Origin of the sequence: Actinoplanes sp. NPDC026619, from assembly GCF_040638295.1 — a bacterium.
Classification (GTDB): domain Bacteria; phylum Actinomycetota; class Actinomycetes; order Mycobacteriales; family Micromonosporaceae; genus Actinoplanes.
Genome location: NZ_JBEZYA010000044.1, coordinates 1 through 55,419 on the forward strand (window position 1 = coordinate 1; position 55,419 = coordinate 55,419).

Consider the following 55,419-nt stretch of genomic DNA (forward strand, 5'->3'; position numbering starts at 1 on the left):
CGTTACGAAGCAACGGTAACCATCGCCTCAATCATGATCTGGCTACGCGCGAAACCCGACCGGAGCCGACCATGATCCGTCAGATGCGCTCTAGGCCAAAACCGGCGTACGGCTATCCCCTAACCCTCCGGCGCATCACTACCAGGGCGAGTGCTCCCACGCCCGCGGCGACCAGCAGGCCGCCCAGGGCGAGGTAAGGCCACGAGCTGCTGCTGTCGTCGCTGACGGCCCTGAGGGTGGGTGGCGCCGCCTCGGGGGTGCCGTCCGCGGCGAGAGGGCTCGCCACCGCGGCGGGCGACGTCGGTGCCGTGGTCGGCGCGGCCACCGCGGACAGGGTCAGCCGCACGGACGCGGCGTCACCGGCGATGCCGCGTACAGTCGCGCGCGCGGTGCGGTAGCCGTCCACGGTCGCGTCGACCGTGATGGAGCCGGCGGCGATCGGCTTGCCGGCGCTCGACGTGATCGAGAACTGGCCGCTGCGGTCGCTGGTCGCCCGGTACTGGTGCCCGGCGCTGTCCCGGATGGTCAGGCGCACGCCGCCGATCGCCTTGCCGCCGGTGTCGCGGACCCGGCCGGAAACCCGGCTCACCCCGGCCGCCGGCTCGTCCTCGCCCGACGACGTGCCCGCGCCGTGGACGTAGACCATCTGGTAAGCGAAGGTGTTCTGCCCGCCGAGCCGTACGCCGACCGAGATGTTGAGGCCGATGGTCTCACCCGGGCTCGCCGCGGGGGCGACGACCGTAGCTTCGAGGGTCTGGCTCCGGCCGGCCCCGAGGTTCGGTTCCGCCCGGCATCCGGTGGTGCACCGCAGGCCGCCGCCGACCACCACGACGGCCGTCTCGGACCCGCTCCCGGTGTTCGTGACGCTGAACCGCACGCGCACCGTCTCGCCGGGCTTCACGTTCTCCGCCGAGACGCTCAGGATGCGCACGGTCTGCGGGGCGGCCGTCGCGGGTGCCGCCGACACCGCGATCGTGCCTCCGGTCAGCGCGATCAATACGGCGACCCGGGTCCACCGGCCACGTAGGCGCATTGTCATTTTCCACCACACAGCGGCCCACTATGCACTGTCCTGGTCCACTTGCGGGGCAACGGAAATGACACGATCCGATACCGAAGTCCGGAACCCATAGTCGAATGTGGATAGTGTCGCGCTTGCGGTTTGTCCGTACCCAAAAGACGGAGTGAACACGATGCGTGCACCAGAAATGCAGGCAATCAGGCGCCGGGCGGTCATCGCCGCCGGTGTCATCGCAGCGCTGTCGATCGGCATGGCCGGCTGCGCCAAGAGCGACCGCGACAGCGGCACCGACGACAAGTCCACCGGCGGCACCTTCATCTTCGCGGGCGCCGGCGACCCGAAGAACTTCGATCCGATCTTCAACGACGACGGCGAGTCGTTCCGGCCGATCCGGCAGCTGTACGACACTCTCGTCACCCACAAGCCGGGCACCGCCGAGCTGACCGGCGGCCTGGCCGAGAGCTGGTCGAACGACCCGACCGGCAAGGTCTGGACGTTCAAGCTGCGCCAGGGCGTCAAGTTCCATGACGGCACCGCGCTGGACGCCGCGGCGGTCTGCGCGAACTTCGACCGCTGGTTCAACATGAAGGGCGAGGCCGCCCAATCCCAGATGATCTACTACACCGACATCTTCGGTGGGTTCGCCGGCAGCCCGGACGCCCTCTATGACAACTGCACGGCCTCGGACGCCGCGACCGCGGTCCTGACGCTGAAGAAATACAAGGGCGCCTTCCCGGGCGCGTTCGCGCTCACCGCGTTCTCCATCGCCGGCCCGGCCGCGATGAAGCAGTTCGCCGCCGACACGGTGACGCAGAACGGCGACTCGTTCTCCTACAGCGCGTTCGCGAACGAGCACCCGACCGGCACCGGCGCGTTCACCTTCGGTGGCTGGAACAAGGCCACCGGCGAGATCACCCTGAACCGGAACCCCGACTACTGGGGCGACAAGGCCAAGGTCGACAAGATGATCATCAAGGTCATCAAGGATGAGAACACCCGGAAGCAGGAGCTGCGCGCCGGCACGGTGCAGGCGATCGACTTCCCGGCGCCGGCCGACCGCAAGGCGCTGGCCGCCGAGGGCTACCAGGTGCTCGACCGGCCCGCCTTCAACATCCTTTACCTGGGCATCAACCAGAAGAACAACCCCAAGCTCAAAGACCTGAGGGTCCGACAGGCGATTGCGTACGCGCTCAACCGCGCCCAGCTCGTGCAGACCAAGGGCCCGGGTGGATCCGCGGTGGCCGACGAGTTCCTGCCGAACACCGTGCTCGGCTACGCCACCGACGTGCAGAAATACGCGTACGACGTGGCCAAGGCCAAGCAGCTGCTGGCCGACGCCGGCGCGACCGGTCTGACGCTCAACTTCTACTACCCGACCGAGGTGTCCCGGCCGTACATGCCGAACCCGCAGGAGATCTTCACGGTGCTGGCGAACGACCTGCAGGCGGCCGGCATCAAGGTCAACGGCGTCCCGCGGCCGTGGAACGGCGGCTTCAAGGACGACGTGCAGCAATTCGGCAAGCAGGACCTGCACATTCTCGGCTGGACCGGCGATTACAACGACCCGGGCAACTTCGTCGGCACGTTCTTCGGCCGGGGCAAGGTCGAGTTCGGCGACCAGGCGATGACCGAGATGTTCGACGCCATCGGCAAGGCCGACGCGACCGTCGACCAGGGCGCCAAGAAGGCCGCGTTCGAGCAGGTCAACCGTGACCTGGCCAGCAAGTGGCTGCCGGCCGTGCCGATCTGGCACGCCCCGCCGGCCGTGGTCACCACGAAGAACGTCGCCGGCCTGGTGCCGAGCCCGTTGACGGCCGAGCAGTTCAACACGGTCTCGCTCACCAAATAGGTCCGAAGACGGCCCGGACCGAGAGGTCCGGGCCGTCCGGCTGAACGAAGGACCGCCAAATGGTGCGAGTGATCTTGCGGCGGCTGATCCAGCTGGCCGCCACCGTGATCGCCCTGATGACCCTGGTCTTCTTCTGGTTGCGCAGCCTGCCCGGCGGACCGGTCGATGCCCTGCTGGGCGAACGCGCCACCCCGCAGACCCGCGAGTTGCTGACCCGGGCCCTCGGCTACGACCAGCCGATCTGGGTGCAGTACGGCCGCTTCCTCAAGAACGTGGTGACCGGCAACTTCGGCAACTCCATCCGCACCGGCGAACCGGTGACGGCGGTGATCGGCCGCGCCTTCCCGGCCACCGCCGAGCTCGCCGTCGCGGCGATCATCATTGCGATCGGGCTGGGCATCCCGCTGGGCTACCTCGCGGCCCGGCACCGCGGGCGGCTGCTCGACAACGCGACCATCATCGTGACCCTGGTCGGCATCTCGATCCCGATCTTCTTCCTGGGCTACCTCCTGAAAGACTGGCTGACCCAGGGCATTCACGTGTTCCCGCCGTCCGGCCGGATCAGCACCGGCCTGGGCAACACCGACGTGACCGGCTTCTTCGTGCTCGACGGGCTGCTGACCCGGGAGTTCGACGCCTCCGCCGACGCGCTCTGGCACCTGGTCCTGCCCGCGTTCACCCTGGCGACGATCCCCCTGGCCATCATCATCCGGATCACCCGGGCGAGCGTGCTGGACGTCCTGGACGAGGACTACGTCCGCACCGCCGACGCCAAGGGCCTGCGCGACGCCACCATCCGCAAGCGGCACGTGTTACGCAATGCCCTGCTCCCGGTCGTCACCACCATCGGCCTGCAGACCGGCGCGCTGCTGGCCGGCGCGGTGCTGACCGAGAAGGTCTACAACTGGGGCGGCCTGGGCACGCTGATCACCGACTCGATCAGCGGCGGCCGCGACTACCCGGTCCTGCAGGCGCTGATCCTGCTCGCCGCCGTCGTCTTCATCGTGGTCAACCTGGTGGTCGACCTGTCGTACGCGATCATCGACCCGAGGGTGCGTGTGCAGTGAGCGGAATTGAGGCGCTCGCCGACCACAAACGCCGGCGGATCGAGGAGCTGATCGCTCGCACGTCCGACACGGGCGGGGTCAGCCTCCTGCGCGACGCCGGGCGCCGGTTGCTGCGCAACCCCACGGCAATCGTCGGCGCCATCATCATCGTGCTGTTCCTCATCATCGCGATCTTCGCGCCGCTGGTGGCGCCGCACGACCCGGTGCAGCGATTTCCCGAGCTGATCAAGGATCTGACCGTCGACACCATCCCGGGCGCCACCGCCGGGCATCCCCTGGGCAGTGACCCACTGGGCCGTGACTTCGCCTCCCGGATGATCTTCGGCGCCCGGCAGACGCTGTTCGTCGGCGTTCTCGCCACCCTCATCGGGCTGCTGCTGGGAGTCCTGCTCGGGGCGGTCGCCGGCGCCATCGGCGGCTGGGTCGACGTGCTGATCATGCGGTTCACCGACGTCATGCTGGCGCTGCCCAGCCTGTTGCTGGCCATCACCCTGGTGGCGCTGGCCAGCCGGTCGACCCAATGGACGGTGATCATCGCGGTCGCGGTGGTGAACGTGCCGATCTTCGCGCGGTTGCTGCGCGGGTCGATGCTGGCGCAACGCGGAAGTGATCATGTGCTGGCTGCCCGCGCGCTGGGCGTCAAACAGCGCAACATCGTGCTGCGGCACATGCTGCCGAACTCGCTCACCGCGGTCATCGTGCAGGCCACGCTCACCTTCGCGGTGGCGATCCTGGACGCGGCCGCGCTGTCGTTCCTGGGCCTCGGCGACCCCGACATCAACCGGGCCGAGTGGGGCCTGATGCTGGGCGTGGACGGCGTGCGGTACTTCGAGGTCCGCCCGGAGCTGGCCTACTTCCCGGCACTGGCGATCATCCTCGTCGCCCTCGGCTTCACCCTGCTGGGCGAAAGCATCCGCGAAGCACTCGACCCGAAGAACCGGCGGTGAAAGTCATGCCTCTGCTCGACGTACGTGATCTGTCGGTCGTGTTCCAGCGCAAGGGCGCCGAGCCGGTCCGCGCGGTGGACGGTGTCAGCTTCACGGTGGAACCCGGCCAGACGGTGGGCCTGGTCGGCGAATCCGGCTGCGGCAAGTCGGTGACCAGCCTGGCGATCATGGGTCTGCTCCCCCGCCGCGGCAATCGCGTCACCGGGGAGGTCCGTTTCGAGGACACCGATCTGCTGACGCTGCGCCCGTCGGATCTGCGGGACCGCCGCGGCCGCGACATCGGCATGATCTTCCAGGATCCGCTGTCGTCGCTGAACCCGGTGATCCCGCTCGGTGTCCAGGTCGCCGAGGTGCTCGAGCGGCACCGGGGCCGCAGCCGGCAGGCGGCGCTGCGCGAGGCTCGCGGGCTGCTCGACGCGGTCGGCATCCCGGATCCGGCGCGGCGGCTCAAGGAGTTCCCGCACCAGCTCTCCGGCGGCATGCGGCAGCGGGCGCTGATCGCGATCGCCCTGGCCTGCAAGCCGCGGCTGCTGATCGCCGACGAGCCGACGACGGCGCTGGACGTGACCATCCAGGCGCAGATTCTCACGCTGCTCAAGGAGCTGGTCGACGATTCCGGCACGGCGCTGGTGATGATCACCCACGACCTGGGGGTGGTGGCCGGGCTCTGCGACACGGTCAACGTGTTGTACGCCGGCAAGGTGGTCGAGCGGGCCGGGCGCCACCACCTGTTCGGCGAGCCGCGGCACCCGTACACCGAAGGTCTCTTGCAGTCCGTTCCTCGCCTTGATGTTGATCGTGGCGGGCGCCTGCATCAGATCCGGGGTTCGGTCTCCGACAACATCCCCTGGTCGGCGGGCTGCGCCTTCGCGCCGCGCTGCGACCGGGTGATCGACGACTGCATCGGCGACACGGTGCCTCTCGAGCCGGATTCGCGCGGTGGCGCGCTGCGGTGCACGAACCCCGTCCCCCAGGAGGTGCCGGCGTGAGCGAGACGCTCGTCAGGATCGACGACCTCCAGGTCCATTTCCCGATCAAGAGCGGACTTCTTTTCGACCGTACGATCGGCTACGTCTACGCCGTCGACGGTGTCTCGCTGGAGATTCGCCGGGGCGAGACCTACGGCCTGGTCGGCGAGTCCGGCTGCGGCAAGTCGACGCTGGGCCGTGGCCTGTTGCGCCTGGTCGAGCCGACCAGCGGCGAGATCACGTTCGACGGCGTGGACGTCCGGTCGCTCAAGGGCGAACAGTTGCGGCTGCTGCGCCGCCGGATGCAGATGGTGTTCCAGGACCCGATGTCCAGCCTGGACCCGCGACAATCGGTGGAGTCCCTGCTGGTCGAGGGCCTGAAGGCACACGGCCTGCACCGCGACAGGGCCGGCGTGCGGGCGCGGCTGAGGTCGACCCTGGACTCGGTGGGGCTGCCCACGTCAGCACTGAGCAAATACCCGCACGAGTTCTCCGGTGGTCAGCGGCAGCGCATCGGCATCGCCCGCGCCCTAGTGCTCGGTCCCGAACTGATCGTGGCCGACGAACCGGTGTCGGCCCTGGACGTGTCCATCCAGGCGCAGGTGATCAATCTGCTCGGTGACCTCCAGGAGTCGCTGGGCCTGACCTACCTGGTCATCGCGCACGACCTCGCCGTGGTCCGGCACATCTCCGACACCATCGGGGTGATGTACCTCGGTTCGCTGGTCGAGGAGGCACCGGGCGATCGGTTGTACCGGCGGCCCCTGCACCCGTACACCCGGGCTCTGCTCTCCGCCGTGCCCATCCCCGACCCGCGGGTGGAGGACCGCCGCGAGCGAATCCTGCTGGCCGGCGACCTGCCGTCCCCGGCGAACCCGCCCAGCGGCTGCCGTTTCCGCACCCGCTGCCCGTGGTCGCAGCCCCGCTGCACGGCCGAGCGGCCGGAGCTGCGGGTCTTCGACGACTCCGGCCAGCGGGTGGCCTGCCACTTCACCGCCGAGATCCTGACCGGAGAATTGACGGCCCACGAGGTCCGAGCCGAACTCGTCCACCCGGACGCCGGCAAACCGCCCGAGGTGGGCACCGAGCTGATCGTGACCCGAACGGACCTGCCCACCCCTTGAGCGGTGGTGGAGCGGCGGTTTTCCGCCGCTCCACAACTGTCAACCGATCTTGAGCACCTGGGTGCCGCCGGCGAACCTGTCGAAGAGGTGCTGACGCTGCGGGTCGCTGTTGATGTTGACGGCGATCATGATCACCGACACCAGCGTGGCCAGCCCACCGATCAGGGTCCCGAAGATCGGAATGACACCGGCGATGCTGAACCCCATGTAGATGTTCCGGCGGACGGCCTGCTCCAGCGTCGGGTTGCTGACGTGGTCGGGGCCGACCGTCTTGAGCTTCATCACCTGCTTGCCGATCGTCTGGCCACGGGTGGACTCGAAGTAGGCGAAGTAGCCGAGGTACAGCGCCGCGGTCAGCACCGCGGAGAAGAACCCGGTGAGGATCCAGGAGTTCGAGATGGCCCCGAGCACGAAGTTGATGATCACGCCCACGACGCCGACGATGACGCCGTCGATCAACCGCGCCACGAACCGGTCCAGCAGTTCGCCGGGCCGGACCACCGGCGGGGGTCCATAGGATCCCGGGGGCGGAGCACCGTAGGGAGACGAATCGTCGCCGGGCGGCCCCGGGAAGGGTCCAGGGTTGCTCATATTGCTTCCTATTTCAATAGATGAGGAATGGTTTGCGTACGCAGCCCAGATGGGGTGAGCACACCTTGTCAGAAGCGGAGGTAGTTAGGAACTCCCTTAGGCAGCCCCATTTACATGACGCCGGGCCCCTGATAGCCGGAGGTCGGTAAGGTGTTCGCGCTGAACCCCGGCCACCGGCCCGGCGGCGCGGTCCCGGATGACACCGGCGGCGATGGCTGCGGCAGGGCAGCGAGCTCGTCCAGGCGGCCCTGCTCGGCCAACAGCCGCCGGAGCTCGGTCAGCGCCTCCTGGACCCGAAGCTCGTCCCACACCCGCCGCGCCTCATCCTCCAGCTGCCTGTCCAGCTCGCGCTCGCGCAAGAACTCGGCGACCTCACCGAAGCTCGGGCGGCTGCCGTCCGGGCCCACCCGCATCAGCTCGACCGCCTCGTCGAGCCGGCCGCCGGCGGCCAGATGCCGGGCCAGGGGCAGATGGAACCTGGCCACCTGAGCATCGACCAGCCGACGCCAAACCTGCGGGTCGGGCGTCCCGGCCGCGTCCAGCAGAAGAGCCAGGCTGCGAAGGACCCACGGGTCACCGGTCCGCCGAGCGTCCTCGGCGTGGGCGAGCAGACCGGGACCGTCCACGCCCGGCCACGGCATGAACAGCGGACTGTCCTCGTTCAGACCCCGAAGATTCTTGGTGCGCAGATCCGCCACGTCGGCCGGCGTCCCGCGCTCTGCCAGAACCGTGAGCAGCAGCTGATACGCCTCCGGATCGGCCTTCTCGGCGAACGCCCGCAACAGTGAGATCTGCTCCGCGTGCTCGCCGGCCGCCCCACATTTGGCCGCCAGCTCCAGGTATTCATCCCTACCGGCAGCCGGATCGGTGGCTATCAGAACTCGCAGACCCATCCGCGACCACGGCAGCGGCACCAGCATCGACGGGAACAGGCAGACCACAGTGATCAGCAGAGCGGCCAGGAAAGCCCACGAGATCCGTTCGTGCAGCAGCACCCAGGCGGCGACGAAGATCGCACCCAGCAGCGCCAGCCGCATCGTCCACGCGCGCCGCACCGCTTGCTTCATCCGTTGCCGATAGAGCGGCGTCATCGTCCCAGTGTGACGTGGCCTGTCACCTCCCACCTTCGAGGTAGGGAAGACCCCACCTCGGCGTGGGGGGTTGTCCACCCGGCCTTAGGGGGTTTGCTCTGTCGTTGGCGTAGGCGACCAACCGGCAACATCGTCCCAGTCAGTACGAACCCCGATATAAAGGACAGTGACAAGACCATGTGGCACAGCACCCATCAGGGCGGCAACGATTGTTCCGACCCCGGCCGCGAGCGCTTCGTCGGCTGGGGACGCGGCCACGAGCAGCACCACGGTGGCGGCGGCTGGGGCAATCACGGTTGCAACGACGGCGACCCCCGCGGCGGCTGGGATGAAGGCGGTCCCTGGGGCGGCCTCCAGGACTGCCACGACGGGCCCCGCTGGAGCGGAATCCAGGACTGCCACGACGGCCCCCGCTGGGGTGGCATCCAGGACTGCCACGACGGCGGTCGCAGTTTGATCAGTTTTGACCACAACTCGTTCCTGGCCTGCCACTGACGACGGACTCGGGTAGCCGCCGGCTTCGGCCGGCGGCTACCCATCCGCCGACCGGTACCCGATGGAGGTCACGATGACCACGACGAAGGACCTGGTTGTCCGGGACGACCTGGGGGAAATTGTCGATCTGGTGCTGCGGGGAGCCGAGGCCAACGCCCGGCACGATCTCGTACGCCGGATGCGCGTGGCCGCCGACGACGTGGCTGCCGCCCGCCCGGCCGGGCCGATCGCCCAAGCGGTGGTCGGCGCCCTGCAGTCGTTGGAGGTCGATCTTCGTTCCCGCCGGGCCGCCCTGGTCGAACCCGGCCGTGGGGCCCGGCTCGCCGCCGAGGCAGGGCACGCCGAGGTCCGCCTGCGCCAGTTTCAGGAGCGCACCGTCAGGTGGCCCCGAGTGCTCGGCGATGCCTTGGCGGCGACCGATTCGGACATCGATTTCGCCGTTAACAACTGGTTGCGCGCCCTGCTCGACGAGGGCACCGTAGCGATCGAAGAGAAAGGGCTGACGGGCGACGATCTCGATCGTTGGCTGCGAAAACGCCTGGTGGCCGAGACCGAGGCGGTGCATCGGGCGTTGCACCTGGCGGCGTACGAGATCGGCGAGCAGGTCGCCTCCTCGATCGGGCTGAGCGAGCCGGTGCCACCGGTTTGCCTTGACCTCGAGCCGCCGGCCGAGCTGGTGGCCTACATCCACCGCGGTCCGCGGGCCCTGTCCGAACGCCAGGCCCTGGCCACGCGGCTGGTCGGTGTTGTCATGCCGACCTACAGCGGCGTCATGGTCGCCCTTTTCGTCCCCCGGATTCTCGGGATCGGGATGTCGCTGTGGCCGACCGTGCTCGGGGCCGCGGCCGGCGCGGTCGGCCTGGGCGGGGCCGCCGTGGCCGGGGAGCGGCAGCGGCAACGCAGCCGGCGCAACGCGGAGAGCGCCAGTGAGCTGCGATCGCTGGTCGACGCATTCCGGATGGCCGTCAGCAAGCGGGTTCGCGACGGGGTTCGCGCCGTCGAGCAGCAAATGCATGCCGGCCTCAACGAGGCGGTGACGGCCGAGTCCCGCCGTCTGTCCGCGACGGCCGAGGCGGCACGGCGCGCGTCCGGGGAGACCGAGCGGTTGCAAGAGGCCTTGGCCGACATCGAGTTGGACCTCGCCTCCGTCCGTGAGCTGCGGCATCGTGCTCAGCGGCTCAGTTGGACCGGCTGAGCCGCCGCAACGGCACCCAGCCGTCGACTCGGGTGCCGGCGGCTGGTTGCGAACGCACCACGACCATGCCGCCCAGCGCCGTGACCCGAGCCGTCACGTTCCGCAGACCGCGGCCCAGGCCGTCGGTGTTCGCGTCCATGTCCCAGCCGGGGCCGTCGTCGTGCACACCGAACTCCAAGCGATCCTCGCCGCAGTCGAGGACGAGCCGGATCGGCGCGCCGGGTGCGTGCCTGCGGGCGTTGTTCACCGCTTCGAGGCAGCAGAACCAGACTGCCGTCTCGATCGCGGCCGGGAAACGCCGGCCGGCCGGCATACCGGTTGTCGTGACGCTCAGGCCCAGTTCGGCCTCCAGCGCCGCGACCAGCCCGAGCCGTACCAGCCGCGGTGAGCTCACGCCCAACGCCGTACGCACCAGGATGGTCTCCGCCTCGTCGAGGTGGGCGGCGAGCCGGTCGAGGTGAACCTCGGCCGCCTCGGTGTCGGTTTTGACCCGGTGCTCGGCCAGGCCGATTGCCAGCCGCAGCGAGACCAGGTGGTGCTGGGCGCCGTCGTGCAGGTCCCGTTCGATGCGGCGCCGTTCGGCGTCCATCTCGGCCACCAGCCGCTGGCGCGAGCGGGCGATGTCCGCCGTGTGCGCCCGGACGGCCCGCATCTGGCGTTCCAGCTCGACCCGGAGACGGTACGCCTCGAGCACCATGCTGAGGCTGTCGGCGACGTCGGCCACCAGCCGCGAATGGTAGGCATCCGGCCCCATCGTGGCCGAGCGGTCCACCGTGATCGAGCCGAGCCGCTCACCGCCGCGAGTGATGGGCAGGGTGACCAGGTCTTCGTCCTCGCTCGCACCGGGGCGCGTCCAGGCGTACGTCCGCTCGGGCAGCCCGGGTCGCACCACACTCAGCCGGCACACGTGCGCTCCCAGGTCGCGCCCGACCGCCTCAGCCACCCGAGCCAGATCGGTGGCGTCCAGGGGGCTCGTCCGCGTCATCGCGCCGATGCACGCCAGCACGTTGTAGGGAGTCGGCCGGCGCCCGTAGAGCAGGCGGTTCAGATGACGCTCGACGCGGACATGGACGGGACGCAGGAGCACGGCCACCGGCACCGCCGCGACCGGAGCGGACACGACGGTGTGCAGGACCACGAACAGGCCGCCGATCAGAGCGGTGACCAGGGCAATGACCAGTACGGCGCCGATCCGGCGCTGGACCGCCTGCAGTGACGCACGCCGGCTCGCGGCGATCGCGACCGTGACCGGGACGAGATGGCTGAACCAGACCAGTGGCACCGGGTTCCGCACGGCCGGGAAGGGAACGAAGACCAGCAGCAGCACCGCCATGATCACGGCCGCACTGACCAGGACTCCGAACAGCAGGCGGATCCGCGCACGCTCGATCGCCGTCAGGTCGTCCCGCCCCCGGTGCCGCAGGAACACGAAGGCGAGTGCCGGCAACACGGCGCCGAAGAGGGCGACCTGGCTCAGCGTCGGCGGGAAAGCCGCTGCGGTGACCGCACCGACCGCGGCGATGGCCCCCACCGTCACCACGATCTCGTCGCGGCCGGGGCTGTCGGTTCCACCGGTCGGCGGGTAGGACACCAGCGCGAAGGCGAAGGCGCCCAGGGAAACCGCCGGGAGCACGAAGTCACCGGTGATCACCGGGCCGAGGTCTGATCCGGCGCCGGCCAGCAGGGCGAGGGCGAACAGCCGCATCGAGCGATCTCGGTGCCCGGAGATCAGGATCGCGGCGCCGAGGCCGAGCGTGAGCAGCCCGCAGCCGAGCTTCGTCACGATCCCGGCGCCGGGATGGTCGTGACCCGAGGCGAGCAGGAAAATCTCGATCAGGAGCCGGCCGAACGCCAGCAACCCACAGATCAAGCCCATGCTTTTGTACGCGACACGAAGAACACGCGAAGTCACGTCAGCGACTCCCGCGTCGTGTCCGGCCGGTCGGGCAGCCAGGCGAACAGGCGCAGCTCGCCCCCGTTCCCGTCGGCACACTCGACGGCGCCGCCCAACGCCACCAGCCTTTCGACGTCGTCGACCAGGGCGGCACGCAGCTGTTCCGCGGTCACGGGTGGCGACGGGTCCTCGATCAGGATCCGCACCCGGGCGTCACCGTGGGCTACCCGCACCCGGATCTCCGCGGCGGCCGGCTGTGTGGCGAGCACCTCGAGGGCGGCCGCGGTCACCTGGTACGCGGCCGACTCGACCGCCCACCCCGCCCGCACGTGGAGATCGCCGGTGAGCCGGACCGGCCGGTCCAGGTCGGCCACCAATTCCTCCAGTGCCGCGGCCGGTCCCTGACCGCGCAGCACAGTGGGATAGACGCCGCGGGCGATGACCCGGAATCGATCGATCAACTCGTCCAGCTCCGCGCGGGCCAGCCTCAGCGCGGCCCCGGCGCCGTGACCGCCGAGGGTGGACCGTGCCGCGGTCAGGTGCGTACGCAGGGCATCCAGGCGTCCGGAGGTGGCGCGGGACAGTTGGGTCAGCAGCCGGCGCCGCTCCACCTCGCGCGCCCGGGCGAGCCGGCGCCGGAAGTCGTGCAACTCCCGCACCAACCGGTCGGCCCGGCGTACGCGTTCGGTCAGTTCGGTGTTGAGGTTGGCTCTCCGCAGCAGCAGCGCGGTTCCGTGCGCGAGGTCGTTCAGCAGTATTCGATCTTGCGCGGTGACCGGCGACTCGGGCTTTTCGATCGCCAGCACAGCCCGCAGCTCGCCCGCGTCCAGCAGCGGCACGGCGTGCGTGATCCCCGGGCGGGACAGCAGCGCCGGCAGACTCGCCGCGCTTTCCGGCTCGACGGAGAGGCCCTCGGGGTACGAAGCGATGACGGCCAGCCGGCCGCCGACGGCCAGCCAGATGGTCGACCGCTGGGCCCCGGTGCCGTCGGCCAGGGATCGCGCCAACCCGGGCAGGGCCTCGAGCAGCGACGGCGAGCGCAGATGACGAGCCGCCTCCGCCAACGCCGAGTAGGGGGTGACCTCGCGGCGCCGGGTGATCCGCTCCGCAATCGTGACGACGGCTCCACGCAGCCGGGTAAGCAGGACGGTCGCGCCGGCGATCACCGCGAACGGCAACGCCAGGGCGACCGGACGGCTCGCCCCGGCCCAGCCGGTCACCGCGGTGACGGCCACCAGCAGAAGAAACGTCACGCCGGCCGGCAGAATCGTCCGCACCAGCCTGGTGGCCGGGTCAGCCACTGTCCTGAACTGACCTCAGAAAAGTCAATACGGCCAGCACACGCCGGTGTTGCTCGGCGGCGTCCGACGGCAGCCCGAGTTTCATGAAGATGCTGGAGATGTGTTTCTCGATGCTCTTGGCCGCCACGAACAGCAGACTGGCGATGCCCGCGTTGGAGCGGCCCTCGGACATCAGCCGCAGCACGTCCATCTCGCGGTCCGACAGGGTGGCCAGCAGGTCGCGCCGGCTGCTGCTCGGCCGATCGACCAGCCGCTGAGCCAGCACCGGCTCGATGACGATCTCGCCGTCGCGGATGCGGGTGAGGGTGTCGCTGAGGACTTCGACGCTGCCCACCTTCTCCTTCAAGCGGTACCCGATCGCCGCGGTGCCGATGTGCAGCACGCGCGTCAGGTAGTGCGCTTCGGCATAGTGCGACAGAAACAGCAGGCCCATTTCCGGGTGATCGGCCCGCAGCCGCTCGGCTGTGGACAAGCCACCGTCGGGCTCGGGCGGCATCCGGATGTCGAGGACAGCCACGTCGGCGGGCTCGGTGGCCAGCAGCTCGACCAGGGTGTCTCCGTCGGCGGCGCAGCCGACGACCTCGTGCCCGGCCGCCTCGAGCAGCATCACCAAGCCGTCGCGGAACAACGCCCCGTCGTCCGCCAGTGCTACTCGCACGGAATCCTCACTGTGATTGTTCCGATCAGACCACCGCCTGTCTCGGCCACCCCGCCCACCCACTGGACGCGGTCGCGGACGGAGCCGATCTGGCCAGTATCGACATTGCCGAGGACCAGCGCCAACCCGTCCGGGTCCCGTCGGATGACGACGTCCACCGTTCGAGTGGCGGGCGGCGGCGCGGCGAGAACCCCGAGGATGGCGAAATAGGCCACCCCCTCCACCGCCGGGTCGAAGCGCCCGCCGCCGGCGTCGACCCGTAGCGACGCGCTGCTCGCCAGCTCGCACAGGGCCGGCCCGAGACCGGCTTCATGCAGCAGCGGCGGATAGATCCGATCGGCGACCGCGCGCAGTTCCTGCTGGATGAGGTGCAGTTGGTTCTGCAGTTCCTCGATGTCGTGAGGCAGACCGCCGATGTCATGACGCGCTTTCTGGGCGAGCAGACCGAGGCGCAGGGCCAGCGCGGCGATGCGCAGGGCGGGCCCGTCGTGCAACTGACGCTCAAGATCACGGCGCCGGCTCCAGTGCTCGTCCGCCCGGCGCCGGGCCGAGCCGGTGGAGTTGTACGTGTCGAGCGTCATGACGTCATTCTCCGGTGGCAGGCCGTTGTCGTCAGTGGGGCCAGCCCTACTAGTGGGAGGATGCTGGCCCCGTTCTTTGGGGAGGAGTGCGGTGGGTTACGACCTCGGCGTCGATCTGGGTACCACTTTCGTGGCTGCCGCGATCGCGCGCGACGGCCGGGTGGAGATGTGCACTCTGGGTAACCAGGCGACGGTCGCTCCAGCGGTCGCGTACTTGAGCCGCGACTCGACGCTGATCTTCGGCGAGGCGGCTGAGCGGCACCTGTTGAGCGACCCCGGCCGGGTCGAGCGCTCGTTCAAACGGCGACTGGGTGATCCGACCCCGGTGCTCCTCGGCGGGGTGCCTCATCAGGTGACCGAACTGATGGCCGAGCAGCTGCGCGACGTGCTGGACACCGTCACCAGAGTGGAGGGCGAGCCACCTGACCGCGTCGCGCTGACCCACCCGGCCAACTGGGGGCCGTACCGGCGGGAGCTCTTCGAGGAGATCCCCCGGCTCGCCGGACTCCGCAACTATGTGGTCCTGACCGAACCGGAGGCGGCCGCCACCTACTACGGTGCGAACCGCACCCTCCGGGACGGCGACACCGTCGCGGTGTACGACCTGGGCGGCGGCACCTTCGACGCCACCGTTCTGCACAAGCGCAACGGCGTCGTCGAGGTGGTGGGCGAGCCGGAGGGGATCGAACGGCTCGGCGGGACCGACTTCGACGAGGCGATCCTCCAGTGGATCAACCACCAGCACGGCGGCGCGCTGGCCGAACTCGACCTGTCCGCGCCCGAGTCGGTAGCGACCATGGCCAGGTTGCGGCAGGAGTGCGTCCGGGCCAAGGAAGCGCTGTCGATCGATACCGAGACCAGCATTCCCATCCTGCTGTTCAACCGGCAGTTCTTCGCCCAGCTCTCCCGCCACCACCTCGAGTCCATGATCCGTGCGCCGATCGAGTCGACGATCGGCGTTCTGGTCCGGGCGGTGCACGCGGCTCAGGTCGAGGTGGACGAGCTCTCCGCTGTTCTGCTGGTCGGTGGGTCGTCCCGCATCCCGCTGATCAGACGGATGATCACCGAGGAGCTGGGGCGCCCCATCCTGACCAACGCCCACCCGAAATACGCGGTGGCACTCGGCGCGGCAGCGGTAGCCGGCGATCGTGTCCTGGTCGCGAGCGGTAGCTCGGGAAATGCCGCGGCCTTGCCGACCCGACAATTGCCGTCCCCCCGAGGCGTCTCCCGCCCGGCGCCGCCCGGTTCGGTCCCCGGCCACGCCCCACCGCCGCGCCGCGGCCGCCGGTGGAAGTTGGCGGCGGCGATCCTGGCCGCCCTCGTCCTGGCCGGCGTCCTGGTCCTCGTGCTGACCGAGCAAGCCACCCGGCAGGCGCGCCAGATCAGGGAGACGGCACCGACTCCCTCGGTCGCCCGCTCTCACCCTGGTCGCTCAGCCACCCCTGCTTCGCCGCCAGCACGGCGATCTGGAAGCGGGTCCGGGCACCGAGCAACGAGCCCGCATCGCTGATGTGCTGCTGAAGGGTGCGGCGGCTGACGTTGAGGATTCGGGCGATCGTCTCGTCCTTCATGCCGACCGCCATCATCCGCAGAATTTCCCGTGTCCGCAGGTCCCGTCCACTCGTTTCGGTGTGGTCCGCGCCCGATAGATCGTGCCGCCTCGTCAGCGACACCGGCTCGGCGCGGTCCCACACGCTCTCGAACAGTGCGACTAGCGCCATCACCAGTGCCGGCGAGTGCACCACCAGGGAACCTGACGACGGGCGGTCTCCCCAGATCGGCAACAGGGCAGCCGCTCGGTCGAAAATCACCAGCTTCACCGGGATCTGCGAGGTCAGCCGCAGTTTGCCGCCCTGGCCGGTCCCGCGCAGAGCCGTCTTGAGGGACACCGCGTCGGTGAAGCCGTCCGTCTCGTACACCGATCGCATCTGCACGCCGGGCGTCACTCCCACCGTCCCGGTGGACGCCGACGCATCCGTCACGTACGGCGGCTTCGCCAGATGCAGCACTTCGGAGGAACTTCCCATCAGCAACTGACGGTAGCGGGCCGGCACCTCGTCCTCGCTCTTCAACACCTCCACCACGTCCGTGGCGGGCGGCCCGGACACCGCCTCGTGTACTTCGGAGAGCCGCTCCACCAGATCCTCGACACGGGCCAGCTCGGCCCGCCGCCGGGCCAGCAGGGCGCCGAGCGACGGTCGCGGCGGCGCGGCCGTCCATCGCGGTGCCGCACCGCCGATCTGCGACGCCAGTGCCGAGTCCGCGAGGTGCCGCAGCGCCCGCTCCGCCTCGGAAGGTGACACCCCGACCGCGGACGCCACCTCGTCGCGGTCCGCCGACCGCACCGCCACCAGGTACTCCAACACGCGGCCGGCCAGCGGATCAAGACCCGTTGCCGACCACGGTGTATCCGTCTCGTCCATTCGTTTCCAGGCCCCTCCGACCGATCATGCTCGGGCCGGCTCTCGCTCCGATGAATCGGGGATTACGAATGTGTAAGTCCGTCCGACGTGGACGAGTGGCGCACCTGCTCATGTGCGCAAATGCGCAAGGTCGTCCTTGTGGCGGAACCCGGCACCGGGGTGAGGTGGGCGAACCGGCTTCACAACCCTGCAGGAGCAACAATTGCGTAGAGCCAAGGCACTACCCACGCTCGCCGTGCTGGCGACGGCTGCCATCCTGGGAACCACCGCCCATGCCGCGAACGCGGCGCCCCCGGTCACTGCGGCGCCCGCCACAGACACCCCTGCGCTCGTGGACGATGTGGCCGACCCGGTCGACGCCACGGTCGCACCGGACCAGGCCGCCAAAGCTCACCTCGCGAGTCATAAGGACCGCTACAAGATCGGCGATCCGTCCGGCACGCTCACCACCGCGAGCATCGAGACGGAAGGCGCACGGGAGACGGTCCGGCTGGACCAGAAGTACAAGGGCCTGCCGGTGTTCGGCGCCCAATACGTGGTGCGTACCGAGAAGGCAGCCGGCAAGCGCACGGTGACCGGCACGTCGGGCAGCTACTTCACCAACCTGGACGTCGACACGACCGTCACCCCGATCCCCGCGGCGGTCGCGCTGTCCCGGGCGGTCGAGGAAGTGCGCAAGAGCCTGCACCCCGGCGCGGCGGTCGTGGCCCCGGCCCCGCGTCCCGGTGGGGCGGCCGCCACCGACCTCGCCGGCACCGACCAGGGGCTCCTGGTCATGCCGACCGGCACCGGCATGCTCGCGCGGCGCGTGCTCGTCCAGGGCAAGGACGTCGTCACGGGTCAGCCCGTGCTCCGCGACGTGTACGTGGGCGCGACGAACGGGGTGCCGCTTCTCAGCGTCAGCCGGATCAAGTCCTTCGCCACCGGCCAGCAGGCCGCCGCCCTCGCCGCTGACGGCATCGCCGCCACGCCGCAAGCCGGCACCGAGTCGAGTTCCGCGGGCAGCGGGACGGCGCCGGTCCTCGGCCAGGGCACCACCCTGCACGGCGCCACCGTGTCGCTCCCGCTCGTCCGGTCCGACGCCGGCTCCTACCTCCTGCAGGACCAGACCCACAAGCACCCCAGCGGCCGTACGGTGCCGATCACCACCTGGGATGCCCGGGGCCGCGACTACTACGACCTGATGGGCGGCGCGTGGCCGGAGGGTCTGGCGCCCTTCGCCTCCGAGTCGACCGAGCTCGGCGCCGACCTGACCGACGCCGGCGCGGTGGACGCCGCCTGGGACGCCACCAAGGTGTTCGAGTGGTACCAGGCCCAACTCGGGCGCAACAGCCTGGACGACGACGGCATGCCGATCGACTCGATCGTAGGGATCACCTACGGCGGCTACCCGTGGGTGAACGCGTACTGGGACGGCACCCGCATGGTGTACGGCAGCGGTGACGACGAGTATCTGCCGCTGTCGGCGGACCCCGACGTCGTCGGCCACGAGATGACGCACGGCGTCGTGGAGCACACCGCCAACCTCGTCTACGCCGGACAGTCGGGCGCGCTCAACGAGGCGATCGCCGACTACTTCGGCAACGCCATCGACGTCGACGCGTCGGGCACGCCGATGTCCGACCCGCAGGCGAGCCTGCTCGGCGGCGACCTCTGCCGCACGCTGGCTCCCGCGCAGTGCGCCCTGCGCGACCTCGACGACGGCGCCACCACCGCGGACTTCCAGCACCTCATCGACACTCCGTCGATGGACGACGGCGGCGTGCACCTCAACTCGACGATCGTGTCCGGTGCGCTCTGGGACCTGCGTCAGAAGCTCGGCAAGGCGGTCGCCGACAAGATCGTCTACCGAGCGCTCACCGATTACCTGACGCCCATGTCCGACTTCGTCGATGCGCGCGAGGCGGTGCTCGCCGCCGCCAAGTCGTTCCGCCTGAGCAAGAACGACCTCAAGGTGGTGCGGACGGCGTTCGACTCGCGCGGGATCACCGCGCAGTGGAAGGCGAACCTGTACGGCAAGGGCACCCAGGGTTTGATCGACCGGCTCAACACCGGCATGTACGCCGACATGAAGGCAAGCACGGCGGGCGGCTGGTTCGCCGTGCCGCGATCGGACGCGAACCACACCGAGCCGACGTCGATCTGGGTGGGCCGCACCAGCGGCAAGGGCACGCCGTACCGGATCTCCCCGGACGACGGGAGCGTCAACAGCTTCCCGCACACCGACGGCAAGCGGGTGGTGTGGTTGTCGATCGCGACGAACCCCGACTCGCCGACGTGGGAGACCAACCGAATCCTGTCGGCGCCGATCGGCGGCGGCCCCGTCAAGGAGCTCTACAGCTCCCCGGACCGCATCGACGGCCTCGGCTTCGACGGCGACCTGGTCGCATGGAGCCAGTACGACGCGACCCAGGGATACCTCGACGTCGTGCGCTACCTGCGAGGCAGTTCGCCGACCGTGCACACCCTCGCCCACCCGGACTGGTTCGGCCCCGCGACGGCGCCGAGTGTCAAGGGCGGGAAGATCTCCTACGTCCGGTACGAGATCTTCCAGCAGCCCGACAGCAACGGCATCTACTGGTCGCTGGGCGTCGAGGTCCATGACGTCGCCACCGGCCGGACGACCTACGCCGGTGGCGATTTCGGCGCCGAGCGGATGAGCTACCCCGACCTGTCCCACACCGCGGTCGCCTGGATGACCGACCGCGACTACGGCACGATCGTCGACGGCGAGTGGAGCCAGGGGGCGTACAACGACTCCGTGCGGCTCTTCGACTTCGCCACGAGCACCAGCCACCTGCTGTTCGAGGAGAACTCGCCACAGGCGATCCGCGCCGACACCGTCGCGTTGTCCGACACGACCCTCACCGTCACCGAGGAAGCGCCGGTAGCGGCCTGGATCGAGACCGGTGGCTACCCGGACAACTCACTCAACCCGAAACTCAAGCAGTACACGTTCCAGGGCAAGTACATCGGCCCGGCCTCGTGCAGCCCGGGCGCACAGATGTTCGCGACAGCAGGGGCAGGACGCGAGGTGGTCTTCATGGACTCGTCGGCGTCCGGCTTCGGCCTGGCGTACGCAACGGGTGCCAAGTCCTGCAAGTGAGATCCGGTTGGAAGACCCGATAAGCAGCGCGCTGGGATCCCGCACACAACGGTCCCAGCGCGCTGCCTAGTCCGCTGAGGGTCTGCACCTGCGGCTCCTGGGCCCGCTCCCCCGCCGCACCGGCACCGTCCACCAGTGTCGCCGGGTTGAAGTCGCCGGCCCGTCGGTCACATTTTGCCGCGGCGGCTGCGCGCCGGGTTTGCGCCGGCATCGTGTCGGGCAGCTACAGACCGTCCTTCCCCTCGGATGCTTTGGAGGCATCATGACCGTCGCCGGCATCATCTCCGCGATCGTCGTTGGCTTGATCATCGGCGCCCTCGGGCGCCTGGTCGTGCCCGGCAAGCAGAACATCCCCATCTGGCTGACCATCATCATCGGCATCGTCGCCGCCTTGATCGGTACCGCCATCGCCCGCGGAGCCGGCTGGGCCGACACCGACGGCGTCGACTGGATCGAAATCCTCATCCAGGTCGTTCTCGCCGCGATCGGCGTCTACGCCGTCGCCGGGCTCTGGGGCCGCCGCCGCGTCTCCTGACACCACCATCGACAGCACGGCACAGCGGTGCGGCCCACACGGGCCGCACCGCTGTTGCATGTCACACCACGCCCCAGAGGGAGGGTCGGGGGTAGCTCTCCCACCAGCCGGATTCGTATCCGCCGCCTTTGCCGCCGGCCGCGGGCCGCGGGCGCTTGCTCGCGTGCCGTCAGTCCTGCCCGGCGCTCTCGCGGCGGCGCGATGTGTCGCCTGGCCGGCGCAGATGGTTTTGCCGGATCTGGTCGGTGTGGGCGGTGACGGTGTCGATCTGGTCGGTCAGGCCGGGGTGCTGGTCCAGGTGCGGCTGGGTCGCGGCGAGCAGGGCGGGTAACGCGGACGCGTCCGGGTTGCCGAGGGCGTCGTGCAGCCGGGCGATCGGCTCGGTGGCATCGTCGCCGAGGTCGGTGAGCGCGGTGATCTGCCCGGCCAGCTGGCGCAGGTCGGCGGTGTTGTCGTTGGCCCACCGGGTGACGGCCCGGTTTTCGGCGCGGCGGTCGCGTTCGGCTTGCACGCGGTCGTCGCGGGTCGCGTCCGGCCGCCCGGTGGGGGCGGCGGCGCTGCGCAGGTAACGGCGTTCGGCGGCTTGCCGGCTGGAGACGCCCAACGCGGGCGCGCGTGTCGGTGTCTCGGTCATCGTCGTCCACTCCACCTGTCATCTTTTCGTTGACGAACCACTTGTCATCGTTCCGATGACGGGTTAGAAAAGCGGTATCGCGCATTGACCGCCAAGTCGAGACAACAGGAGGTGGGATCATGTTGATGCGCAGCGAACCCTTCACCGAGGTCAACCGGCTCGCCCAGCAACTGTTCGGGGCCACGAGCAGCGGGACCTGGTCACGGCCGACGGGAATGCCCGTCGACGCGATCCGTAACGGCGACGAGTTCGTGATCGCGTTGGATCTGCCCGGGGTGGACGCCGACGCGATCGACATCGACGTAGAACGCAACGTGCTCACCGTGCGAGCCGAACGCCGCCCGATCGACCTGGGCGAGCACGCCACCGTGCAGTTGACCGAACGCCCGCTCGGGGTGTTCTCCCGGCAACTGTTCCTCGGCGACGCCCTGGACACCGAGCACATCGACGCCGCGTACGAAAACGGTGTCCTGGTCCTGCGGATCCCGATCGCCGAGAAGGCCAAGCCCCGCAAGATCAACGTGGCCGCCCGTCAGCAGGGCGAGCAGAAGGTGATCTCGGCCTGACTTGACGACTCGTCAGCTCACGTTTCTCGCAAGGACTCGGATGTGGCGGGTGGTGACCGGCATGACCAACACGTTCGCGGTGCACGCCAGGACCGCGCTGTCCCCGGAATGGGACCACGGGTTCGACGAGGCGTTCACCGACCTCGTCACCAGCGACCCCGACTGGGTTCGCGACGAGTTCGACGCGCTCGTCGGCGCGAATTTCGACGAGCCGCCACCACCCGCCCCGCCCGCCGGCCGGCCAGAAACCCCACAACCCCCACCCGCCGACCGGCAGGCCGCGCCGAAAGCAACTCCTGAACAGATCACCGCCCACCCGAACGCCGTCCAGCGCTCACCGCCCTGACATCGCGTCGCCAAGGAGTCCGTCACCCGGTTCGGGTGGCGGACTTCGCACTCCCCGGCCCAACGTGCGAACGGGGACGGTGTCGATCGTCCTTGCCGGGAAGCGTCCCGGCAGTCGGCGGCGGCATTAATCCGTATCGGGCGACGATGCAGGCGCGCAATGAATGATTTGCCTTTAAAACATAGGCGACAACGGGCTCCGGCAAATATTGATTTGCTGGTCATCGACAGTCGGGTATCGGCCTAGTTCAACATCCATTCCGCACGACAAATTGAAGAATGATGTGACCGCCGCCAAAGCCGCCCGTCTCCGCACCTCATACCGGCCGGTTATGTGAAAATAGTTTATTGCCATCCGGCAAGGGTAGAGGGCGAATGTCCAGCTTCACCCGTTCGAAGGGAAGTTCCGCAGCATGGCGAAGAAGCCTGCAAGGAAGATCAAAGACACCGTCGAGGCTGCGGCGGCGAAAGTAAGCGCTGCCCTGACTCCCGATGTCCCTGGTTCCCCCGGCAGCGGCACCCCGGCCGTTGAGGAACCGGCCACGCCGCACGACCCGTTACCGCCCAAGCCCGAGCAGGGCGCGCCGGAGTCCCGCACTCCCACCGGTGCGGCGACCGACGTGCCGCCGACCGACAACAGTCAGCAGGGCGAATACCTCACCAGCGCGCACGGTCTGCGGCTACGCGACACCGACCACTCACTCAAGGCCGGCCCGCGAGGCCCGGTGCTCCTGCAGGATCAACACTTCCGCGAAAAGATCAGCCACTTCGACCACGAACGCATCCCCGAGCGGGTCGTGCACGCCCGCGGCACCGGCGCGCACGGCGTCTTCACCGGCTACGGCACCGGAGAGGCGGTCTCGCGGGCCGGTTTCCTGGCCAAAGGCAAGGAAACCGCGGTCTTCGTACGCTTCTCCACCGTCCTGGGCTCCCGCGGGTCGGCCGACACCGTCCGCGACACCCGCGGCTTCGCGACGAAGTTCTACACCGACGAGGGCGTTTTCGACCTGGTCGGCAACAACATTCCGGTGTTCTTCATCCAGGACGCGATCAAGTTCCCGGACATCATCCACGCGGGCAAGCCCCACCCCGACCGTGAGATCCCGCAGGCACAAAGCGCCCACGACTCCTTCTGGGACTTCGTCTCCCTGCATACCGAGGCGCAGCACCACACCATGTGGAACATGTCCGACCGGGGCATCCCCCGTTCGTACCGCACCATGGAAGGTTTCGGCGTGCACACCTTCCGGCTCAGCAACGCAGCCGGCGAGACGGTGCTGGCCAAGTTCCACTGGAAGCCCAAGCTCGGTGTGCACTCGCTGACCTGGGAAGAAGCTCAGCTGCTCAGCGGCGTCGACCCCGACTTCCACCGCCGCGACCTGTACGACGCGATCGAGGCCGGCGCCTTCCCCGAGTACGAGCTGGGCCTGCAGATCTTCCCGGACAACCCCGAGGAGACCTTCGCCGGCATCGACCTGCTCGACCCCACGAAGATCGTCCCCGAGGAACTGGCCCCGGTGCAGCCGGTCGGCAAGCTGATCCTCAACCGGACGCCGACCAACTTCTTCGCCGAGACCGAACAGGCCGCCTTCATCCTCGGCAACTTCGTGCCCGGCATCGACGCCACCAACGACCCGCTGCTGCAGGGCCGGCTCTTCTCCTACCTCGACACCCAGCTGACCCGGCTGGCCGGCCCCAACTTCCCGCAGATCCCGATCAACCGCCCGCACGCCCCGGTCAACGACATGCTGCGCGACGGCTACCACCAGAACGCCGTACACGGCGGGGTGGCGCCCTACCGGCCGAACTCCCTCGACGGCGGCAACCCGTTCCCGGCCGGCGACGCCGAGAACGCCTTCCTCGACGTGCCGGTGACCGTGACCGAGGCACCGAAGATCCGGCAGAACCCGGCCTCGTTCGACGACCACTACAGCCAGGTACGCCTGTTCTGGCTGAGCATGACCCCGGTCGAGCAGCAGCACATCATCAGCGCCTACACGTTCGAGCTCAACAAGTGCTACGAGCAGGCCATCAAGGAACGGCAGTTGCAGAGCCTCGCCAACATCGACCCCGTGCTCTGCCAGCAGGTCGCAACCGGCCTGGGACTGCCCGCACCCGAGCCGACTGCGCCCCCGGCCGACGTCGAGCCGAGCCCGGCCCTGTCCCAGCTCGGCCACACCTGGCCGGCCGACGGCCGCACGATCGGCATCGTCGTCGACCCCGACGGCGACACCGGCGACCTCGGCGCGATCCGCCAGGCCATCTTCGACGCCGGCATGGTCCCGCTGCTGATCGCCCCTCACGGCGGAATGGTCGGCGGACTGCCGGTCCAGCGAACCTTCGCCACCGCCCGGTCGGTCGAATTCGACGCCATCCTCCTCGCCGGGGCGCCTGTCCCGGCCCCGGACGCTCTGCCCGGACGCGACGCCAAAGCCGGTGCCGCCACCACGACGGTGGTGGACCCGCGGGTGCTGCTGCTGGTCGACGAATCCTGGCGGCACGCCAAGGCGATCGGCGCGTGGGGCGCCGGCGCCACCGTCCTGGAAGCGTCCGGTATTACCGGAACGCCGGGTGTGGTCTCGAAAAAGACCGCCGCGGCCACCCTCACCGCGCTGCAGAAATTCCTCGGCGCCCACCGCGTCTGGGAGCGATTCCCAGCCGTGATCGCCTGATCCATCGAACTGCGCGGCCTGCCCGGTCACTTGGACGGGGCAGGCCACGCGGTCGGTGAAAAATGCCGGCCGGTGGTCGCGCCGACATCGGATTGAACCACCTCCGGCACGGGTAGCCTGCCTGCGTGACCGAGCTGGATGACGAGACGATCGCCTTCGCGCATCGCATGTTCGACCTGGCGCGCACCGGCGGTACCGAGGAACTGCTCGGCAACGTCACGGCGGGCCTGCCGGCCAACCTCACCAACGACAAAGGCGACACGCTGCTGATCCTCGCGGCGTACCACGACAACGTCGACACGGTAACCGGCCTGCTGGGCAACGGCGCCGACCCCAACCGGATCAACGACCGGGGTCAGACAGCGCTCTCCGCCGCCGTCTTCCGGCAGAATGCCGAAACGGTGAAGGCGCTGCTCGCCGCCGGCGCCGACCCCGACGGCGGCACCCCCTCCGCGGTGGCAACGGCGGAATTCTTCGAGCTCCCCGCGATGGCCGCACTGCTACGACGGTGACGGATCGGCACGCGGCCATCGGCGAGCTGCCGCACGGCCGCGGAGTGCTGGGCCTGCTGATCACTGACCCGAGCGCGGTCCGGATGCCGGACATCACCCAACACCCGCGATCGTTCGGTTTCCCGCCGAACCACCCGCCGATGCACAGTTTCCTCGGCGGCCCCGATCCATGTCGCGCCGTGGGCGTGCGCCACCCGCTCGACGGCGCCCCGGTCGGCTCGTGCCACCGCGATGCTCCGAACTGATCCGATCGGCTGGTTCAGCGAGGACCGCGGTGCCGTGGTCATGCCATCCGTGGTGAGTTCGGCGAGTGCGGCACGAAGTTGCCGGCATCCGGCCGGCAGGCGCGCCAGAGCACGGAACCGGGCGGCCGACGCGTCGAGGAAGAGAGCGCGGGATGTGGGCGCCCGGCGTGGGAAGCAGGTATCCGGGACGGTGACCGGGCCGTCGACGAGACGGGCGAGGACGGCGAGGCCTCCGATGCCGTCGGCGAGGACGTGGTGGAGCATCACGACCAGAGCGGCTCGGTCGTCCGGCAGGGAGGTGACCAGCGTTGCCGACCACAGGGGGCGGTTTCTGGGGAGTCTGCGGGCCATCGTTTCGGCGACGACGTCGAGCAACGCGGCCTCGTCACCCGGCGCTGGGCACCGGACGGCGCCGACATGATCTCGGATGTCGAAGTCCGGGTCATCGATCCAGACCGGTCGCCCGCCCGCGAACGGAGTCCGGACCAGGCGCTGCCGGAGCCGCGGCACCGCCTGGATGCGTTGCCCGATCGCGTGGCGTACGGCGGCGAGGTCCGATGCCGAGGCGGCGCCCAGGACCAGGACGGCCGCGACCTGCATCGGCGAGCCGGGAAGGTCGGTGGCGAGTTGCATCAGGTCGGTCGGACTCGTCCGCTCGATCACCGCGCGTGGTTGCTCCGCGATCCCGCCCCGGGCCAAGCCCCGCCCTGCAGGACCAGCGTGCGGGGTGGTTTGACGACCGCCACGGTCAACGCGAGCTCGGGTGCGAGCCGGACCGGATCACCGACGTCGAGACGCTGCCAGTCAGGGTTGATCTGCAGCGCGCTGTGAATGTCGCAGCCGACGAGGTTCTCCAGGCTGTCGTAGCTGTAGAAGCCGCCTCGCCCCTGGCCGAGTTGGACGATCCAGGGCCACACGTCGTCGACACCGGCGTGGATCGTGATTCCGGCCGACAATCAGTGTCCGGTATGACGATCACCGGGCACCGCGCGTGCTGAGCGACCTTGATACGGGATAGCGATTCATAACATCTCCGAATCTGTTACCCCGAGTAGGCACCGCACTGCCGGACACCGCCAGCGCCGAACGGCCCCTCTCGCGCCGTAATGCACGGCCGACCGCCGCCTTGGTGGTTTTGTAGTCCTTGTCGGCTCGGTGAGCAGTATTTCACCGATCGCGGCCCGCCAGCCGAGCGAGTACCCGAGCGCTCGTCGAACAACGCCCGCGACGTGGCAGGTTCCGTCCACGGGCGCTTGTGGCCAGCCTTCTTCCCTTCTCACCCCCTCGCCGGCCTGCGAATGATGAGTGCGCACGGACGGCGCCCACGTCGTCGTCCTAGTCAGGAGGGAGATGGTCATGCGGGTCCGGACATCGGGAGTGGCGGCCACACGGGCCGGCCGCGGGTGCCCCACCACCCGGGCCGCCGGCGACTGACGTCCACGTGCAACTGGCGATGGCGAGGATCACCTCCGACGTCGAGGTCGCGTCCGTCGACGTGGTGACCCGCGCTCTCGCGATGTCGCCCCGGTTGCGGCGATGGCGGTCGGCGGCGACCGGACGCCACTGTTCTGGGCGCACGGCATCAGCGGGAGCCCACGACTGTTCCGGCCGCACGCGCGCTTCCTGGCGTCGCGCCGGGACGTCTACGGAATGCCAACGAATGGGTTCACGCCGCCGTCGACGCGTGGTTGACCACATGGCACCCACGCCTCACCACCTGCCAAGGAGTTTCTGATGTCGCACTGGATCGAGACCTTGTTCACCGGGCTGTTGCCGGAGCCGGCGATCGCCGAGTTCGTCCGCGGCTACGACGACGCCCTGGAGGTGCTGCTGTGACGGCCGAAACCGCGCACCCCCGCAGCTTCGCCGCGCTCGTGGGCGGTGGATTCGTCTCCGCGCTCGGCACGGTGGTGTTCGACCTCGTCCTCGCGTGGTGGGTGGTCTCCGAGACGGGCTCCACGGTGCTGACCGGCTACCTCCTGGCCGCCGCACTGGCGCCGATCGCCTTCATCGGCCCGCTCGGCGGGGTGATGTCGGACCGGTGGAGCAAGAAGGCCATCCTCGTCGTCACGGACCTGGTCAGCGGCGCCGTCGCGTTCGGCGTCGGCGTCCTGGCCTACCGGGACGTCCTCAACATTCCCCTGCTCGGGCTGGCCTGTTTCGCCCTGGGCACCTGCGCCGCGCTGCACCGGCCGGCGGCCCGGTCGATAGTCCCGCTGCTCGTGCGCGAGCGGCAGCTCGTCCGGGCGAACTCGGTGACGAACAACCTCACCGAGACCACCAAGGCCGTCGGCCCCCTCGTGGGCGCGGCACTCGTGGCGCTGCCCGCCGTCGGTGTCGGTGGTGCCATGGTCCTCAACGGGATGTCGTTCTGGCTGTCGGCCCTCGCGGCGGCCGTGATCCGGTACCGGCACGTCACGACCGGCCGCGACGTGTCGGGGTTGCTGGCGGACCTGCGCGCGGGATTCCGTTACATCGGCGGCCAGACCTTGATCCGCAACATGGTGATGCTGTGCGCCGCGGTCAACTTCTTCCTGATCGCTTTCAACATCCTGCTGCCGCTGTACGTGACCAAGGTGCTGCACGGGTCGAGCGGCACGTACGGGCAGGTGCTCACCGCCGAGGCGGTCGGCGGGATCGCGGTGACCCTGGTGTTGCTGGCCCCGAGGGACATCGTCCCGACGAACCGGCTGCTCGCGGTGCTGATCGCCGCGGGCGGCGCGGCCCTGGCGTTCATGCCGGCCGTGCCGGGCTTCGCGGCCCTGCTGTTCCTCTCCGCCGCGCAGGGCTTTTTCATCGGCGGCTTCAACACGCTGTTCTTCGCCTACATCCAGCGGGAGGTGCGACAGGAGTTTCTCGGCCGGGTGTTCTCCGTGGTCTACATGGCCGCCATCGGGGTGATGCCCTTCGCGTACATCATCTGGGGTTACATCGGCGACCAGGCCGTCCGATGGGGATTCCTGTACGCCGGCATGGGCACGGTGGCGTGCAGCATTCCCCTGCTTCTGCTGCACCAGCGTCTCGCCCAGCGGGTGCCGGGTCCGGCCGCCGCCTCGTGACAGGGCGTACCTGTTCGGTCGCGCTGGTGTCGGCCGTGCGAAAGAAGGCGGTGCCCGGCCCGCGGCGTGGCGCCGAGACGCCACGCCGCGGAGTGCCTCAGTTCTCCGACGCCATGCTGCGCATGCTCCACATCAGCGTGCGCATCGTCGGCGGCTGGCACAGGACGTACGCGATCGCCTCGGCTACGTCCTCCGCCCGCATCATGGTCGCCAGCTTCGGCATGCCCGGCTCCCGGCCGTGGCCGAACGCGAACTCCGTGTCCGTGGCACCGGGGCACAGCGCGCTGACCCGGATCCCGCGGGGCCGCAGCTCGCGGTCGAGCGAACCGGCCATGCCGACCACTGCGTGCTTGGTGGCCGCGTAGACCGCCTCGTCGGGCCGCCCGCGCAGGCCGGCTACGGAGCTGACCAGCACCAGGTCACCACCGTGGCGCAGATGCGGGACGGCGGCGCGCACGGACCACACCGTGCCGGTGACGTTCGTGTCGATCAGCCGGCGGACGTCGTCGTCGCTGAGGTCGAGGATGCCGCCGTACGCGCCGGCGCCCGCGTTCGCCACGACCGCGTCCAGGCGGCCGAACTCCGTGGCGGCCGCGCCGAAGAACTCCTGCATGCCCTCCGCGTCCCGGACGTCGGTCTCGCGCCAGAGCACCCGCTCGTGACCCAGTTCCTCCGCGAGATCCTTCAGCCGGTCACCGCGACGGGCGGACACCGCGACCAGCGCGCCCTGGGCGTGCAGGCAGCGGGCCACCGCCTCGCCGATGCCGGAACTGGCGCCGGTGACGGCGACGACCCGGCCCTCCAGCGCGCTCAGCACGACACCCGCCACAGCTCGGAGCCGGAGAGGCCGGCGAGGGCCTCGGCGAGACGCAGATCCGCGTCCACCGTGATCTTGATGTTGCGGCTGTCGCCCGGCACGGCGAGCGTGAGACCGCCGTACGCCCACACCGTGCCGATGTCGTCCGTGGCGGACCGGCCGTCGGCCTCCGCAGCCTCGTACGCCGCCGCCAGGCAGTCCCGCCGGAACAGTTGCGGCGTCTGCGCGGCCCGCATCGTGCCACGGTCCACGGGTGCGCCGAGCGTGGACCGCGGTCCCGCCAGGTGCATGCTGTCGTGCAGCGGGAGCACGTGCGCGGCACCGCACGGCTGGGGTGCGCCGTCGTCCGCGCGGGCCGCCGCCAGGTGGTCGAGGAGTTCGTCGACGGCGCCGCCGGGCGTGAACGGGCGGGCCACGTCCGTCACGGCCACCCAGCGCAGGCCGGGTGAGAGCGCCGCGAGCCCGGCACCTGCGCTGTGCTGCCGAGTGCCGCCACCCGGCACGACACGGACGTCGTCGTCGCCGATCAGGGCGCGGTAGACACCGGTCATGTCCGCCGGCGCCGTGACCACGACCTCGGCCACGTGCACGTTGGCGCGGACCGCGGCGAGCACATGCCGCAGCATCGGCTCGCCCGCCACCGGGACCAGACCCTTCGGGCCGCGGCCGAGCCGTTCGCCGCTGCCCGCGGCGAGGATGACCACGCCGGTGCGCCGGTCGTCGTCGGCCCGGTCGGGCCGGTGCTGATGTGTTCTCCTCATTGACCGTCCCCCTCATCAGATGGTGTGACTGTCTCGATCCCGTCGACCGGGCCGTGCACGGCCAGGGCGCGGGTGCAACCCTCGAAGGACTCCAGCAACCGTCGCAGCCGCTCGGCCTCCTCCGTCGACGCGGCCAGGAACGCGCAACTGGGTCCCGTGCCGGAGACCAGCCCGCGCAGGGCGCCGTGCTCCACGCCGAAGTCCAGCAGCCGGCTCAGCTCCGGCCGCAGCCGCAGCGCGGTCGCCTGCATGTCGCTGTGCATCTCCGTGGCGAGCGCCTTCGGGTCACCGCTGGTGAGCGCGCTCCGCAGGCCGTCGGTGGGGCCGGACGGCAGCGCCGGCGCCCGGCCCTCCGCGGCGCGGAACCGGCTGTGCGCCTCGTACGCCTCCGCGGTGAGCTGCCCGACGTCCGTGCCCGCGATCACCCAGTGGAACGGCCCCGTGCTGGCCATCGCCTCCAGCAGGTGGCCGCGTCCACGGCCCAGCGCCGTGCCGCCGTGCAGCATGAACGGCACATCACTGCCCAGCTCCGCCGCGATCGCGGACAGCTCCTCGCGGCTGCATCCCGTCTCCCACAGCCGGTCACAGGCGACCAGCGCCGCGGCCGCGTCCGCGCTGCCACCCGCCATGCCGCCGGCGACCGGGATGCGCTTGCGGATCCGGATCGACACCCCGGGCGTCCGCCCGGTGTGTGCGGCCAGGGCGATCGCGGCCCGGGCAGCCAGGTTGCCGGCGTCGTTGGGCACCGTATCCGCGCCGATGCGCGGATCACCGGTCACCGTGATCCGCAGCGTCCCGGCCGGTGCGACGGTGACCTCGTCGTAGAGCGACACCGCCTGGAACACGGTGACCAGCTCGTGGAAGCCGTCCGGGCCGCGGGCGCCCACGTAGTACTGCAGGTTCACCTTGGCCGGAACCCGCACGGCCACCGCCCTCACCGCACACCCGCCATCATCGTGGCCGTCTCCTCCAGAACGGACTCCAGCGCGGGCCCGTCGACGCGGCCCGGGTCGTAGACGGCGTCGAGCATCAGCCCGGTGGGCCGGACCAGGCAGATCAGCGTGATTCCGTGGATGGTCGCCGGGACGCCGCCGGGCGTCAGCCAGGTGAACTCGGTCTCCGCGCCGGGCAGCGCCGGCGACCGGGGGTCGTCGGTGACGTTCAGGAACAGGTACGGCGCGGCCGGGCGGCGGTCGTACTCGTCCGGGGGCAGCAGCGCCTCGAACGGGACCACGCTGTGCTGCAACGCCCGGGAGACGGCCTCCCGGACCGACGGCAGCAGGCTGTCCGGCGACGGGTCGTGCGGCAGCTCCAGATAGACCCGGTTGTTGTAGTAGCCGATCGCGTGCCGGGTGCCGGGCCACACGCGCCGAGAGATCGGGAAGACCAGGCCGAGCGGAGCATCGGGCTGACGGCGCCGCAGCGCGCGGGTGAGCGCCGCGACGAGCGGCACGAAGGGGCGCCGGTGCGCGGTGGTGATGTCGCGGGACCAGTGCACGGCGGGCCGCGCCGGTCCGTCGCGCCGCAGCGGCCCGGTGGAGAACGGGCCGGCCGCGGGCACCTGCCGTCGCCAGTAGGCGAGCCCGGCCGTGCCGTCCGGGCCCGACAGCCAGGCGGCCTCCCGCGCACCGAAGGTCGTGTAGTCCGAGCCCTCAACGTCCGAGCCCTCAACGTCCGAGCCCTCAACGTCCGAGCCGTCGACATCCGAGCCGTCGACATCCGGGCCGTCGACATCCGGGCCGTCGACATCCGGCGCGCCGCCACACAGCCGTTCCAGGTCGCGCAGGAACGGCGACACGGACGCGCCGTCGAAGACGATGTGGTCGACCGCGATGCCGAGCAGCGCGAGCGTGTCCGTGCAGCGCACCAGCACCGCCCGGCGCAGCGGCGCGCTGCCGAGCGGGAACGGGGCGCGCAGCGCGTCGAGCTCGGCCGCCAGGCGCGTCGGCACGTCGGAGCCGCGCAGGTCGGCGATCCGCAGCGGCCACCCATCCGGCGGTTCGCACACGGCCATCTGCCGATCCGGGTCGATACGGTACCGCAAGGCACTGTGCCGCCGGACCAGCTGGTCGAGCGCGCGGCCCAGCAGCGCCGGGTCGACCGCGCCGCGGATCCACACGCCGAAGAAACACGGCGATTTCAGCCAGCGGTGCGGACCGAGGGCGAGCGCGATGCGCCCGGCCTGGTTCGCCGCCAGCGGGACGGTGGTCAGCTGCATCAGACCTCCTGTGAGTCGTAGGAGCGGCGTCAGATCCGTTCGAAGGTCACGACGTCGGCGGACTCGGCGGCGAGCCGCTCGAGCAGCGAGGGCACCGCGTCCAGACCCGGCGCGTCGGCCCACAGGTCGGCGGCGCGCTGGCCGCTGCCGAACTCCCAGTCGAGGACGTCACCCGCCTCGGCCAGCCGTTCCACCCGCCACACGCCCGGCAGCGCGCGCAGTTGCCGCGCCGGGGACAGCGCGGTGACCTTGACCCGGGCCTGGGGCGGCACCACCCCGAACCACACCGACGCCGACCGGAACACCGGGGCCGGGTCGCCGACCGGCAGGCCCAGCGCGGCCCGCAGACCGAGGCGCACGAGGTCGAGCCCGGAGGCACGCTCGATGAGCCGGGCGACGAAGCCGCCCAGCCGTCCGTTGACCTCGATGATCCGGGGTCCGTCCGGCGTCAGCTTGATCTCCGTGTGTGTCAGACCGTGCGCCACGCCGAGCGCGCGGACCGCGTCCCCGGCCAGTGCCAGCACCTCGTCCTGCGCGGCGGGGGGCAGCGCGGTCGGCGACACCATGCCGGTCTCCCGGAACGGCAGGGCCAGCGGCAGCTTGTCGGTGATCGCGATGTGCCGGGTGACGCCGTCGACGGTCAGCGACTCGACGGAGACGTAGTCGCCGAGCCAGTCACCGGCGGGGTGGCGCCCCGGCCTCAGCAGCGCCTCGATGGCCCAGGCCGCGCCGTGGCCGCGGTCCAGCGAGTCGCCCAGCCGCAGCTCCAGCTCGGCCGCGGTGTCGCAGCGGTAGGTGAACGCGCTGGCACACCCGGTCAGCGGCTTGGCGACGAGCGGAAAACCGACGGCCGCCGCGGCCGGTGCGAGGTCGGCGCGGGTCCGCACCACCGCGACGGGCGTGGCGGCCGGCAGCGCCCGGTTGAGGGTCTCGCGTTGCAGTTGCTTGTCCATCAGCAGCCGCGCGGTCGCCTCGCTGTGGTACGGCAGGCCGAGCAGCGCGGCGATCCGGCTGGTCCGCTCGATCAGGCCGTCGGCGTAGGTGAGGATGCCGGTCGCCGGCGCGAGCAGCCGCTTCAGGTCCGCGTCGGTGGCGGTGGCGAGGTCCACCACACCGGCGCCGAACTTCGGCAGGATGTCGGCGAAGGCACGTGCGTCCTCATCGCGGCTGTCCATCACGAACAGGATGTCGGTCAGGTTCTGCGCGGCCTTCGCGATCTGCGCCAGGTTGGCGGCGCCGTGGCCGTACACGACGGCGACCGTGGGGGTGGCCACCGCGTTACCGGCCGGCCGCGAGAGTGGCGAGTTCCGCCAGCGTCCCGGTGGTGAAAAGGTCGGGAACCTCGATGTTCAGGCCGATCTCGCGGGCCCGCAGCACGACCTCGACGGCCTGCATGCTGTCGGCGCCGAGATCGAAGAAGTTGTCGTCGTCGTCCACCTCGTCCAGTTCCAGGACGTCGGCCCAGATCTGCCGGAGGGTGATTTCGGCGGTGAGTGGCATCTCGTACTCCTTCTGTCAGGCGAACGCCGCCGCCAGGCGGAGGCGGTCGATCTTGCGGCTGTCGTTCAGCGGCAGGGTGGTCAGGTGCTTGATCCGGGCGGGGATCATGTACCGGGGCAACTGCGTGCGCAGCGACGAGGTGAGGTCCGCGGTCCGCACCCCGGTGCCGGTCACGGCCGCGACGATCTCCAGGCCGCCGAGCCGCGCCGGTACGGCGAGCACGATCGCGTCGTCGACGGAGTCGTGCGCGCGGACCAGCGCCTCGATCTCGCCCAGCTCGATGCGGTAGCCCTGCACCTTGACCTGGTGGTCCAGCCGGCCGAGGTGGACCAGACCGGTGGCGCCGGCCCGGACCCGGTCGCCGGTCCGGTACCAGTGGGTCTCGTCGAGCGGTCCGGTCCCGTCGTACCGGCGGCTCGTGTGCCCGTCCCAGCTCAGGAACCGGCCCGCGTTGTCGGCCGGGTCCAGGTATCCGGCGAACCGCTGCGGGCCGCGTACACAAAGCTCGCCGTCGTCCGCCGGGTGCCCGTCCTCGTCCAGGACCACGGCCTCGAGGTGCGGGTAGGCGTCCCCGATGGGCACGGTGCCGTTCACGGTGACCGGCCAGGTGTCCCGCTCCGCCGGGAGCCGGTAGGTCGTGCAGCTCACCGTGAGCTCGGTCGGCCCGTAGGTGTTCTCCACCGTGCTGCCGGGCGCCGCGCGCTGCCAGGCGCCGGCCTCGTCGAGGGTCAGCCGGTCACCGATGAACAGGCTCCAGCGCAGGCCCGGCATGGCGTTCGGGGTAAGCAGCCCGAGGCGGTCCGCCATGGCCGCGAACCAGGGCACGGAGTACCAGTGGGTGATGCCCCGGCGGTTGACGAAGTCGACGGGCGCCATCAGCTCGTCGCGCCGCGGCACCACGACCGTCGCGCCGGAGCCCCACGCGACGAAGAGGTCGAATACCGACGGGTCGAACGTCAGGTCGAAGGTCTGCGAGAAGCGGCACCCGGGGCCGGCGCCGTACCGGGCGATGCTCAGATCCAGGTACTCCGCGGTGTTGGCGTGGGTGACGGGCACGCCCTTGGGCACACCGGTCGAGCCGGACGTGAAGAGGAGGTAGGCGACTCCGGTGGACGCCGGTGCGGCGTCCACCACCGGAACGGGACCGGTCGCCGGCCTTTCGTCGCGCAGATCCACCACGGCCGTCTCGGCCGGCAGGCCTGCCGGCACCTCGACATCCGTGACGATCACGTCCACGCCGGCCCGGGCACAGAGCAGGGCGAGCCGCGCCGCGGGAAACGACGGATTCAGCGGTACGACGGTGGCGCCGGCCCGGAGCGCGGCGAGGTATCCGGCGTACGCGGTCAAGCTCCGTCCCGCCAGGACCCCGACCCGGCGCGGCCGGTCCGGGCGCGCTGCCAGCACAAGGGCGGCCAAGCGGTCCGCTGTGTCCGCCAGTTCCCGGTAGGTGAGCCGGTGGTCGGCGACCTCCAGCGCGAGCTGATCCGGCCACCGCCGCACGGTCGCGGCGAACCGGTCGTACAAACCTGGGGTCTTCATTGTGCGTCCTCTCTGGAGTCACGGCTCGATGCGGTAGTGGCGCAACAGCGCGGAGGAGCAGATCGCGCGGCGGAGGATTCCGGTCGCCGCGGACACGGCGGCCGGCCGGTCGGCGAGTACGAAGAACAGGACGAGGTCGATGCCGGCGGGACGGGTGCGGACCCGAACGTGCTCCAGCCGCTCGCCTCCGCGGGCGTGGGCCCAGACGACGTCCGCGACCGCGGCCCCCGCCGGATCACCGGCGCCGGACGGTGCTGACAGACGCAGCACGACGAGTTGCATGCCGGCCCCACTCAAGTCCGAGACGAACACGTTTCACCACAACCACCTCCATCGGGGGACCTCTTTGGATCCCGGCACGATCCTGCCGGTAGCCCCGCCGGTGATCGACGGTTTCCGATGGGCCGGACGATGCCTGGCACGTTGCTGCCACTCCGCGAACAGGGTCGCCTTCGTGGTCCGGCGGCGGTTAAGATCCCTGCCTTGCACGACGCAAGATCCTGCGGACACGGGGGTGCCGACTGGATGCTGGAATCATTTGGATTGACGAGACTGTCGGAGTCGGTCTATCGGCTCGTGCTCGCGGAACCCTCCTGGGGCGTGCGTGAACTGGTCGCCCATCTGCACACCGACGAGGCGACGGTCCGCGCGTGCCTCGACGAACTGGCCGACCTGGCGCTCCTGCGGCCCTCCTGGGACGAGCCGGGCAGCCTGCGCCCGGTCAGCCCGCAGGTCGGGCTCGCCGTGCTGGTCGCGCAGGCCGAGGCGGACATCGCGGAGCGGCAGCACCGGATGGAACAGGCTCGGGCGGCCATGCTCGCGGTCGCCGCGGAGCACGACACCCACCGGGACCACCGCGCGCTGACCGTGCTGCGGGGCCTGGACGAGGTCCGCGGCCGGCTGGAGGAGCTGGCGGAGTCCGCCGTCCGCGAGGTCTGCTCGCTCACGCCGGGCCCCGCCCATCGCGAGGACACCCACTCGGCGGGGCGGTCCGCGAGCCTGCGCCCGCTGGAACGCGGCGTGCCGATGCGCGGGCTCTACCTGGACAGCTTCCGCAACGACCCCGCGACGATCGACTACCTGCGCTGGATGACCGACCACGGTGGACAGGTGCGGACCGTGCCCACGCTACCCATGATGATGATCATCGTGGACCAGCAGACGGCGCTCGTCCCGCTGGACCCGGACCAGTCCCGGCTCGGCGCGGTCGAGGTCACCGCGCCCGGCGTCGTGGCGGCGCTGCACGCGCTGTTCGAGCAGATGTGGGCGGCCGGCACCCCGTTCGGGCAGCGGGCCGTGCCGGTGGACGGACTGACCGGCCAGGAGCGGGAGCTGATCCAGATCCTCGCGGAGGGCGCCACCGACGAGACTGCCGCCCGGCGCCTGGGCGTGTCCCTGCGCACCGTGCGCCGCATGATGGCGCACCTCATGGAGCGCCTCGACGCGCAGAGCCGGTTCCAGGCGGGCGTGCTCGCGGCGGCACAGGGGTGGCCCGGGCCGCGCTGAGGTCATGGCAGGCGGCGCCGGCGGCCGCGACTGCCATGACCTCAGCCGCGTCAGCCCCCGCTGACCGGCCTGAAGTGCTGCGGCTTCGATCGCGGCGCCACCGTGGCAGCCGTGGCGCCCGGCGCCGGCGGCAGGTTGTCGATCATCGCGCGGCCGATCTTCGCGTGCGCCTCGACCGCCGGGTGCGTCGCGCCGTAGTTCTCCGGGTCGCCCAGTCCCTCGGCGAACATCGCGTACGTCAGCAGCGGCACGCCGTTCGGGTCGAACATGATGCCGACCTCGTGCCGCGACTCCCCGAGATCGTTGAAGTCGGCGCCGTACTTCGTCGCGACGCGCTCACGCTCCCGCGACGACATCACCCGGCGGACGCCGTCGTGGTAGCCGCTGAGGCCACGGGTCACCCGGAGCATGAAGTCGCACGAGGCCGGCGACAACAGCGTCTTGTTCGCCAGTCGCCACAGCAGGTCGTGCATCTCGCGCGGCGTGGTCACACCCAGATAGAAGCGGTTCGGGTTCGCCACCGGAATGACCCGGGTCTGCACGAACCCCTTCGCCTCGAGGATCTGGTTGATCTCCAGGGCCGGGACCAGCCGGCCGCACAGGCGTACGGCGGTGTTGTCCGAGACCAGGAGCATCGCGGTCAGGAACCCGGCCACGGTGAGGTCGTCGCCGTACGTGCCCTGCAGGAAGTAGATGCCGGACCCGTCGAGGATGATGTCGCCCTGCAGGTCGAGCTTGGTGCCCATGGTGAGCTCACCCCGGTCGACCTTGTCGAGCACCGCGGTCGCCACGGCCAGCTTCTGCACGCTGTAGCCGTACGTGACGTGGTCGGCGTCGTCCTCGACGAACGGCGTGATCGCACCGGTCGCGTCCACCGCTGCCATGTGGGTGTGCCACATGCCGCCGACCTTGGCCTTCTCCTTCTCGTACACCTTCTTGATACACGCAGGCCCCGACACGGCAGCTTCCGCGGGCGAGCTCACGCCGACCGTCGCCGCCGCGGCAGCGGCTGCGCCAAGGCCGAGCGCGGAGCGGCGGGAAAGATTGACTGGCATCGTGCTCCCTTTGTGGACGGACAGGTCAGGCGGCAAGGTACAACACCCCCGCTCACGATCGGGGACAGCACGGCGTCCGCCCTGCACCTGCTCGGGTAACCGCCCGGCCGGTGCCACCCCACGACCGCGCCGGCGACAAGCAAGGCCACGGCTGCGAGGTACAAAGAGGGAGGGTGCCGTTGTCCCCACCTCAGGAGGACAGGATGAAGGTCTGGGTACGCGTCGTCGGTGGAGCACTGCTGATCCTGGTCGGCGGACTCTGGAGCCTGCAGGGTTCCGGCGCGCTGGGTGACAGCGGCGGCATGAACGGTCAGAGCCAGTGGCTGCTGATCGGCCTGGTGGTCGCCGTCATCGGACTGATCCTGCTCGTCGGCGGGATCCGGCGGCTGCGTCCCCGGCCGCCACGTTGACTGAGTCGTGCAGTGCGTCACCGGCTGGCGGGTGCCGAGCACTCCGTTCGCCGGCGTGCTGCTCGCCGACCTACTGGCCGCCGCCGGCGTCAAACCGGGCGCCACCGCGCTGCGTTTCACCTGTTTCGACGGCGTCTACAGCGAAAGCCTCACCCTGGAACAGGCCGTACGCCCGGACATGCTCGTCGCGTACGAGATGCAGGACGCCGCCGTCACCGATGCGCACGGCGGCCCGGTGCGCCTGTATGCCGCGCCGATGTCCAGCCGACGATGCGGCGCTTCACGGTCGCGGAGCGCTGGATCCACCGCGGCACCGCCGCGTTGCTGGGCACGACGATGATCACTGCCGCGTTCCTCTATCTGCCCATGCTGGGCGAACTGGTGGGCCGGCGCGATCTGCTGGTCACCGTGCACGAGTGGACGGGTATCAGCGCGCTGGTCCCCGTCCTCCTGGGGTTGCTGTCGCGCGCTTTCCGGGACGATCTCGCTCGGCTCAACCGCTTCGGACCGTACGATCGCGGCTGGCTGCGGGCGACGCTGCGCCGGCGCCCCCACCTGTCCGGGAAATTCAACCCCGGCCAGAAGATGTACGCGGCCCTGGCCGCCGGCGCTTCGCTGGTGATGACCGGAACCGGGCTCATCATGTGGTTCCCCCACCTCACGCCGCTGTTCGCGCGCACCGGGGCAACCTTCGTCCACGACTGGGGTGCGCTGCTGCTGGGTGCGCTGGTCATCGGCCACATCTGGATCGCCTCCAACGCGCCCGCACGTCGTCGTGAACGGTCAGGAGACCGCGTGCAGTGGCTCACCTTCGGTGTGCAGCAGGCATCGGACGGTGTGTCCCTGCCAGGTGGTGGCGGGCGGATCCTCGGTGGCGCAGCGGTCGAAGGCGACCGGGCAGCGCGGGTGGAAGCGGCAGCCGGGCGGCGGCGAGGCCGGGTCGGGGACGTCGCCGGGCAGCTCGTCGGGCAGCCTGTGCAGGCCGTCGGGGCGCGGCACCGCACCGATCAGCGCCGAACTGTACGGGTGCGCGGGCGTGTCCCACAGTTCGGCGGTGGGGCCGGTCTCGACGACGCGGCCGAGGTACATGACTGCGATGCGGTCGGCGATCTGCCGGACGATGGCCAGGTCATGGGAGATGAACAGCAGGCTGACGCCCTCGGAGCGGGCCAGGTCGACCAGGAGGTTGGCGATCTGGGCCTGGGCCGAGGCGTCGAGCGCGGCGATCGGCTCGTCGGCGACGATGAGCGACGGCTGCGCCGCCAAGGCCCGGGCGATCGCGATGCGCTGCCGCTGACCGCCGGAGAACTCGTGCGGGTATCGCCCGGCCGCCGACTCGGGAAGCCCGACCCGGGTGAGCCACTCGCCGACCGTGGTCGGCGAAGGGTTGAGCCGCAGCGCGTCGCCGATCTGGGCACCGACGCGGCGGCGGGAGTTCAGCGACGCGAACGGATCCTGGAAGATCATCTGCAAGCGGCGCTGGGCGAGCGGCCGGGCCCGCCGTCCGAGCGGGGTGACCGGGGCGCCGTCGAAGTGCACGGTGCCGCCGGTGGGGCGCAGCAGGCCGAGGCAGGCGCGGGCCAGGGTCGACTTGCCGCAGCCGGTCTCGCCGACCAGTCCGACGATCTCGCCGGGCGCCACCGACAGGTCGGCGCCGGCCACGGCCAGCACGTCGGGCCGACCCGCCCGCCGATAGCTGACCTGCAGGTCCTTTACTTGGAGCAGACTCATGAGCTCACCAGGGGGTTGATCGGACACGCCAGACCGTCGACCAGCTCCGGCCGGTCGACGGTGCACGAGGCTTCCGCGAAAGCGCACCGGGGATGGAAGGCACAGCCGGCCGGGACCGCACCCAGCGAAGGGGGTGTGCCGCCGATCGGGGTAAGCCCGGACTCCGCCCGCGGCAGGGCGTTCAACAGGCCCTGTGTGTACGGGTGCCGGGGCTGCTGAATGATGTTCGACGTCGGCCCTGCCTCCACGATCCGCCCGGCGTAGTACACGTACAGCCGGTCGGCGACCGAGGACAGCACCCCGAGGTCGTGGGTGATCAGGATGATCGACAGGCCGTTCTCCGTGCGCAGCCGGTCGAGCAGCCGCAGGATGCCGGCCTGCACGGTGACGTCCAGGGCAGTGGTCGGCTCGTCGGCGATCAGCAGGTCGGGCGAGCAGCCCAACGCCATGGCGATGGCGATGCGCTGCCGCATGCCGCCGGAGAACTGGTGCGGGTAACGGCCCAGCGCCCCCTTCGGGTCGGGGATGCGAACCAGATCCAGCAGCTCGGCGGCCCGGTCGAGGGCGGCCCGCTTGGACACGCCCAGGTGGTGGCGGACGTGTTCGGTGAGCTGTCGCCCGATGGTGAGCATCGGGTGCAGCGACGTCATCGGGTCCTGGAACACCACGGCGATGGACCGGCCGCGCACGTCGCGCAGTGCCTTTCCCTTCAACGCCAGCAGGTCCTGCCCGCCGAAGCCGGCCGAGCCGGTGACCCGGGCGCCGGGCGGGGTCAGGCCGAGCAGGGCCAGCATGCTGATCGTCTTGCCGCTGCCGCTCTCCCCGGCGACACCGACGATCTCTCTTTCGCCGACGGTGAAGCCGACGCCGTCGACGGCCGGCTGCAGGCCATCGGCGGCGGGCAGCAGCACCCGCAGATCGGAAACGTCGAGAACGCTCACTGGATCACCGCCCGGGCCGTCCGCGGGTCGAGCATGTCGCGCAGTGTGTCACCGAGGAAGTTCACCGCCAATACGAGAGTCAGGATGGCCAGGCCCGGAAACAGCCCCAGCCACCACTTGTCGAAGTTGCTGGCCCCGGCGGCGACCATGGCGCCCCACTCCGCGGCCGGCGGGCGGACCCCGAGGCCGAGGAACGACAGCCCGGACAGCAGCAGCGCGGCGTTGCCGACGTCGAGGGTCGCCAGCACCAGAATCGGCCCGGCCACGTTGGGCGTCACGTCGACCAGCAGGCTGCGCCGGCCGGACGCCCCCAGCAGCCGGGTCGCCAGCACATAGTCGGCGTTGCGGGAGGACAGCACGAGACCGCGTGCCACCCGCGCGTACGACGGCCAGGAGACGACCACGATCGCCAGCACCGCATTGGTCAGATCGGGGCCCAGCGCCGCGACGACCGCCATCGCCAGGATGATGGCCGGGAACGCGAAGACCAGATCGGCGGTACGCATGACGAGCATCTCCAGCCAGCCGCCGTAGTAGCCGGCCGCCGCGCCGACGACCGCACCGATCACCAGCGAACACACCACCAGCAGCAGCGACAGCGGAATCGTCACCCGGGACCCGTAGACGACCCGGCTCAACACGTCACGGCCGAGCTCGTCGGTGCCGAACCAATGCGCGCCCGAGGGCGACAGGAACCGGTCGGACTGCTGCGCGAGCGGGTCGTGCGGGGCCAGCACGGGTGCCAGCACCGCGACCAGGATCCAGATCACGAGCACGACCAGCCCGATGACCCCCAGCGGACGCCACACCCGCCGCCGGTTCTTGCGCAGCTTCAGACCGGGCGACAGCGCATCGGCGACGGCATTGCCGGCCGCGTTCGGAGTACTCATTGCAGCCTCACCCGCGGATCGACGACGCCGTACAGCAGATCCACCACGAAGTTGACGGTCACGTAGATCACCGCCACCACCAGGCTCACCCCCATGATGGCCGGAAGATCAAGATTCAGAGCACTTTGGTACGCGTACTGGCCGATGCCGTTCCAGGAGAAGATCTGCTCCACCAGCACGGTGCCGGACAACAGGCTGCCGAAGGCCAGACCGGCGACGGTGAGGATCGGCACCAGCGCCGGGCGCAGTACGTGCCGGAACACGATCGTGCGGCCGGGCAGGCCCTTGGCGTGTGCGGTGCGGATGTAGTCGTTGCCGAGCACCTCCAGCATCGACGCCCGGGTGAAGCGGGTCAGCAGCCCCACCGTGTACGCGGCCAGCACCAGCGCCGGCATGATCAGGTGGAACACCGCGTTGCCGAAGATGTCCCACTGCCCGGCCAGCAGCGAATCCACCGTGTACAGGCCGGTCACGTGCGGCGGTGGATCCAGCCCCGGATCCAGTCGCCCACCGCCGGGCAGGATGCCCAGCTTGTAGAACAGCACGAAGAACGCGGCCAGGGCCAGCCAGAACGTCGGCATCGACACCCCGGCCAGGCTGACCACCCGCAACAGCTGGTCCAGCCAGCTGTTGCGGCGCGTCGCGGCCAGGATGCCGAGGCCGACGCCGACGACCAGTGACACCACCACCGCGGTGATCGCCAGCTCCAGCGTGGCCGGCACGTACTCGGCGAGCTCGTCACTGACCGGCCGGTTGCTGCGCTGCGAGGTGCCGAAGTCGCCGTGCAGCAGCCCGGCCAGGTATTTCCCGTACTGCACCGGCAGCGGCTGGTCCAGGCCGTGCTGATGCCGGAACGCCGCCACGATCGCCGGGTCGGAAAGGGCTCGCTGCCCGAGGTTCGCCGCGGCCGGGTCACCGGGGATCAGGTTGGTGAGGATGAACGACACCAGGGTGATCCCGACCGCGAGCAGGACCAGCGCACCCAGCCGGACCAGCACGAACTTCAGGTACGGACGCGGCCTCCAGGTGAGCACGTTCCTCACTTGAGTGCATTCCTCACTTGAGCGCGCCGAAGTCGACGGTCCACACGGCGTTGTACACGAAGTTGCTGACGGACTTGGCCATCACCGAGATCTGCGCCGACTGGAACAGCGGCATGAACGGGCCGACCTCGTTCAGCTTGCGCTGCATGTCCTGGTACAGCGACGCGCGCTTGGTGGCGTCGGTCTCGATCGCGGCCTGGTCACCGATCGCGGTCAGGTCCGGCGATGTCCCGGCCTTCCAGCCGGCCCGCAGCCCGACCAGCCCGCCGGGCAGGAACGCCAGGTAGTCACTCGGGTCCGGGTAGTCCGCACCCCACAGCCACAGGCCGAGCTTCTCCTTGCCGTCGCGGTAGTTCGGCAGCGCGGTCGCCACCGGCGCGGGCGACAGCTTCACTTTGATGCCGACCTCGGTGAGACCGGCCTGGACCTTCTGGGCCAGTACCCCGAAGTCGATGCCGTTCTTGGTGATGTCGCTCGGGTACTCCATCGGGATCTCCTGGCCGCTGTAGCCGGAGGCGGCCAGGGCGGCCTTGGCCCGGTCGAGATCGCGCTTGAGACTGTCACCGGCCGCGAGGGCGCCGAGCAGCTTGTCCGGCACCATGCCGGGCGCCTGCACCGCCCCTTCGCCGGCCAGCGACATGATGCCGGCGTAGTCCAGGCCGTACCGGACCGCCTCCTGGAACTTCGGGTTCGACGTCACCGGGCTGATCGCCGGGTTCATGTTGGTGAAGAGGAAGAACGTCGTGGTCGTCGACGCCCGGTCGACGGTCACCGCCGCGCCGAGGTCCTTCGCCTGGTCCGGCGACAGGTCGAGGGCCAGCTGGCTGGTGTCCTTCACCACGTCGAGCTTCTGCACGCTGTTGGTGACGTTTCGCACCACGATCTTGGTGTAGACCGGCTTGGTGCCCCAGTACTTGTCGTTGGCGACCAGCACCACCTCGGTGGTGGTGCTGAAGCTCTGCAGCGTGTACGGGCCGCTGCCGGCGGAGTTGGCGTTGAACCAGGCCTCGGCCTTGTCGCTCTTGTCGGCCCCCTCGGCGTCGACGGCGCCCTGCGCCTTGGCGACCTTGGAGTTGACGATGCCCAGCGCCGGCGTCGGCAGCAGGTACGGCAGGGCCGGGTTGGCCTTGGCCGAGGTGAGCACCACAGTCTGCGGATCGGATGCGGTGACCGTCACCCCGTCGAGCAGGAACGACGGGTTGCCCTTGACGTTCTTCACCCGGTTGAACGAGAACACCACGTCATCGGCGGTGACCGCGCTGCCGTCGGAGAACTTCGCCGTCTCGTCCAGCTTGAGCGTGAGGACCTTGCCGTCGGCCGAGGCCTCGAACGACTTGGCCAGCAACGGCACCGGCTTGCTCACGTCTCCGCCGGCGAAGGTGAGCAGCGGCTCGTACATCGCGTGCGCCACCATGCCGCCGGTGACCTCGTAGACGCGGCCCGGATCGGCGGTGGTCAGGTCGAAGGAGTTCTCCACGATCAGGGTGGTGTTCTTCGTACCGCCGCTGTCCGTGGTGCCCTTGTTGGTCTTGCCGCAGGCGGCCTCGGTGGCCAGCAGTGCGCCGGCGCTCAGGGCCAGCTGTATCGCGCGGCGGCGGGTCAGGCTCATATCGTCGTACTCCCTCTTTCAGAATCGGCTTTCGTATCGGCCGCGTCCCAGTCATCGTGAAGATCCAGGAATTCGGCGCGGAGCAGCGCGATCGGCACATTGCCGTTGCGCCAGAGATAGTCGTGTACGTCTCGCAGGTTCATGCCCTCACGGCGCATCGCGTCGGCGACGAACCGCAGGATCTGCGTCTTGCCGACCTGATAGGTCATGGCCTGGCCCGGGAAGGAGGCGAAGAACGTCGCCTCCTGGAGTGCGGTGGCCTTGTCCATCGGTACCTTCTCCATGAGGAACGCCTCGGCGCCGTGCACGTCGAGCTCGCCGATGGCCAGCAGCACGTCGAGCTCGACGCGCAACGCCCGTAACCGCATGAAGTTGTAGATGATCTCCCGGCTGTGCGGGGCGTCGTCGAACAGCCCGGCCGCCAGCATCAGTTCCTCGTTGTAGAACGCGATGCCCTCGTTGGGCACCGAGTCGTAGTACCAGCGCCGCAGTGGCCGCGGGTTGCGCCAGGACAGGGCGAGCTGCTGGTAGTGCACACCTTCGTGGGCGATGCCGCAGCGCGGGTCGCGCGCGTTGGCCGCGTAGAAGTACGGGAGGTCTTCGGACGGTTCCGGCAGGTAGCTGACCCCGTCCTGATCGAGTCGGCTCGGCCCGGTGAGGTCGTCGGTCACCCCGAGCCAGGCGATCGGCGCCAGGTATGCCGGCATCGGCAGCCACCGGTAGTGCCGCAGACTCGCCGGCTGGCTCAGCAGGTCGTGCCGCTCGTAGAAGTCGCGCACCGACTGCTCGGCGGCCTTCTCCAGCTCCCCCTGCGCGGCCGAGTCGGCGGGCAGCGGCGGCACCGGCACGTCTCGGTTGCGGTTGCGCTCCACCGCTTCGAGGGCCACCGCCCGGTCGAACTCCTGCCGCGCGATGGCCAGCAGCTCCTCGACCGAGTACGGCAGCACCGCCACGTCGCGCAGGAATGCCTCGAACGCGGACCGCCCGACCGCCTCGACCGGCCGCATCGCCGGTTCCTGCTCGATCAGCCAGTCGCGGTAGGCGGCCAGCTCCGCGCCGGCCGTGGTGAACTCCGGCGTCAACGACGGGTCGAGGCCGGCGGCCACCTCGTCGAGCTGACCGCGGATGTCGGCGAGCTCCTCGATCGTCGCACGAGCGAACGCGGCAACAGCCTGCCCGGCCAGGTTGGTGCGAGCATGGCCGAGCGTCTCCGGAATGGTCCGCAGCACCGTCCGGACCCGCTCGAGGTCCGGGCTTGGCGGGGTGAGCAGCTCGAACACCTCGCCGATGGTCTGGTCGACATAGAACCGCGGCTGCCGCCGCCACATGGCCAGCACGTCGAGCTCCCACCGCACCCGCGCCAATGCACTGCGCAGCAGCCGATGCTCGACCCTGTCCTCGATCGGCGCGGCGCTGACGTCGAGCGCCTTCCATCGTGCTTCGAATTCGCTCGTACGTCCTCGGCGGGCCTGCACCGCATCGGGTGACCAGTCCGGCCGCCACTGCGCCGGCCGTTCGATGCGCGGAATGTCGTCGGCGGAGCGGGGCTGCGTGGCGGCGCGCCAGGCCCAGAAGTCATCGCCGAGCTGTGGTAGCGAATTCATCGTCACGCTCCTCGAAGTTTCGGCAGCACCTCGTCGGCCAGCAGCGCCACCGCCGCCTCGGGATCGGGCCCCAGCGGCGGCCCGAACGACAGATGCCGGGCCCCCGCGGCGATCAGGCCCCGGCACCGCTCGACGACCTCTTCCGGGCCGCCGGCGATGCCGAGCGCCAGCATCCGCTCGGTCACCTGGTCTGGTCTGATGTCCTTGAAATCGGCCGGCTCCAGGCCGGCCCGGCGCAACAGGTAGGGCGCGAACGAGGCGCCGTAGTAGGCGATCTTCTCGGCGAGCGCGAGCTTTGCCGCAGCGGCGTCGGTGTCGACCGAGACCCAGAAGCAAGCCGGTAGATCGAAATCCGCACCGTCGCGACCGGCCTTGTCCAAGCCCTGCTGCACCTGGTCGCGGGCGGTGGTGAAGTGCTCCGGCGGATACAGCAGCGGCAGTGCTCCGTCGGCGATCTCCCCGGCCAGGCTGAGCATCCGCGGGCTCATCGCGCCGAGGTAGATCGGCGCGCGCATCGGGAACCGCAGATGCCCCTCCGGCGCCCAGCCGCCGGGCCGTTCGCCGCTCAGCAGCGTCCGCACGTCCCGGACCGCCTCGGCAGTCCGGGCGAGAGGCCGCTCCCGGGCAATGCCGGCCCAGTTGAGGAACTCCTCGGCCCCGGCCGCCAGACCGAGCCGGAACCGGCCACCGGACACCTCCTGCAGGGTCGCGGTGAGCATCGCCAGCTCGGCCGGGTGGATCGAGTACGGGTTGAAGATGCCGGCGCCGATGTGGATCCGCTCGGTGCGCTCAGCCAGCACGGTGAGCAGCACCGGCGCCGAGCGCAGGAACAGGTCGTTGGACAGCCACACCTGGTCGAAGCCGCGGGCGTCGGCGATGCGGGCCAGCCCGACGAGCTGGTCGACGGGCAGGTCGTTGTTGATCCGGATACTGAATCGCAGGCTGGAGCTCACGGCTTCGCCACCTCGGCGTCCAACTCGACCTCGACCAGGAACTGGTCACCGATCAGCGAGTGCACGACCAGCGTGGTGTTCGCCGGCCGGACCGCCCCGAACAGTTCCGCGTGGGCGTGGGCGGCCGCCTGCCAGTCGGCCGCCGGGGTGAGGAACATGCGGGTCCGAACGACGGTGTCGACGCCGCCGCCCAGGGCCCGCACCGCGTCGAGAGCCCGGCGCAGCGCGTTCACGGTCTGCCCGTAGGTGTCTTCGCCGTCGGCGGTGGTGCCGCTGACGGCGATGCGCCCACCGAGCCGGGCCGCGCGCGCATAACCGGCCTCGGTCTCCCAGCCGCTGCCGTCCAGGTACCGGTTATCCATCCGATCCACCTGTCAGCTTCGCCAGGTAGGCGGCCGCGGCCGGCGCCGGCAGGACGTCCTCGTGGTTGTGCGAAGCCCGCCAGCGCCCGTCGGCCTTCCGCCACACCGACGTGTTCCGCACCACCTCCGGCACCCGGGTGTCGAAGCGGACCACGAACACGTGGCGCAGCACGGCAGTGTCGCCGTACACGTCGATGACCGGTAGGTACGTTTCGATGCCGGTGACGGCCGGGGCATCCGGGCCGGACGGCCGGGCGGCGCGCAGGGCGTCGAGTTCGGCCTTGCCGTGGGCCAGGGCCGGCTCCTCGCTGTCCCAGACGGTGGCGTCCGGCAGCAGATGCCCGTCGATCCGGGCCCGGTCCCCGGCCAGGAACCCCTGGTACAGGTCATTGATCGCAGCCCAGATCGCCTGCCGGTCGTCGGTCATCGGGAACTCCTGTCAGGGATTCGGGGGTGTCACGGAGACCACGAAACGGGCGGTCACCGGGCCGGTGTTGAGGTAGCGGTGGGCCAGGCGGGAGTCGAAGGTGATGCTCTGGTCGGGGCTGATCCGGTAGTGCACCCCGGCCACCTCGGCGGTCAGCTCCCCCTCGATGACCAGCGCGCACTCCGTCGAGGCGTGCGCCCAGCACTGCGCCGAACTGGACTCGCCCGGCTCGAGCCGGCCCAGCAGCACTTCCAGGTCGCCTCGCCCCGGGGTCAGCCGCTCGTAGGCGTTGTGCCCGCCCGACGCGGTCAGCTGCGGGCGGTCCCCGGGCCGGCTGATGTGCACCGCCGGCGCGTCCGGCTCCTCGAACAGGCTGGAGATCGGCTCGTCGAAGACCGCGGCCAGCTTGCGGATCGTCGACAGGCTCGGGTCGGTCGAACTGTTCTCGATCTGACTGAGCAGCCCCGGCGACACCTCGGCCGCCGCGGCCAGCTTCCGCAGCGACAGGCCCCGCTTCATCCGCAGGTCGCGCAGCCGATCCCCGATCACTGTCGCATCACCTCGCCCCCACCCGACTCGTGAAGATCACTACACAGCCAGCGCCATCGTTTAGGCAAGGCATACGCTGTTTAGTTCGTGTAAACGGGCAGGCCGAAATCGGTCAGCCGGCCAAAAAACGTTTCGCGTTTGCGGACAGCAGCTTGGTGCGCTGGGTATCGGTCAGGAAGGACGCGGTTCGGACCACGTTGCCGACCGGCCGCTCGCCCAGCGGGTACGGGTAGTCGCTGCCCACCACCACCCGGTCCTCCCCCATGGTGTCCACGAGCAACCGCAACGCCGGCTCGCTGAAGACCACCGAGTCGACGTAGAACCGGTCGGTGTACCCGCTCGGCGGCCGCGTCGACCGCCCACGTACCAGATCGCCTCGCCGGTGCCAGGCGTTGTCCGCCCGGCCCAGCCAGAACGGAAGGCTGCCGCCGCCGTGCGCGAAGCACAAGCGCAGCGACTCGGGCACCTGGTCCAGTACGCCGCCGAGAATCAACGCGAGCGCCGACAGGTGTGTCTCCGCCGGCATACCGGTCAGCCAGCGCGCCATCCAGCGGTCCAGCCGCGGACCGTCCGCCATGTCCCAGGGATGCACGAAGACCGGCGCGCCCACTGCGGCACAGTGCTGGAGGAACTCGACGATCCCGGCGTCGTCCAGATCGCGGTCGCCGACGTGATTACCGATCTCCACGCCGGCATGACCGGCGGCGAGGCACCGATCGAGCTCGGCGCAGGCGGCCGCCGGGTCCTGCAGCGGCACCTGGCAGAACGGGATCAGGCGCGGATCCCCGGCGGTGATCTCCAGGGTCAGATCGTTGAAGATCCGGGCCAGCTTCACCGCCTGGTCCGGCGCCCGGTCGTACCCGAAGAACACCGGCGTGGGCGAGACGACCTGCCGGGCCACCCCGTCGGCGGCCATGTCCGCGAAGCGGACGGCCGGATCCCAGCAGGACGAGTCGATCCGGCGGAACTCACGGTCGCGGATCATGATGACGGCTTCGCGCTCGGTCTCCACCTTGAGCCAGGGCCAGCCGGACCCGCCGCACGCGACGGCGAGGTCCGGCCACCCCCGGGGTACGACGTGCGTGTGAACGTCGATCACGTCAGCCCTTGCCCGGGTGCAGGGCGCCGCAGTTCGCGCAGGTGCGGGCCTTCTCGTCGGCGTAGAACGCGGTGAACACCGGCGGCAGGTCCTCCACGATGTCCCGGACCTGGAGTTCGACCTCGTGCACCAGGTTGCTGCACTCGAAGCAGTACCACTGGAACTTCTCCAGCGTGCCCTCCTCGCGCACCCGCTCGACGACCAGCCCGATCGAGCCGGGCTCGGGGCGCTGCGGCGAGTGCGGCGTGTTGCCCGGCAGCACCCACATCTCGCCCTCGCGGATGTGCACGTCCTTCGGACCCTCGGGCGTCATGGTCTTGACGTGCATGTTGCCCTTGACCTGGTAGAAGAACTCCTCGTACGGGTCGACGTGGAAGTCGGTGCGGGCGTTCGGGCCGCCGACCACCATGACGATGAAGTCCGAGCCGGTCGGGAACATCTGCTTGTTGCCGACCGGCGGCTTGAGCAGATGCTTGTTGTCCTCGATCCAGCCGGGGAAGTTGATCGGGTCGGTCATGACGCCTCCTGGAACGGGAGAAACGCAACAGCTTGAATTTCGATCAGCAGGTGGGGGTGCGGCAGCTGATGCACCGCGACGGTGGTCCGCGACGGGCCGGTCTCGTCGAAGAACTCGGCGTAGACGGCGTTGTAGCCACCGAAGTCGTTCATGTTGACCAGGTACGTGGTGACCTGCACGACGTCCGCCAGGGAGGCGCCGACCGACGCCAGGATGTCGGCGATGTTGGCGATGACCGCGCGGGTCTGCTCGGCGATGTCGAGCGCCGTCGTGCCCATGGCGTCGACCGAGGCGCCGACGATCGTGTTGTCCGGCCGGCGGCTGCTGGTGCCGCTCACGAACGCGAACCCGCCGGCCACCTTGACGTGCGGAAACCGCCCACGCGGGGTGGCCTTGCCGGCCACCACCCGCGCGGTCATGCGGAAACCTTCAGCGAGGCGGTGCCCAGCTTTTCCACTTCCACGCGTACGGTCTGGCCGGGCCCCACCGCGACGGCAGCGGTGGCCGCACCGGCCAGCACGATCCACTCGTCCTGCAGGCCGCCGGCCAGCCGCACCGCGTCGGCGAAGGCGCGCCGCGGGTCGCCCAGGATCGCCGCGGTCGAGCCGATCTCCACGACCCGGCCGTCCACCTCGAGCAGGACGCCGAGGTTGTCGACGCCGTCGGGCATCGGCTGCCAGGCGCCGACCACGAACCCGGCCGCCGACGTGTTGTCCGCGATCACCTCGGGCAGGGTGAACTTGAAGTCGAGCCAGCGCGAGTCGATCACCTCGATGGCCGGGGCGATCGCGGCGATCGCGCCGTCCCGGACCAGGAAAGCCACCTCGGGTTCGACCTTCGGGTGGATCCGGGGAGCGAGTTCGAGCACGCCGCCGTCCGGGATCCGCATGGCGTCGGTGAGCCGGCCCCAGATGACCTCGTCGACGCCCATCTGCTGCATCTTGGCCTTGCTGGTGAGGCCCAGCTTGATCCCGATGAGCCGCTCGCCGCGGGCCAGCCGGCGTTCCACCAGCTCCTTCTGAACGGTGTACGGATCGGGGACCGCGAACGAGCCCGACGGAAGCTCGGTGGCCGTGGTGAGCGCACGATCCAGAGCGTCGACAATCATGATTTCTCCTTCGCCAGGTCCAGCGCCACGTCCACGATCATGTCCTCCTGGCCACCGACCATCCGGCGTCGGCCGAGCTCCACGAGAATCGTGCGCACGTCGACGCCGTACGTGCCGGCGGCGGTCTCGGCATGCCGGAGGAACGACGAGTACACCCCGGCGTAGCCGAGCGACAGTGTTTCCCGGTCCACCCGCACCGGCCGGTCCTGCAGCGGGCGCACCAGGTCGTCGGCCGCGTCCATCAGCGCGAACACGTCGCAGCCGTGCTGCCAGCCGTTCAGCTCGGCGACCGCGGCGAACACCTCGAGCGGCGCGTTGCCCGCCCCGGCGCCCATCCCGGCCAGCGAGGCGTCCACCCGGTACACCCCGTGCTCGACCGCGACGATGCTGTTAGCCACGCCGAGCGACAGGTTGTGGTGGGCGTGGATGCCGATCTCGGTTCTTTCATCGAGCACGTCGCGATACGCGCGTGCCCGTTCGGCGACATCGTTCATCGTCAACCGACCGCCGGAATCGGTGATGTAGACGCAGTGGGCGCCGTACGACTCCATGAGCTTGGCCTGGCGGGCGAGCAGAGCCGGCGGGGCCATGTGCGACATCATCAGGAACCCGGCCACGTCCATGCCGTTCTCCCGGGCCCAGGCGATGTGCTGGGCGGAGATGTCCGCCTCGGTGCAGTGGGTGGCCACCCGCACGCTGGTCACCCCGAGGTCGCGGGCGGCCCGCAGGTCGGCGATCGTGCCGATGCCGGGCAGCAGCAGCGTGGTGAGCCGGGCGTTCTTCATCACCGATGCGGCCGCGCTGATCCACTCGGCGTCGGTGGCCGCGCCCCGGCCGTAGTTGATACTCGACCCGGCGAGGCCGTCGCCGTGCGCCACCTCGATCGCGGCGACCCCGGCGGCGTCCAGCGCGGCGGCGATCTCCCGCACCTGACCGACCGTGTAGCGGTGGCCGATGGCGTGCATGCCATCCCGCAACGTCACGTCCTGCACGTAGATCTCGGTCATGGGGTCACCAGTTCCTCGGCGGTCCGCACCGCGGCGGACGTCATGATGTCCAGGTTCCCGGCGTATTCCGGCAGGTAGTGACCGGCGCCGGAGACCTCCAGGAAGACCGTCACCAACAGGCCGTCGTCGAGGACCCGGAACTGCACGTCCTGCTTGAGCCGATAGCCCGGGACGTATTGCTGGACGCCGGTGACCATGTTGTTCACGGAGTCGGCGATGGCAGCCCGGTCGGCGTCGGCGGCCGGGCACAGGCAGTAGACCGTGTCGCGCATCAGCAGCGGCGGCTCGGCCGGGTTCAGCACGATGATCGCCTTGCCGGTGGCGGCGCCGCCGACCACTTCGAGGGCGCGGGCGGTGGTCTCGGTGAACTCGTCGATGTTGGCCCGGGTGCCCGGGCCGGCCGATCTCGAGGCGATCGAGGCGACGATCTCGGCGTACGCGACCGGGGTCAGCGCGGTGACGGCGGCGACGATCGGCACGGTCGCCTGCCCGCCGCAGGTCACCATGTTGACGTTGCGCTCGGCCTGGAACGACGCGAGATTGACCGGCGGCACCACGTAGGGACCCAGCGCGGCCGGGGTCAGGTCGACCACGGTGACCGGGTAGTTCCGCAGCACCGCGTCGTTGTGCCGGTGCGCACCCGCCGAGGTGGCGTCGAAGACCACCCGCACGTCGGCGAACTCCGGCAGCGCCACCAGTCCCTCGACGCCCTTCGCCGTGGTGGCCACGCCGAGACGTCTCGCCCGGCCCAGGCCGTCCGACTCGGGGTCGATGCCGGCCATGGCCACCATGTGCAACGACGACGACGTACGCATGACCTTGAACATCAGGTCGGTGCCGATGTTGCCGGAACCGATCACCGCCACCCCGGCGGTCATCGATTGGATCCCTTCGCGAAGTTCGCCCGGACCGAGCCGAGGCCGGAGATCCGCGCTTCGTAGACGGCGCCGGGGGTCACCGGCACCATCGGGCCGAGCGCTCCGGACAGCACGACATCACCGGCCCGCAGGGGTTTGCCGTTGACGGCCACCGTGGTGGCCAGCCAGGCCACCGCGTGCAGCGGATTGCCGAGGCAGGCCGCACCGGCCCCGACCGACACCGGCTCGCCGGCGCTCTCCAGCACCGCGCCGCACAACCGGAGGTCCACCTCGGACACCCGGCGCGGCGTGGTGCCGAGCACGTACCGGCCGCTGGAGGCGTTGTCCGCGACGGTGTCGACGATGGAGATGTCCCAACCGGCGATCCGCGAGTCGACCACCTCGATGGCCGGCAGCAGGAAGTCGGTGGCCCGCAGCACGTCGGCCACGGTCACCTGCTCGGCCGGCAGGTCGCGGCCGAGCACGAACGCCACCTCCGCCTCGACCCGCGGCTGGATCAGCGCGTCCGGATCGATCTCGGCGCCGTCCGGCACCGCCATGTCGGCGAAGAGCACGCCGAAGTCCGGCTGGTAGACGCCAAACGCGCGCTGCACCGCCGGCGCGGTCAGTCCGATCTTGGCGCCGACCGGGCGGCGACCGGCCGCGAGCCAGGTCTCGACCTGGGCGCTCTGCGCCCGATAGGCAGCTTCGACGTCCCCGGCCTGGATGATCCGGTCACGCAGGGGCGGGATCGGCTTGCCCGAGGCGTACGCCTCCAGCAGCTCAGTTGCGGCATCGGTCATGACATGTCCACGCAGACGTTGGTGTATTCGGAGTAGAAGTCCAGCGAGTGGCGGCCGCCCTCGCGGCCGACGCCGGAGGCCCGCATCCCGCCGAACGGGGTGCGCAGGTCGCGCAGGAACCAGGTGTTGACCCAGACCAGGCCGGCGTCGAGCCGGGTGCCGGCCCGCAACGCCCGGCCGACGTCCCGGGTCCACACCGTGCCGGCCAGGCCGTACACGCTGTCGTTGGCCAGCGCGAACGCCTCTTCCTCGTCGCCGAACGGCGCGACATGGCAGATCGGCCCGAAGATCTCCTCCCGGACTGTCCGGGCGTCCTGGCCGAGCCCGGTGATGACGGTGGGTTCGATGTACGACCCGCCGTCCCGGGCGTCGCCGAAGTGCGGCACTCCCCCGCCGGCCAGGAACGTAGCCCCCTCGGAGCGGGCCAGCTCGTAGTAGGCGGCCACCTTGTCGCGGTGCGCCTTGGAGATCAGCGGCATGGTGCCGGTGCCCTCGTCCGACGGCCAGCCGTAGGTCAACTCCTTGGCCCGCGCGGCCAGCCGGCTGGTGAACTCGTCGAAGATCGACCGGTGCACGTAGAGGCGTTCGGTGCAGAGGCACACCTGGCCACCGTTGGTGAAGCTGGACCGCACGCTGCCGGCCACCGCGGCGTCCAGATCGGCGTCGGCGAAGACCAGACCGGCGTTCTTGCCACCGAGCTCGAAGGACACCGCCTTCACCCCGTCGGCGGCGTTGCGCATGATCGCCGCGCCGGTGGCCGACTCACCGGTGAAGGTGATCGCATCCACGTCCGGGTGGGTGGTCAGCCACTCGCCGGCCGCATCCGGGCCGTGCCCGTGCACCAGGTTGAAGACGCCGTCGGGCACCCCGGCCGCGGCCATCACCTCGGCCAGCACGGTCGCCGACGCCGGGGTCTCCTCGCTGGGCTTGACCACGACCGCGTTACCGCAGGCCAGCGCGGGCGCCACCTTCCAGGTCAGCAGCAGCAACGGCAGGTTCCACGGGACGATGATCGCGACCACCCCGACCGGCTTGCGGATCGCGTAGTTCAGGGCACGGCCGCCGGTGGCGGTGGCCGTGGTGAACGACTCGGTCCCGGTCGCGGCCACCACGTCGGCGAAGGCCCGGAAGTTGGCGGCGCCGCGCGGGATGTCCAGCGTGCGAGCCTGGCTCAGGGTCTTGCCGGTGTCGGCGACCTCGGCGGTGACCAGATCCTCGAAACGCCGCTCCAGCT

55 protein-coding genes and 3 pseudogenes (1 of these 58 only partly in view) are annotated in these 55,419 nt (G+C 70.2%); 20 read left to right on the plus strand and 38 right to left on the minus strand.

All coding sequences use genetic code 11. The features are described 5' to 3' along the window. Positions 1-112: 112 nt before the first annotated feature. The gene (locus tag AB0E90_RS47780) at positions 113-1,039 is read right to left on the minus strand and encodes a carboxypeptidase regulatory-like domain-containing protein (protein ID WP_360419731.1); all 927 of its coding nucleotides are present in this window, start codon (positions 1,037-1,039) and stop codon (positions 113-115) included. Between the two features lie 154 nt (positions 1,040-1,193). Here AB0E90_RS47780 and AB0E90_RS47785 point away from each other — a divergent pair, with 154 nt between their 5' ends. Genes AB0E90_RS47785 through AB0E90_RS47805 form a run of 5 tightly spaced genes read left to right on the plus strand, consistent with a single transcriptional unit; the run spans position 1,194 to position 6,976 of the window. Beyond that, positions 1,194-2,870, plus strand: a complete 1,677-nt coding sequence (locus AB0E90_RS47785; protein ID WP_360419733.1) for an ABC transporter substrate-binding protein — start codon at positions 1,194-1,196, stop codon at positions 2,868-2,870. A gap of 59 nt (positions 2,871-2,929) precedes the next feature. Next, positions 2,930-3,937: an ABC transporter permease gene (locus AB0E90_RS47790; protein WP_360419735.1), complete on the plus strand. Its 1,008-nt coding sequence runs from the start codon at positions 2,930-2,932 to the stop codon at positions 3,935-3,937. Positions 3,938-3,942: 5 nt separating this feature from the next. Continuing rightward, on the plus strand, positions 3,943-4,884 hold the full coding sequence (locus AB0E90_RS47795) for an ABC transporter permease (RefSeq protein WP_360419868.1): 942 nt from the start codon (positions 3,943-3,945) through the stop codon (positions 4,882-4,884). A 5-nt stretch (positions 4,885-4,889) separates the two neighbouring features. Beyond that, positions 4,890-5,873: an ABC transporter ATP-binding protein gene (locus tag AB0E90_RS47800; RefSeq protein WP_360419737.1), complete on the plus strand. Its 984-nt coding sequence runs from the start codon at positions 4,890-4,892 to the stop codon at positions 5,871-5,873. Between the two features lie 44 nt (positions 5,874-5,917). Next, the gene (locus AB0E90_RS47805) at positions 5,918-6,976 is read left to right on the plus strand and encodes an oligopeptide/dipeptide ABC transporter ATP-binding protein (protein ID WP_360419870.1); all 1,059 of its coding nucleotides are present in this window, start codon (positions 5,918-5,920) and stop codon (positions 6,974-6,976) included. Between the two features lie 39 nt (positions 6,977-7,015). On the opposite strand, the gene AB0E90_RS47810 is transcribed toward AB0E90_RS47805, so the two are convergent. After that, positions 7,016-7,477 carry an RDD family protein gene (locus AB0E90_RS47810; RefSeq protein ID WP_360419739.1) on the minus strand — a complete coding sequence of 154 codons (462 nt, stop codon included), beginning with the start codon at positions 7,475-7,477 and terminating at the stop codon, positions 7,016-7,018. Positions 7,478-7,677: 200 nt separating this feature from the next. After that, complete coding sequence (locus tag AB0E90_RS47815) at positions 7,678-8,658, minus strand: hypothetical protein (protein WP_360419742.1); 981 nt, start codon at positions 8,656-8,658, stop codon at positions 7,678-7,680. Between the two features lie 177 nt (positions 8,659-8,835). Between AB0E90_RS47815 and AB0E90_RS47820 the strand changes: the two genes are divergently transcribed. Both AB0E90_RS47820 and AB0E90_RS47825 read left to right on the plus strand, forming a co-directional pair. Continuing rightward, complete coding sequence (locus AB0E90_RS47820; protein ID WP_360419744.1) at positions 8,836-9,153, plus strand: hypothetical protein; 318 nt, start codon at positions 8,836-8,838, stop codon at positions 9,151-9,153. 73 nt (positions 9,154-9,226) lie between these two features. Continuing rightward, positions 9,227-10,348 (plus strand): hypothetical protein, encoded by a 1,122-nt coding sequence (locus AB0E90_RS47825; protein ID WP_360419746.1) that lies wholly within the window; start codon positions 9,227-9,229, stop codon positions 10,346-10,348. Here AB0E90_RS47825 and AB0E90_RS47830 read toward each other — a convergent pair. From AB0E90_RS47830 to AB0E90_RS47845, 4 genes are read right to left on the minus strand one after another with little or no spacing between them, the layout of a single operon-like run. Continuing rightward, positions 10,332-12,224, minus strand: coding sequence for a histidine kinase (locus tag AB0E90_RS47830; RefSeq protein ID WP_360419748.1), 1,893 nt, complete (start codon positions 12,222-12,224; stop codon positions 10,332-10,334). The genes AB0E90_RS47825 and AB0E90_RS47830 overlap by 17 nt on opposite strands. 32 nt (positions 12,225-12,256) lie before the next feature. Further along, positions 12,257-13,543 (minus strand): hypothetical protein, encoded by a 1,287-nt coding sequence (locus AB0E90_RS47835; RefSeq protein ID WP_360419750.1) that lies wholly within the window; start codon positions 13,541-13,543, stop codon positions 12,257-12,259. After that, a complete protein-coding gene (locus tag AB0E90_RS47840) occupies positions 13,536-14,150 on the minus strand; it encodes a response regulator transcription factor (RefSeq protein WP_360419752.1) in 615 nt (204 codons plus the stop codon). The genes AB0E90_RS47835 and AB0E90_RS47840 overlap by 8 nt, the downstream gene beginning before the upstream one ends. A gap of 41 nt (positions 14,151-14,191) precedes the next feature. Then, positions 14,192-14,782 (minus strand): histidine kinase, encoded by a 591-nt coding sequence (locus AB0E90_RS47845; protein ID WP_360419754.1) that lies wholly within the window; start codon positions 14,780-14,782, stop codon positions 14,192-14,194. Here AB0E90_RS47845 and AB0E90_RS47850 point away from each other — a divergent pair. Then, a pseudogene (locus AB0E90_RS47850) lies at positions 14,781-15,914 on the plus strand (Hsp70 family protein); the annotation flags it as partial. The gene AB0E90_RS47845 and the pseudogene AB0E90_RS47850 sit on opposite strands and share 2 nt — an antisense overlap. A gap of 250 nt (positions 15,915-16,164) precedes the next feature. On the opposite strand, the gene AB0E90_RS47855 reads toward AB0E90_RS47850, so the two are convergent. Further along, positions 16,165-17,205: a helix-turn-helix transcriptional regulator gene (locus AB0E90_RS47855; protein ID WP_360419756.1), complete on the minus strand. Its 1,041-nt coding sequence runs from the start codon at positions 17,203-17,205 to the stop codon at positions 16,165-16,167. A 202-nt stretch (positions 17,206-17,407) separates the two neighbouring features. On the opposite strand from AB0E90_RS47855, the gene AB0E90_RS47860 reads away from it, so the two are divergent. After that, positions 17,408-20,311, plus strand: coding sequence for a M4 family metallopeptidase (locus AB0E90_RS47860; RefSeq protein ID WP_360419758.1), 2,904 nt, complete (start codon positions 17,408-17,410; stop codon positions 20,309-20,311). Positions 20,312-20,573: 262 nt separating this feature from the next. Then, the gene (locus AB0E90_RS47865; protein WP_360419761.1) at positions 20,574-20,846 is read left to right on the plus strand and encodes a GlsB/YeaQ/YmgE family stress response membrane protein; all 273 of its coding nucleotides are present in this window, start codon (positions 20,574-20,576) and stop codon (positions 20,844-20,846) included. 169 nt (positions 20,847-21,015) lie between these two features. Here AB0E90_RS47865 and AB0E90_RS47870 read toward each other — a convergent pair whose 3' ends face one another. Beyond that, complete coding sequence (locus AB0E90_RS47870; protein WP_360419763.1) at positions 21,016-21,480, minus strand: hypothetical protein; 465 nt, start codon at positions 21,478-21,480, stop codon at positions 21,016-21,018. A 119-nt stretch (positions 21,481-21,599) separates the two neighbouring features. On the opposite strand from AB0E90_RS47870, the gene AB0E90_RS47875 reads away from it, so the two are divergent. The 5 genes from AB0E90_RS47875 (at position 21,600) to AB0E90_RS47895 (ending at position 25,820) form a co-directional block, all read left to right on the plus strand. Then, complete coding sequence (locus AB0E90_RS47875; protein WP_360419765.1) at positions 21,600-22,046, plus strand: Hsp20/alpha crystallin family protein; 447 nt, start codon at positions 21,600-21,602, stop codon at positions 22,044-22,046. Positions 22,047-22,086: 40 nt separating this feature from the next. Next, positions 22,087-22,392: a hypothetical protein gene (locus AB0E90_RS47880; protein WP_360419767.1), complete on the plus strand. Its 306-nt coding sequence runs from the start codon at positions 22,087-22,089 to the stop codon at positions 22,390-22,392. A gap of 412 nt (positions 22,393-22,804) precedes the next feature. Beyond that, positions 22,805-25,063: a catalase gene (locus AB0E90_RS47885; protein ID WP_360419769.1), complete on the plus strand. Its 2,259-nt coding sequence runs from the start codon at positions 22,805-22,807 to the stop codon at positions 25,061-25,063. Positions 25,064-25,230: 167 nt separating this feature from the next. Continuing rightward, positions 25,231-25,575, plus strand: a complete 345-nt coding sequence (locus tag AB0E90_RS47890) for an ankyrin repeat domain-containing protein (RefSeq protein WP_360419872.1) — start codon at positions 25,231-25,233, stop codon at positions 25,573-25,575. Then, on the plus strand, positions 25,572-25,820 hold the full coding sequence (locus AB0E90_RS47895) for a hypothetical protein (RefSeq protein ID WP_360419874.1): 249 nt from the start codon (positions 25,572-25,574) through the stop codon (positions 25,818-25,820). Before AB0E90_RS47890 ends, AB0E90_RS47895 begins: the two co-directional genes overlap by 4 nt. On the opposite strand, the pseudogene AB0E90_RS47900 reads toward AB0E90_RS47895, so the two are convergent. Next, positions 25,806-26,453 (minus strand): annotated as a pseudogene (locus AB0E90_RS47900) (wax ester/triacylglycerol synthase domain-containing protein); the annotation flags it as partial. The gene AB0E90_RS47895 and the pseudogene AB0E90_RS47900 sit on opposite strands and share 15 nt — an antisense overlap. 26 nt (positions 26,454-26,479) lie before the next feature. Beyond that, positions 26,480-26,776: a hypothetical protein gene (locus AB0E90_RS47905; protein WP_360419771.1), complete on the minus strand. Its 297-nt coding sequence runs from the start codon at positions 26,774-26,776 to the stop codon at positions 26,480-26,482. 876 nt (positions 26,777-27,652) lie between these two features. Here AB0E90_RS47905 and AB0E90_RS47910 point away from each other — a divergent pair. Continuing rightward, entirely contained in the window at positions 27,653-28,879 is a 1,227-nt protein-coding gene (locus tag AB0E90_RS47910; protein WP_360419773.1) for an MFS transporter, read from the plus strand. A gap of 97 nt (positions 28,880-28,976) precedes the next feature. On the opposite strand, the gene AB0E90_RS47915 is transcribed toward AB0E90_RS47910, so the two are convergent. Genes AB0E90_RS47915 through AB0E90_RS47950 form a run of 8 tightly spaced genes read right to left on the minus strand, consistent with a single transcriptional unit; the run spans position 28,977 to position 35,996 of the window. Then, entirely contained in the window at positions 28,977-29,696 is a 720-nt protein-coding gene (locus tag AB0E90_RS47915; RefSeq protein ID WP_360419775.1) for an SDR family oxidoreductase, read from the minus strand. After that, the gene (locus AB0E90_RS47920) at positions 29,690-30,457 is read right to left on the minus strand and encodes a 2-C-methyl-D-erythritol 4-phosphate cytidylyltransferase (protein WP_360419777.1); all 768 of its coding nucleotides are present in this window, start codon (positions 30,455-30,457) and stop codon (positions 29,690-29,692) included. The genes AB0E90_RS47915 and AB0E90_RS47920 overlap by 7 nt, the downstream gene beginning before the upstream one ends. Beyond that, the gene (locus tag AB0E90_RS47925) at positions 30,454-31,386 is read right to left on the minus strand and encodes a 4-(cytidine 5'-diphospho)-2-C-methyl-D-erythritol kinase (protein ID WP_360419780.1); all 933 of its coding nucleotides are present in this window, start codon (positions 31,384-31,386) and stop codon (positions 30,454-30,456) included. Before AB0E90_RS47925 ends, AB0E90_RS47920 begins: the two co-directional genes overlap by 4 nt. A gap of 5 nt (positions 31,387-31,391) precedes the next feature. Next, complete coding sequence (locus tag AB0E90_RS47930; RefSeq protein ID WP_360419782.1) at positions 31,392-32,675, minus strand: condensation domain-containing protein; 1,284 nt, start codon at positions 32,673-32,675, stop codon at positions 31,392-31,394. 29 nt (positions 32,676-32,704) lie between these two features. Further along, on the minus strand, positions 32,705-33,949 hold the full coding sequence (locus tag AB0E90_RS47935) for a hypothetical protein (RefSeq protein WP_360419784.1): 1,245 nt from the start codon (positions 33,947-33,949) through the stop codon (positions 32,705-32,707). Positions 33,950-33,953: 4 nt separating this feature from the next. Further along, positions 33,954-34,175: a phosphopantetheine-binding protein gene (locus AB0E90_RS47940; RefSeq protein WP_360419786.1), complete on the minus strand. Its 222-nt coding sequence runs from the start codon at positions 34,173-34,175 to the stop codon at positions 33,954-33,956. A 15-nt stretch (positions 34,176-34,190) separates the two neighbouring features. Beyond that, positions 34,191-35,714, minus strand: a complete 1,524-nt coding sequence (locus tag AB0E90_RS47945; protein ID WP_360419789.1) for an amino acid adenylation domain-containing protein — start codon at positions 35,712-35,714, stop codon at positions 34,191-34,193. Positions 35,715-35,732: 18 nt separating this feature from the next. Further along, a complete protein-coding gene (locus AB0E90_RS47950; protein ID WP_360419791.1) occupies positions 35,733-35,996 on the minus strand; it encodes a hypothetical protein in 264 nt (87 codons plus the stop codon). A gap of 261 nt (positions 35,997-36,257) precedes the next feature. On the opposite strand from AB0E90_RS47950, the gene AB0E90_RS47955 reads away from it, so the two are divergent. Further along, positions 36,258-37,220, plus strand: coding sequence for a LuxR C-terminal-related transcriptional regulator (locus AB0E90_RS47955; protein WP_360419793.1), 963 nt, complete (start codon positions 36,258-36,260; stop codon positions 37,218-37,220). A 50-nt stretch (positions 37,221-37,270) separates the two neighbouring features. Here the strand turns inward: AB0E90_RS47955 and AB0E90_RS47960 are convergent, their stop codons facing one another. Beyond that, complete coding sequence (locus AB0E90_RS47960; protein ID WP_360419795.1) at positions 37,271-38,275, minus strand: serine hydrolase; 1,005 nt, start codon at positions 38,273-38,275, stop codon at positions 37,271-37,273. A gap of 203 nt (positions 38,276-38,478) precedes the next feature. Here AB0E90_RS47960 and AB0E90_RS47965 point away from each other — a divergent pair, with 203 nt between their 5' ends. The 3 genes and pseudogenes from AB0E90_RS47965 to AB0E90_RS47975 form a co-directional block, all read left to right on the plus strand. Further along, a complete protein-coding gene (locus AB0E90_RS47965; protein WP_360419797.1) occupies positions 38,479-38,685 on the plus strand; it encodes a hypothetical protein in 207 nt (68 codons plus the stop codon). Between the two features lie 31 nt (positions 38,686-38,716). Further along, on the plus strand, positions 38,717-39,025 hold the full coding sequence (locus tag AB0E90_RS47970) for a molybdopterin-dependent oxidoreductase (protein ID WP_360419800.1): 309 nt from the start codon (positions 38,717-38,719) through the stop codon (positions 39,023-39,025). Continuing rightward, positions 39,022-39,378, plus strand: a pseudogene (locus AB0E90_RS47975) (cytochrome b/b6 domain-containing protein); the annotation flags it as partial. The gene AB0E90_RS47970 and the pseudogene AB0E90_RS47975, both read left to right, overlap by 4 nt. Before the next feature lie 90 nt (positions 39,379-39,468). Here the strand turns inward: AB0E90_RS47975 and AB0E90_RS47980 are convergent. The 18 genes from AB0E90_RS47980 to AB0E90_RS48065 form a co-directional block, all read right to left on the minus strand. After that, entirely contained in the window at positions 39,469-40,416 is a 948-nt protein-coding gene (locus AB0E90_RS47980) for an ABC transporter ATP-binding protein (protein ID WP_360419802.1), read from the minus strand. Then, positions 40,413-41,357 carry an ABC transporter ATP-binding protein gene (locus AB0E90_RS47985; protein WP_360419804.1) on the minus strand — a complete coding sequence of 315 codons (945 nt, stop codon included), beginning with the start codon at positions 41,355-41,357 and terminating at the stop codon, positions 40,413-40,415. Before AB0E90_RS47985 ends, AB0E90_RS47980 begins: the two co-directional genes overlap by 4 nt. Next, entirely contained in the window at positions 41,354-42,247 is an 894-nt protein-coding gene (locus AB0E90_RS47990; RefSeq protein ID WP_360419806.1) for an ABC transporter permease, read from the minus strand. The genes AB0E90_RS47985 and AB0E90_RS47990 overlap by 4 nt, the downstream gene beginning before the upstream one ends. Beyond that, positions 42,244-43,281: an ABC transporter permease gene (locus tag AB0E90_RS47995; RefSeq protein WP_360419808.1), complete on the minus strand. Its 1,038-nt coding sequence runs from the start codon at positions 43,279-43,281 to the stop codon at positions 42,244-42,246. Before AB0E90_RS47995 ends, AB0E90_RS47990 begins: the two co-directional genes overlap by 4 nt. Positions 43,282-43,303: 22 nt before the next feature. Continuing rightward, a complete protein-coding gene (locus AB0E90_RS48000; RefSeq protein ID WP_360419810.1) occupies positions 43,304-44,899 on the minus strand; it encodes an ABC transporter substrate-binding protein in 1,596 nt (531 codons plus the stop codon). Further along, a complete protein-coding gene (locus tag AB0E90_RS48005) occupies positions 44,896-46,503 on the minus strand; it encodes a DUF885 family protein (protein ID WP_360419812.1) in 1,608 nt (535 codons plus the stop codon). Before AB0E90_RS48005 ends, AB0E90_RS48000 begins: the two co-directional genes overlap by 4 nt. A gap of 2 nt (positions 46,504-46,505) precedes the next feature. Then, positions 46,506-47,456, minus strand: coding sequence for an LLM class flavin-dependent oxidoreductase (locus AB0E90_RS48010; RefSeq protein WP_360419814.1), 951 nt, complete (start codon positions 47,454-47,456; stop codon positions 46,506-46,508). Further along, on the minus strand, positions 47,453-47,818 hold the full coding sequence (locus tag AB0E90_RS48015; protein WP_360419816.1) for a Rid family hydrolase: 366 nt from the start codon (positions 47,816-47,818) through the stop codon (positions 47,453-47,455). Before AB0E90_RS48015 ends, AB0E90_RS48010 begins: the two co-directional genes overlap by 4 nt. After that, on the minus strand, positions 47,811-48,245 hold the full coding sequence (locus AB0E90_RS48020) for a nuclear transport factor 2 family protein (protein WP_360419818.1): 435 nt from the start codon (positions 48,243-48,245) through the stop codon (positions 47,811-47,813). Before AB0E90_RS48020 ends, AB0E90_RS48015 begins: the two co-directional genes overlap by 8 nt. A gap of 12 nt (positions 48,246-48,257) precedes the next feature. Continuing rightward, entirely contained in the window at positions 48,258-48,794 is a 537-nt protein-coding gene (locus AB0E90_RS48025; protein ID WP_360419821.1) for a helix-turn-helix domain-containing protein, read from the minus strand. 112 nt (positions 48,795-48,906) lie between these two features. Beyond that, positions 48,907-49,893 carry an amidohydrolase family protein gene (locus tag AB0E90_RS48030; RefSeq protein WP_360419824.1) on the minus strand — a complete coding sequence of 329 codons (987 nt, stop codon included), beginning with the start codon at positions 49,891-49,893 and terminating at the stop codon, positions 48,907-48,909. Between the two features lies 1 nt (position 49,894). After that, entirely contained in the window at positions 49,895-50,410 is a 516-nt protein-coding gene (locus AB0E90_RS48035) for a 3-hydroxyanthranilate 3,4-dioxygenase (protein ID WP_360419826.1), read from the minus strand. Further along, entirely contained in the window at positions 50,407-50,829 is a 423-nt protein-coding gene (locus tag AB0E90_RS48040) for a RidA family protein (RefSeq protein ID WP_360419829.1), read from the minus strand. The genes AB0E90_RS48035 and AB0E90_RS48040 overlap by 4 nt, the downstream gene beginning before the upstream one ends. Next, complete coding sequence (locus AB0E90_RS48045) at positions 50,826-51,518, minus strand: 4-oxalocrotonate decarboxylase (protein WP_360419832.1); 693 nt, start codon at positions 51,516-51,518, stop codon at positions 50,826-50,828. Before AB0E90_RS48045 ends, AB0E90_RS48040 begins: the two co-directional genes overlap by 4 nt. Beyond that, positions 51,515-52,525 carry a 4-hydroxy-2-oxovalerate aldolase gene (gene dmpG, locus AB0E90_RS48050; RefSeq protein ID WP_360419834.1) on the minus strand — a complete coding sequence of 337 codons (1,011 nt, stop codon included), beginning with the start codon at positions 52,523-52,525 and terminating at the stop codon, positions 51,515-51,517. The genes AB0E90_RS48045 and dmpG overlap by 4 nt, the downstream gene beginning before the upstream one ends. Beyond that, positions 52,522-53,403: an acetaldehyde dehydrogenase (acetylating) gene (locus AB0E90_RS48055; RefSeq protein ID WP_360419836.1), complete on the minus strand. Its 882-nt coding sequence runs from the start codon at positions 53,401-53,403 to the stop codon at positions 52,522-52,524. Before AB0E90_RS48055 ends, dmpG begins: the two co-directional genes overlap by 4 nt. Then, a complete protein-coding gene (locus tag AB0E90_RS48060) occupies positions 53,400-54,185 on the minus strand; it encodes a fumarylacetoacetate hydrolase family protein (protein WP_360419838.1) in 786 nt (261 codons plus the stop codon). Before AB0E90_RS48060 ends, AB0E90_RS48055 begins: the two co-directional genes overlap by 4 nt. Then, on the minus strand, positions 54,182-55,419 hold the 3' portion of the coding sequence (locus AB0E90_RS48065; protein ID WP_360419840.1) for a 2-hydroxymuconic semialdehyde dehydrogenase. It continues 271 nt past the right edge of the window; 1,238 of the gene's 1,509 nt are visible here — the last part of the coding sequence; its start codon lies off the right edge, out of view; the stop codon is at positions 54,182-54,184. The genes AB0E90_RS48060 and AB0E90_RS48065 overlap by 4 nt, the downstream gene beginning before the upstream one ends.

What these genes read in the sequence shown, in the direction of transcription:
- AB0E90_RS47890 (WP_360419872.1), top strand. Translation starts at nt 25,231, where the DNA reads ATGTTCGACCTGGCGCGCACCGGCGGTACCGAGGAACTGCTCGGCAAC.
- AB0E90_RS47960 (WP_360419795.1), bottom strand. Translation starts at nt 38,275, where the DNA reads ATGCCAGTCAATCTTTCCCGCCGCTCCGCGCTCGGCCTTGGCGCAGCC.
- AB0E90_RS47855 (WP_360419756.1), bottom strand. Translation starts at nt 17,205, where the DNA reads ATGGACGAGACGGATACACCGTGGTCGGCAACGGGTCTTGATCCGCTG.
- AB0E90_RS47880 (WP_360419767.1), top strand. Translation starts at nt 22,087, where the DNA reads ATGTGGCGGGTGGTGACCGGCATGACCAACACGTTCGCGGTGCACGCC.
- AB0E90_RS48060 (WP_360419838.1), bottom strand. Translation starts at nt 54,185, where the DNA reads ATGACCGATGCCGCAACTGAGCTGCTGGAGGCGTACGCCTCGGGCAAG.
- AB0E90_RS47945 (WP_360419789.1), bottom strand. Translation starts at nt 35,714, where the DNA reads ATGAAGACCCCAGGTTTGTACGACCGGTTCGCCGCGACCGTGCGGCGG.
- AB0E90_RS47845 (WP_360419754.1), bottom strand. Translation starts at nt 14,782, where the DNA reads ATGACGCTCGACACGTACAACTCCACCGGCTCGGCCCGGCGCCGGGCG.
- AB0E90_RS47870 (WP_360419763.1), bottom strand. Translation starts at nt 21,480, where the DNA reads ATGACCGAGACACCGACACGCGCGCCCGCGTTGGGCGTCTCCAGCCGG.
- AB0E90_RS47965 (WP_360419797.1), top strand. Translation starts at nt 38,479, where the DNA reads ATGAAGGTCTGGGTACGCGTCGTCGGTGGAGCACTGCTGATCCTGGTC.
- AB0E90_RS48005 (WP_360419812.1), bottom strand. Translation starts at nt 46,503, where the DNA reads ATGAATTCGCTACCACAGCTCGGCGATGACTTCTGGGCCTGGCGCGCC.
- AB0E90_RS47800 (WP_360419737.1), top strand. Translation starts at nt 4,890, where the DNA reads ATGCCTCTGCTCGACGTACGTGATCTGTCGGTCGTGTTCCAGCGCAAG.
- dmpG (WP_360419834.1), bottom strand. Translation starts at nt 52,525, where the DNA reads ATGACCGAGATCTACGTGCAGGACGTGACGTTGCGGGATGGCATGCAC.
- AB0E90_RS47875 (WP_360419765.1), top strand. Translation starts at nt 21,600, where the DNA reads ATGTTGATGCGCAGCGAACCCTTCACCGAGGTCAACCGGCTCGCCCAG.
- AB0E90_RS47990 (WP_360419806.1), bottom strand. Translation starts at nt 42,247, where the DNA reads ATGAGTACTCCGAACGCGGCCGGCAATGCCGTCGCCGATGCGCTGTCG.
- AB0E90_RS47930 (WP_360419782.1), bottom strand. Translation starts at nt 32,675, where the DNA reads ATGCAGCTGACCACCGTCCCGCTGGCGGCGAACCAGGCCGGGCGCATC.
- AB0E90_RS48020 (WP_360419818.1), bottom strand. Translation starts at nt 48,245, where the DNA reads ATGACCGACGACCGGCAGGCGATCTGGGCTGCGATCAATGACCTGTAC.
- AB0E90_RS48035 (WP_360419826.1), bottom strand. Translation starts at nt 50,410, where the DNA reads ATGACCGACCCGATCAACTTCCCCGGCTGGATCGAGGACAACAAGCAT.
- AB0E90_RS47825 (WP_360419746.1), top strand. Translation starts at nt 9,227, where the DNA reads ATGACCACGACGAAGGACCTGGTTGTCCGGGACGACCTGGGGGAAATT.
- AB0E90_RS47785 (WP_360419733.1), top strand. Translation starts at nt 1,194, where the DNA reads ATGCGTGCACCAGAAATGCAGGCAATCAGGCGCCGGGCGGTCATCGCC.
- AB0E90_RS47940 (WP_360419786.1), bottom strand. Translation starts at nt 34,175, where the DNA reads ATGCCACTCACCGCCGAAATCACCCTCCGGCAGATCTGGGCCGACGTC.
- AB0E90_RS48055 (WP_360419836.1), bottom strand. Translation starts at nt 53,403, where the DNA reads ATGACCGCCGGGGTGGCGGTGATCGGTTCCGGCAACATCGGCACCGAC.
- AB0E90_RS48000 (WP_360419810.1), bottom strand. Translation starts at nt 44,899, where the DNA reads ATGAGCCTGACCCGCCGCCGCGCGATACAGCTGGCCCTGAGCGCCGGC.
- AB0E90_RS47790 (WP_360419735.1), top strand. Translation starts at nt 2,930, where the DNA reads ATGGTGCGAGTGATCTTGCGGCGGCTGATCCAGCTGGCCGCCACCGTG.
- AB0E90_RS48015 (WP_360419816.1), bottom strand. Translation starts at nt 47,818, where the DNA reads ATGGATAACCGGTACCTGGACGGCAGCGGCTGGGAGACCGAGGCCGGT.
- AB0E90_RS47780 (WP_360419731.1), bottom strand. Translation starts at nt 1,039, where the DNA reads ATGACAATGCGCCTACGTGGCCGGTGGACCCGGGTCGCCGTATTGATC.
- AB0E90_RS47980 (WP_360419802.1), bottom strand. Translation starts at nt 40,416, where the DNA reads ATGAGTCTGCTCCAAGTAAAGGACCTGCAGGTCAGCTATCGGCGGGCG.
- AB0E90_RS47865 (WP_360419761.1), top strand. Translation starts at nt 20,574, where the DNA reads ATGACCGTCGCCGGCATCATCTCCGCGATCGTCGTTGGCTTGATCATC.
- AB0E90_RS47885 (WP_360419769.1), top strand. Translation starts at nt 22,805, where the DNA reads ATGGCGAAGAAGCCTGCAAGGAAGATCAAAGACACCGTCGAGGCTGCG.
- AB0E90_RS47950 (WP_360419791.1), bottom strand. Translation starts at nt 35,996, where the DNA reads ATGCAACTCGTCGTGCTGCGTCTGTCAGCACCGTCCGGCGCCGGTGAT.
- AB0E90_RS47820 (WP_360419744.1), top strand. Translation starts at nt 8,836, where the DNA reads ATGTGGCACAGCACCCATCAGGGCGGCAACGATTGTTCCGACCCCGGC.
- AB0E90_RS47840 (WP_360419752.1), bottom strand. Translation starts at nt 14,150, where the DNA reads ATGCTGCTCGAGGCGGCCGGGCACGAGGTCGTCGGCTGCGCCGCCGAC.
- AB0E90_RS47830 (WP_360419748.1), bottom strand. Translation starts at nt 12,224, where the DNA reads ATGGGCTTGATCTGTGGGTTGCTGGCGTTCGGCCGGCTCCTGATCGAG.
- AB0E90_RS48045 (WP_360419832.1), bottom strand. Translation starts at nt 51,518, where the DNA reads ATGATTGTCGACGCTCTGGATCGTGCGCTCACCACGGCCACCGAGCTT.
- AB0E90_RS47815 (WP_360419742.1), bottom strand. Translation starts at nt 8,658, where the DNA reads ATGACGCCGCTCTATCGGCAACGGATGAAGCAAGCGGTGCGGCGCGCG.
- AB0E90_RS47920 (WP_360419777.1), bottom strand. Translation starts at nt 30,457, where the DNA reads ATGAGGAGAACACATCAGCACCGGCCCGACCGGGCCGACGACGACCGG.
- AB0E90_RS48040 (WP_360419829.1), bottom strand. Translation starts at nt 50,829, where the DNA reads ATGACCGCGCGGGTGGTGGCCGGCAAGGCCACCCCGCGTGGGCGGTTT.